Below are 55,778 nucleotides of genomic sequence, written 5' to 3' on the forward strand. Positions count from 1 at the left end.
GTGAAGCGCTAAGGTGAAATTCCAGCGCTTCAGTTTCAGCTTACTGCTTCAATTGAAATCGGGAACTAAACGCGACAACGGTTCGAGAAAGGCCTGGTGCGGCCCGAGGATATTCCCACCGCACCCGAGCCGGACGAGGCGCATGCTGATGCGAGTGATGCCCACTCCCCTTCCCGGCCGCATGTGACGCTGCCGACCTCTTCAACTCCCGTGCCGACCTCCGACCCGGCCGCGACCTTTCGCAAGGCAGATGGGATTTCGGCGAGCCTGGCGGATGATCTGCGCGCCACGCGCCAGCACATCCTGCGGGCGCATCTGGCGGCGGATTTCGACGTGGCGTTTGACGCGATGCTCTATGCGCTCTGCGAGCAGGCTTTGGGGCGGTCCTACAACAACGAAGCGCTCGACATCTCGATCCGGCCCTTCCAGGCGCAAAACCGCGAGGTGCTGCACGCGGATACTGTCGCCCAAAAGATGCTCGAGGCGCTGGAACAGGACCTCGCCACCGACTGGATGACCCTGGAGAAACCTGAGGACTTCCGGGCGATGTCGGCGCTGCCCATCGCGGACAAGCAGGCGCTTTTTGCCTTGGCGACGGGTCTGGCAGTCAAGCCGCAGCTCTCCTCCGACAATCGCCCCTCCCCCATCATCGAGGAGATTGGCGCGCGGCTCGATGTCGATGTGGCAGCCTGCTGGCGCCCGACCGCGCAAAACTACTGGGGCCGGGTCAACAAGGGCCATGCAGTGACCACGGCACGCAAGCTGATCGGCGACGACTACGCCGAGGATCGCAATCGCGAGCGCAAAGGCGATATCGCGGCCGCGATGGAGCGGGCTTTCGCGGAAACGGCCGGCGAGACGGAAGGGTTCGACACGGCGACGGTTGCGAAGACGACGCGCTGGCTGCCCGACGGGATGGTGTTTTCCGGTGCCACAGACGCCGGTGCCGACATGGCTGGCGATGTGCCGGAGGCCAAGGAGGGGGATGTGTCCGCCGAAGATTCCCTGACTGACACTGAGAGCAATGAACCGTCGTCCCTGCCCGCCTTCCTCAGCGAGGATGCGGCCTGACGAGCCGAGCACCAACCTGAACCTGACCTGAACCTTGGGCCGTCCTCACATCGAGTGCGGCCCCTTCCGACTGACGGGTTGCCTACAGCCGATATCGGATCGGCTGGCCCGTCCCGGAGAGTTCACATGACCGCCACACTCGACCTTGACCCTGTGCGGGAAGCCGCATTGATCGCTGCGCAAAATGATGCGTTTCGCCGTTCCATCCTCGGAAATACCCCTGTTGCCGATGCGCCGCAGGGACAGTTCGTGATGACGCGGGGCGTCGCGGCGCTTGGGCCCGATGCCCGGCTGGAACTCACACGCCGCGTTGCGGCCTTCGGCGCCTTCAATGCTGATAGCGACCCCTATGGCTGGCACGAGATGGGCGTCATCGAACTTGATGGCACGACGGTCTGGTTCAAACTCGACCTGTACGATGTCGACTACCAATACGGCTCCCCCGAGCCGTCCGATCCAACGCAGACACGCAGGGTCCTGACCCTGCTTCTTCCGTCGGAATATTGACGACCTTTCTTCCCAACACCGCCCCGGACCGCCCTTGCACCAAGGGCGGTCCTTTCGTGCTGGCGGATTCCAAGGGGCGCGATACCCGCGCCCCGCCCGCCGCAGGAGACCAGAGATGGCCAAGACACTCGACTACCAGATCACCCTCTACCCGGCGCATCGTGATGGCGCTTTCGTCGTCACCGAGTTCAAGATGATGGCGAGTTACCCTGAAAAGCGCATCCAGGCCGCGGGCATGGTCGACCTGATCGACCAGGTGACGCAGTTCGCGATGGAGCATGGCGAGAGCTGCAGCGCCTCGGTGCGCTGTCTCGCCCCGCGCAAACCCCCGGGGTTCAAGCGCGTGACCGAGAACCTCTATTTCAACCTCGTTGATCGGACGAACGAGAAACGCGGCGACGCTGCGGCCTGAAGCCCCCGCAGGAAACCTCCAGGGCGGCCTCGTACAACGGTCGCCCTCCCCTCAATTTCAAAGGACTGAAGACGTGACACAAGTGAATAATTTCTACGTGCAGATGCTCGAATCTCAGAGACGTGCTGCCGAACAGCGGGTCGAGAACCGTGCTGCCCTTCTCTCCGAGCTGCGCGGCCTCTGTGTGACGAACGTTGAGGTGCAATACGAAGGTTACGGCGATTCCGGCAATGTCGAGGATGTCGTCGTGACGCCTGACACGATCACTCTGACAGAAGAGCTGCGCCGCCGGGTCGAAGACTTCGGTTGGGACTTTGCCTATGCGCTGAGCCCCGGCTTCGAGAACAACGAAGGCGGTTATGGCGAACTCACTTGGGCACTCGCGACTGACAAAATCGATGTCAGCCACTCGAACCGCTATATCGAAACCAACACCACCGAACACGAGGGGCTTTGATATGGCTCATCCCCTCCATCACGCCGAAAGCTCAGCCCGAAAGTTCGGCGGTGTGCCAGATGACTATCAGTTCGTGCATGACTGGTTTGATTCATCCAAAGAGCACCTAGGTCTCTTTGTTCACAGAGCCCAAAAACATCATACCGTTGGGATCTATGATGCTGAACGCCACTTCGGTCGCAGCCTGACCAACAGCGCGGGCCGGGTCGTCCCGATCCGCTGGATCGGTGAACAGCATGTGCGCGAGGATTGCCAGGGACGCATCCCGTCGCTGGCAGACTGGCTCGGGCGCATTCAGCCAGAGCCGTGGATGGCCAATGGCCGGATCGACGACGATCCGACGCAGATCGTCGGCGATCCGCGTGCGGCCTGGGTCGAGGCTGTGGCCAATCACCATACCATTCTCGGTTTCGAAGACTGGCTTCTTAAGGTCTCTGTCGAGCACGTCCAGCATCGTCAGAACCACGCCGCCGCCTGATGCGCCAGGCGGCAAACTCACCAACTATCTGACCTTGTCCCAATCGACCCGCCCGAGCCGCAACAGGTTTGGCGGGTCGATTGCGTTTCAAGAAAGGACATCGACATGCATGACCCCGTCTATGAAGAGGCCCACCGCGGCCACAACATCAAGATCTACCACGACCCCGATGCTGAAAGCCCACGGGAGTGGTGCAACCTCGGCACGCTGATCTGTTGGCATCGGCGCTATCGGCTGGGTGACAGCCACCGGTTCGACAGCCCCGAAGCGTTCCTGCGCGATCTCGCCGATGTCTCAGATCAGAGCGACCTTTCGATGGCGCAGTTGCGCGAGCGGGCGGACCGCAAGGCAGTCCTTCTGCCCGTGTTTCTCTACGATCATTCAGGCCTTGCCATGAACACCATCGGCTTCCATTGTCCGTGGGATTCCGGTCAGGTCGGCTATGTCTATGTGACGCTTGAGGCAGTCCGGGACGAGTTCGAAGTGAAGCGCGTCACCAAGACGCTACGCGAAAAGGCAGCCGACATCCTGCGCGGCGAAATCGTCAGTTACGACGCCTATCTCGGCGGCCGGGTCTATGGCTATGTCATTGAGCAGGACGGCGAGGAGATCGACGCCTGTTGGGGGTTCGTCGGCGACTATGAGCTGGACTGCCTGTCCGAGGCGCGGGCGGTTGTAGATCCTCTGATTTTGCGAGAGGTACAAAGACCCGCCGCTGCGGAACAGGGCGCAAGCCCACCCCCGAGTTGAAACGCCCGAAATACTCATATATCTTATTCATGCGTATTACGGAGGTGAGCATGGCAAGCACAAGCGTCACACTTGGCCCCCATTGGGACGAATTCATCGCCCTGATGCTTAAAGAGGGGCGTTACGGGTCAACCAGCGAGTTGATCCGCGCCTCTCTGCGCCTGATGGAGGAGCAGGAAGGTCAGCGGGCGCGGCTTCGCGTTGCGCTGATGGAGGGCAAACAATCCGGTGACGCCGGTCCGCTTGACATGGATGAGATCAAGCGCGAGGCGCGGAGCCGTTCCGGCGCTCCTGATGCGTAGGATTCATCACTCCCAGGCGGCAAAATCCGACCTCGTCGATATCTGGGTCGAGACACATGGGCAGTGGGGCGAGGCGCAGGCGGACCGCTATCTCGATGATATCGATCGCGCCCTCAAGGGTCTCATCGCCAACCCGCAAATGGGGTCTGACTGTTCCGATCTCTTGCAGGGTGCGCGTAAACTAATCACGGGCCGGCACCTCGTGTTCTACGAGGTGGACCCGGACAGGATATTCGTGATCCGGGTGCTGCATCAATCCATGGACGTGCCGCGCCATCTGCGGCCGACCTGACACAGGGCAATTGCGTACCGGGGCTTTGCCATGAAAGAGCGAAAGACAGGGCGGGAGGGGTGACCCCTCCCGGGTGAGAGAGTGCACGCGGGGCTCGGGACCAACCCTAAACCCCGGAGATTGCCGATGAACGCTCACCCCCATTCCGTCCCTCTTGCGCCCGAGGCCGGGGCCCCTGCCCGCCCGGAAGCCTCGCGCTTCGCCCAAAACCTGATCCAGGCTGCAAGAACCCTCGTCCCCTTGTTAGAGGCAGGCAGGTCCATCGACGCCGCTGCCCTGCGCGCCGCGATGGAGGATGCTTTCGGCGCAAGCGACACGAGTGGTGCCTGGGTCTGGAAGGACGCCTATGAGGCCGCCGAGGCGGCCCAGATCCTGATGCTCGCACGCTACGGCGCGCTGATGCAGCGGCAGGCACCCTCGCCGCAAGCCTTTCTCACCATGATCGAACGGCTGGCTTGTCTGGCCCCGTCGCACACGCGGCGCTCCGAAGACAGTGTCCGGCTGCAACAATTCTCGACCCCTCTTCCCCTGGCGGCCATCGTCTCGCATGCGGCGGGGTTTCGGGACGACGACCTGATGCTCGAGCCGTCGGCGGGCACCGGCATGCTGGCGATCTTCGCCCGGATCGCAGGCGCTCGCCTGGCGCTGAACGAGCTCGCGGAGACGCGCCGCGCGTTGCTGGAGCAGCTATTCTCCGACGCTGCAGTCTCGGAACACGATGCCGCCTCGATCGACGACCGTTTGGATCGGTCAATCACGCCCTTGGTTATTGTGATGAACCCGCCGTTTTCTGCGGCCAACCATGTCGAGGGCAAGTTCCGGCAGGCCACCAGCCAGCATGTTCTCTCCGCCCTGGCGCGTCTCGTGCCCGGCGGGCGTCTCGTCGTCATCACTGGCGAGAGTTTTCGCCCCTCCACGAAGAGTTTCCAGTCGACGTTTCAGCGGATCGGGCAGAGCGCTGACGTTGTGTTTTCCGCAGCCATCGACGGCAAGGTCTTCGCTCGGCATGGCACAACGATCGACACTAGGCTGACGGTGATCGACAAGCGCGTGGCTGGTGCTGAAGAGACCGCACCGGCTGATATTGACGCCGCCTATCATCCGATCTGCGCGACCACGAGTGATCTTCTCTCCGCAGTGCTCACCCATTGTCCCGCGCGCCGCAACCCCCTGCCCTGCCCCACTGGCGCGGCTCTTTCGGTGCCACCTCGCCCGACCCGCACCAACCTGCATGCCCTGCGCAACGCCGCGCGCCAGGAAACCCGCGCCCTCGCCGAAGAACGCGCGAGGCATCCCTTCGATGACGTCGAAACCGCCCCGCTCGACTACCTGCCGAAAGCCTGGAGCGAGCCTGACGGTGCTTTGCAGGACACGGTCTACGAGGCCTATGACCTTCAGGCGATCCGGATCGATGGTGCGGTGGAGCATCCGACTGCTCTCGTGCAGTCCGCCGCCATGGCCTCGGTTCCGCCACCCATCCCGACCTACCGCCCCGTCCTGCCGAAGTTCCTCATCGCCGACGGCCTACTTTCCGCGCCGCAGCTCGAAAGCGTCATCTATGCGGGCAATGCGCACGAGACGCATCTCAAGGGCTGGTTTAAGCGCGGCGAGATCGAGGGCCAGTTGATGGCCGCGACTGAGGGCGACAACGGTGCCTTCCGTCTGCGCAAGGGCTGGTTCCTGGGTGATGGCACCGGCTGCGGCAAGGGGCGGCAGGTCGCGGGTATCATCCTCGACAACTGGCTGCAGGGACGCCGACGGGCGGTCTGGGTCTCCAAGAGCGACAAGCTCATCGAAGATGCGCGGCGCGACTGGATGGCGCTCGGTGGGCGCGAAAGCGATATCGTGCCGCTCTCGAAATTCCGTCAGGGCAGCGACATTCGTCTGCCCGAGGGTATCCTCTTCGTCACCTACGCTACTCTGCGCTCAGCCGAGCGTGAGGGTAAAGCCTCCCGCCTCGATCAGGTGACGTCTTGGCTCGGCGAGGGGTTCGACGGGGCCATCGCTTTCGACGAAAGCCACGCCATGGCGAATGCCGCCGGCGAAAAGTCCGACCGCGGCGACAGAAAGGCGTCCCAGCAGGGTCTCGCTGGCCTCGCGCTGCAAAACGCCGTGCCCGATGCGCGGGTGCTCTACGTCTCAGCGACCGGTGCCACGGTCGTCGGCAATCTCGCTTATGCCTCCCGTCTCGGGCTCTGGGGCACCGGGGATTTCCCCTTCGTGACGCGGGCCGAATTCGTCGCCGCGATGGAAGCCGGGGGTATTGCCGCCATAGAAATGATCTCGCGCGATCTGAAGGCGCTCGGGCTTTATCTGGCACGCTCGCTCTCCTATGCCGGGGTCGAATACGAGATGCTGGTGCATGAGCTGACGCCTGCGCAGGTCGCGATCTATGACAGCTACGCTGATGCGTATCAGATCATCCATACCAACCTTGAGGCAGCGCTGCAGGCGTCCGGTATTTCCTCCGAGACCGGCACCTTGAACGCCCAGGCGAAATCCGCTGCGCGCTCGGCCTTCGAGAGCAACAAGCAGCGTTTCTTCAATCATCTCATCACCGCCATGAAATGCCCTTCGCTCATCCATGCGATCGAAGCGGACCTGGCGGCGGGGCATTCGGCCGTGATTCAGGTGGTCTCGACCAGCGAGGCGGTGATGGAACGGCGCCTCGAAGAGATCCCGCCCTCGGAGTGGGACGACCTGCAGGTCGATTTTACGCCGCGCGAGAACATCATGGACTACCTGATGCATTCCTTCCCAACGCAGCTCTTTGAGCCTTACACCGACGAGAACGGCGATCTGCGCTCCCGCCCTGCCCTCGATGGCGATGGCAACCCGATCATCTGCCGCGAGGCGGAGCGGCGGCGAGACGATCTTGTCGAGCATCTTGGCGCGCTTGCACCGGTGCAGGGCGCGCTCGATCAGATCCTTTGGCATTTCGGCGGGAATGCCGTGGCCGAGGTCACGGGGCGCAAACGGCGCATCGTGAAGACGCAGCAAGGGCGGCTCAAGGTGGAAAACCGCCCCGCCTCCTCCAACCTTGGTGAGACACAGGCCTTCATGGATGACGCCAAGCGCATCCTGATCTTTTCGGATGCCGGTGGTACGGGGCGCAGCTACCACGCCGATCTGGGGGCCAAGAACCAGCGCCTCCGGGTGCATTACCTCCTTGAGCCCGGCTGGAAGGCCGACAATGCGATCCAGGGACTGGGGCGCACCAATCGGACCAATCAGGCGCAACCTCCGCTCTTTCGACCCGTCGCAACAGACGTGAAGGGTGAGAAGAGGTTTCTCTCCACCATCGCCCGCCGCCTCGACACGCTCGGGGCGATCACCAAGGGGCAACGCGAGACCGGCGGGCAGAACATGTTCCGCTCCGAGGACAATCTTGAGAGCCCCTACGCACGCGCGGCGCTGCGACAGTTCTTCTACAAGCTGCGGGCGGGCAAGATCGACGCCTGCTCATATGCCAGGTTCCAGGAGATGACCGGGCTGACACTCGATGAGGCGGATGGCACGATGAAAGAAAACCTGCCGCCGATCCAGCAGTTCCTGAACCGCTGTCTGGCACTGCGGATCGACATGCAGGACGCGATCTTCGAGGCTTTCGGCGGGTTCCTTTCGGCCATCATCGAGGACGCACGGCAGGCTGGCACGCTGGACGTCGGGCTAGAGACCCTGCGCGCCGAAAAATTCGAGATCGTCGACCGCAAGGTGATCTTCGAACATGAGGCGACGGGGGCGACGGCCACCGCCCTGACCGTTGAGCGGACCGATCGAAACGATCCGCTCACCCTGTCCCGCGTAAAAGCCATCTGCGCTGATAACAAAGGCGCGACGCTCTATTGGAACAAGACCTCCAAACGCGCGGCCCTGATGGTGAAGGCGCCGGCCTTCATGGATGAGGATGGCGTACCGATCCTGCGGGTGAAGCTCTTGCGGCCCATGGCGACCGAGATCCTCGCCCTCACCGAATTCTCGAAATCGCACTGGGAAGAGATCGATGATATGGTGTTCGAACAGCTCTGGCAGGCCGAGGTCGCGGCGGTGCCGGAGTTCACCACATCGAAGATCACGCTGATCTGTGGCCTCCTTCTGCCGATCTGGGACCGGCTGCCCGCCGACAACATGCGCATCTACCGCCTGCAGACTGAGGATGGGGAACGCGCCATCGGCCGTCTGGTCAGCCAGGAGCAGCTTCTCAATGTCTACGCGCGGCTCGGTCTCGATTGTCAGATCGAGATGACACCGCAGGAGGTCTTCGCCGCGGTGATGGAAGCCAGGACGACCCTGAACCTCCTCGGCGGCTACCAGTTGCGCCGGTCGTTGGTCATGGGACAGCCGAGACTTGAGCTGATCGGCGCGTCGGGCGCGGCCCTGCCCCGTCTGAAAGCGATGGGTTGTTTTACCGAGGTGATCCAGTGGAAGACGCGGGTGTTCATTCCGGTGGATGGCACCGATGTGCTGGCGCGGGTGCTCGCCGAACATCCGGTTGGCGCCAGCGGCGCGGATGCTGCCGCATGAGCGCGCAACGCAGTATCGCAGACCTCTCGGCCGATCTGGCAGACCGGGCCGAGAGTTTCTGTCGCCAGTATTTGCCCGAGGGGCGCAAGCAGGGCAACTATTGGCAGGTCGGCGACACCTCGGGGATCAAAGGGCAAAGTCTCGCCATCCGGCTGCAAGCGCAGGGTGGGCGCAAGGCCGGGTCCTGGCAAGATTTCGCGACGGGTGAATATGGCGATCTCATCGACCTGCTGCAGGAACGGCTTGGGTCGGTCACGCTCAAGGAGACGCTGAGGGAGGCTCGATCCTTTCTCGGCGAGGCCCCCTGCCCTGCCGCACCTCGTGAAACCCAAAGGGCTGAGCGCCCTGATGCAGCCTCCGCCAAACGCATCGCGCGGGCGCGCAAACTCTTCGCCGCGGGCAAGCCGGTGCTTGGCACCTTGGCCGCCACCTATCTGCAAGGGCGCAGCATCACACGGCTTGGTCCGGCCCTGCGCTATCACCCGCGGGTCTTCTTGCGGCAAGGCGAGGACGACGACGATCCGCCGCGAAGGGCCCTTGCCCTGCTCGCAAAGATCACCGACAATCGAGGCCAGATCACCGGATGCGCAAGGGTCTATCTCGACCCGTCCACGGGCGGCTTGGCCGCGATCGAGAGCCCGAAACGGATCCTCGGGCAGCTGCATGGCCATGCCATCCGTTTCTGGTCTGGCTCGGTCTGCTCCGATCTTATCGTCGGCGAAGGGCTCGAGAACACCCTCTCGGTCGGCACGGCTCTTCCCGAGTTCGATCTCGCCTCCTGTCTCACCGCCACCCATTTCGGTCTCTTCATCCCGCCGCCGGGGATCAAGCGTATCTGGATCGCGCGGGACAACGACGAGGCTGGACGTAACGCTTCCATGAGATTGCGTAACCAACTGGAATCGCGAGGAATTGCCTGTGGTGATCTCGTGCCGGAAATGGGCGATTTTAACGACGATCTGCGGGCTTTCGGCAAGGATGCGCTGCGCCGGTCCCTATTAGGGGCCATGAATTTGCAAGGTCTGGAGATCGAGGACGGGTGAGCGTCGGCCTCCCGGTGATGTCCGACAGGGCAAAGGTTCCGCCGGTTCGATCTGATCCCGTTTGGATAAGGGGAGCGATGGACCGGCGGGTCGGGGCTGAGTGCCCCTCGCCCGGGCAGCAATGCGCCCCGCACCAGAAAATTCCCCTGCCCTTTCAGGCCATTCCTCGCGGAGACAATTTTCCGGCCCGGGTCACATTCTCCGCTGCGCTCCGATCCTGACGGATGCGGCCCGGTCGCCGCCGGTCCTGTTATCGCCCCATCCAAATCGGGTCAGATCAAACAGAGGAACCAGACAATGCCCCATCAGACAGACATCCAAGAGGAAACCGGCGTAACCTCCGCCATCCTCGACCACCTCGCACTTCACGGCGCAACAGCAGGACCGGGCGAAACCGATCATCGCCCCCTGCCCCAACCAGATGAGGTCGACCTCGCCATGACGATGCTTTTCGACACCACCATCGGTCTCCTCACCGGCAGCCAGCTGGAAGACAATCTCGAAGAGATGCTCTGGTCCCTCACCTCGATCTTCCATCGCCGACTGACCCATATCCAGAAGCTCCTCGACGACAACGAATTCGAGGTCCGGGAAAGCTTGGGCGTTCAGGACGGCTCCGAGGTCGCCTCGGTCGAGCTGGAGCGCCTCCAGATGATTGGGCTTAAACTCTGGGACCATCGCGACGCCTTCGAGCAGATGCGCGATTTGGCCGTGGACCACTTCTCGGCCGTCACCGGTTCACCCTGGTTGCCCCGCACCGGATCAAAGGTCTCCCATCGCGGTCTCACCTCCGCCGTGGTGGACAGCCGGGCCTATCTCTCGGCCAAGCGCCGCAAGGAGACTGAGGTACACTGCCCCGAAGGCACGCGGATCGCTTTCTCGGGCGGGGACTATCAGGCCTATGACCTGATCTGGTCCGTCCTCGATGCCACCCTTGCGAAATACCCCGACATGGTGCTGCTGCACGGCGGTACGCCCAAAGGCGCCGAGATGATCGCCGCCCGCTGGGCAGATACCCGGGGTGTCACCCAAGTGGTCTTCAAACCCGACTGGAAGAGCCACGGCAAGGCCGCCCCCTTCAAGCGCAACGACAAGATGCTCGAGACCATGCCCCAAGGGTTGATCGCCACCCCCGGTTCGGGCATCACCGAGAACATCGTCGACAAGGCCCGCAAGCTCGGAATCCGCATCAAGAGGATCGGGGCTTAGGCCCCGGTTCGTTCTTGGCTTGGTTCAAGGAAGCAGCCATTGGCCCTGTTTTCGCGAAAGGGCTGCTCTGCGGGACTAAGCACCATTTCGCTGCGGCTGCGCCAGTGGCCGCTTCAGCTCAATCCGAAAAAACGGTTAAACCTAGAGAACCCACAAGGGAATGCTTTCCCCCGCTGCAGGCTACATCACTCACCGCTGTATCAATTGCGGCGCATCGGCATCCCCAAGGGCCATTTCGGGCAGCCAAGTGATAAGCTGAGGAAACGAGATCAGCGCCGCGATCAATGCAATCTCAATGGCAACAAGGGGTACCGCTCCGCGATAGATATCAGACAGATTGATACCCTTCGGTGCGGCCATCTTGGCAAAGAACAGGGCATAACCGAAAGGGGGCGTCAGAAAAGACGTCTGCAACGCCAAGGCTATCAGGCCAGCGATCCAGATTTGTGCAAAGTAGGCAGAGCCGACGTGATCTGCGAAGTCGAGCTCTGAAATAATCGGCATCAGTACGGGTACAAAGACCAGCAGCACCTCGATCCAGTCAAAAACAAACCCAAGTATGATGATCACGCCAAGGAGCATGGCCAACAGTTCCCACCGGGTGAGATCGAAAGCGGATATCCAGTCGAAGATCACATTTGGTCCACCAACGAGGTGGAAACTGAGCGAAAACACCGATGCGCCAAGTACGATGAAGAAGACCATCGACGTCATCGTGCTTGTCTGCACCGTGACAGAGTTTAACGACGAGAAAGACAGACGCTTTCGCGCCAGAGCAACCAAAAGCGCGCCAAACACCCCTACTCCAGCCGCCTCTGTTAGTGTCGCAAAGCCCAGAATGATGCTGAGCGGAATGGATGCGATAACCGCGACAGACGCGAGTACAAACAAGAGGTCTGACACAAGATTGGTCTTGGGTGCGTCCAGCGGGATTTCGACCGTTTTTCTCAAGGTGACCGCAAAGTAGACCGCGAAGGCCATGACCATCAGAAGCACAGGTACGATGAGGGCCACATACATCAATCCGATGCGCAGATAGAACACGTTCGAGATGAAGAACAGCATCACGGCTGGCGGGAACACGACACCCAATGCTCCAGAAGCTGCGACAGCGCCTCCTGCGGTTCGCGGTGCGTAGCCCGACGCCATCATCGGGGCATAGGCCACCAACGCCACAGTTATGACGGAAGCACCGATCACCCCGGCGGCGGGCGCAAGAACGAGGCCGATCAGCAAAGTCGCAATGGCGTAGCGACCGGGAACGCCTGTCAGAAGACGCCCCAGCAAGCGAAACATGGTTTCGGCAACGCCGCTGGCATTCAGGATCAGGCCAAGAAAAATCAGCATTGGAACGCTGGTGAATTGGACTGATTCATTAGTCAGTACACCACGGGCCCGCAGGTAGATCAGCCCCAGATGCTGAAAATCAGTGATCCCCACCCAAACCGCAGCGACAAACCCCAAGAAGCCTGTCCCCGCGAGCACCAGCGCCACCGGAAAGCCACTGAAAACCCCAATCGCCATCACGACAAGCATGGCAACCGTGAGGACCTCATTCACCATTGTGCAGGCCGCTTGCTTGGTCCGGTGCGCCTTGCGCACGTCTCCCTGCCAGAAAGCCGATGTTGCGAAGGGCGACGATCATCCCCGCAAAAGCCAGCAAGATGGGGCCTATGACCCCCGCTATGCGTTGTGCCCACACTTGGGTCTCGGCGTATTTTGTGGTGCGCATCAGGCCGTCCCATCCGTAGTAGGTCAGGATGGCGGCGAGCGGCAGAAGGACAAAAAGGCCGCCAATCAGTTCGATCCAAGCAATGCGGCGGGCGGACCAATGTCTGCGAAGAACATCAACGCGCACGTGACCGTCGCGCAGATAGGTATACCCAAAGGTCAAGAAAATTAGGATGAACAGCAGTGACGTGGACAGGTCCGGCAAATAGCTCGACACGCCAAGTTGTAGCTTGCGATCCAGCATCTGAAGCGCGCCATAAGCAGCAATCGAAACAACTGTCAGCCACGCAGTCACGACGCCGATGCCGCGAATGCCAAGGTCAATCCAATCCAAAAATCTCAAGCCTAGTCCTTTCCCAAAATACTTTGCCTGTTAGCTGTTATCTGCCTTGATATTCCCCTTGCGGTGGCCTTTGTTCGGGCTTTTCCGGTGTGTCTTCCGTTGCGCGGAACCCACCCAGAATGTGGCTGTTCATGCCGCCGCCTTCAGATCGGAACGTGCATCACCGTTTTTGGATAAGTTCCATCAGAAGGACACAATCAAAACGGTCATTTCTCATAAAGCCTCTGGCCCAGAGTTCATTCGAGTTCTAAGCTGCGGAATAGCTCGTAAAGACCTCGCTGCTACCATCCCGGCGGATCAAGAACACATCATAAGCTTCACGCTGATCTTCTGGGCCCATTCCAGGCGACCCATAGGGCATGCCAGGAACAGCGAGACCGACAGCATCTGGCCGTTCAGCCAACAGGCGGCGGATGTCGGCGACCGGCACGTGCCCTTCGATCATGTAACCCTCAATCTCGCCCGTGTGGCACGATATCATTCTTTGCGGGATGCCGTTGTCCAGCTTGTGACGCATCATAAGAGTCCCAAAGCTCCGCTCCTCGGTGACGCGAAAGCCCTCCTGCCTAAGAATGGCGACCCAGGCGCGACAGCAGCCGCAATTAGGGTCTTTGAGAACGTGGATTGTTGGTGCAACTTGCGCAAATGCCGCAAGCGGCGCGGCGCTGGCAATGCCAGCGACGGCGGTCAAAATTTGGCGGCGCGTTATGTGCATCGCATTTCTCCTTTTGGATGGCATGTCTTGTGCGGGCCTTGGGTTGCGCAGTTGGGCGAACGTGCTGTCGAAGCCCTTTGCGGATGGTATGCCGGACATCGTTTATCTCCCCGTGATATTTCCCTCGCGTTGGTCTTGTACCTGATGTCCCGGCTTACCTTTCGTCGCGCGAAAGCTGTCCCAGAACAGCAATGCTGCCCCACAAAAGATCGCCACGTCAGCCAAGTTGAAGGACGGCCAGTGGTATGACCCGTAGTGGAAGTCGAGAAAGTCAGGGACGGCCTGATAGCGCAGACGGTCAAGGATATTGCCAAGCGCGCCTCCGATGATCAGACCGAGCGCCGCACCTGTCAGCCTGTCCGGAGCCTTCCACAGCCAGATCAGCAGCCATGCCACGACCACGGCAGCAAGTGCGACCAGACCCCACCAGGGTACGACCCCGCCGAGCATACCGAAGCTGACCCCATCGTTCAAAACCCGCACGAGGTTGAGAAAGGGCAGAACCTCGACCCCGTTCTCAAGCGCCGGGGAGTTCAGGGCAAGAGCCTTGGTGCCCTGATCAACACCAAACGCGGCGATGGCGCAAAGCCCACCGAGAACGCGGCTGTTCATGCCACCGCCTTCAGATCGGCCCGCGCGTCGCGGATGATCGCCCATGACGAGTGCAGGAACAGTCCGGCGATCCCGAAGGCTACGATGAGATCGGGCCATGCGCTGCCTAGCCAAACCACCAGCCCGGCGGCGATAACGACTGCGGCGTTGCCGATGGCGTCGTTGCGCGAGAACAGCCAGACAGCGCGCATGTTCGCGTCGCCCTTGCGGTACCGCAGCAACGGCAGCACGGAGATGACATTTATCACAAGAGCAATCAGGCCCAGAATCCCCATCAAAGTGGCGTCTGGGGTTGTCGGCTCGAATGCCCTTATGATGGTCGTGCCAAAGACTCCAAGACCAAGCAGGCCGAGGAAGATGCCCTGGATCAGAGCCGACCGCGCTCGCCAAGCGAGGCTCCAGCCGATGGCCAACAGGCCGAGGAAGGTGATTGCGCCGTCGCCGATGAAATCCAACGCGTCGGCCTTCACGGCCTGTGACCCGGCAATGAACCCGCCGATCATTTCAAGAACGCCATAACCAACATTCAGGATCACAACGATCCAGAGCGCGCGGCGATAGCCAGGGTCCTGATGGGCCGCACCTTGCTGAATATCTTCGTCGCTCTCGATGCGGTCAAACCCATACCCTGTTGTCTCGACGGCTTTTTCAATTTCCGGCAAGCGCGCTTCGGGAGCTGTCAAAGTCATTATGTGCGTTGCAGTAGACACTTTCACGGCGTCAGGCGCGATACCTGCAGATTGCGCCGCCCGCTCGATCTGGGCGGCATCCTTGGCGCAATCCATACCGGAAACGCGGTAACGGAAGGATGGGATATCTGCCGCCGAACCGGTGCTATCAGCGTTGGCCATGATCGCAGTTCTCCTGCTAAAGTGGATCAAAGGATAATATATCAGTGAGCAATGATATGACGCAGATCGTTGTGGACCGCAAGGTCGGTACCATTGAACAACGCGCAAAACTATTTCGCGGCTTTGCCGACCCAAGCCGCTTGTCTATTCTCGGCGCGCTGTGCGGGGAGCCGCTGGTTGTTCACGAACTCGTCGAGCGTACGGGACTATCACAACCAAACGTATCCAACCACTTGCGATGCTTGTTGGAGTGCGGGCTAGTTAACAGCGACCGAGATGGGCGCTTCATCCGCTACCGTATCAGTAGCGCACGTATCGCAACGCTGTTGAGCGATGTGGACGCACTTCTCGATGTGGTCGCAGGGGGCGTTGAGGCCTGCGACAACTATCGCGGGAGATAAGCAGCCACTAAGCGATGAAATAGACTAGGACAGAGCTAAAGGACGACTGATATTGATGTAACGCGCCGTCAAATTATTATAGCCGCTGTAGGTCTTACCAGCATTGCACCCTTCGCCGCGATTGCGCAGGGAGCTCCGTCGATCCACGTTCTTAAGGACCCGTATTGCAGCTGTTGCCGGGTTTGGGCTGATATTCTTCGGGCTGAAGGCTTCCGTGTGACCGAGGAGCGCAGCTTTGGAACACTTCTGGTCCGACACAAGTTGGACAATGGCATCCCCCAAGAGATGATATCGTGCCACACAGGCGAGATCGAAGGCTATATGATCGAGGGCCATGTGCCCGCAGCAGACATTCGTCGCCTTCTGGACGAACGCCGAGACGCAGTCGGTCTCGCCGTTCCCGGCATGCCCTATGGATCACACGGAATGGGGCCAGAAGATCAGCATGAAGCCTACGATGTATTTCTGATCCGGCGCGACGGTAACACCGAAGTGTTCACGAGTTACGAAGCAGCCTGACGGCAATTTCATTGATCGGAAACCATAAGGAGAAGACTATGAAGCAGCATAAATCACGCTATTTTGGTATGGTTGCGGTGTGTATGATCTCTGCTACTGTAGCCTTCGCACAGCAGCAGCGAGGCGATTGGGTGTGGTCACGGGCCAATGGGACCGAACCACATGTGGTCTGAACGCATGCCTGGCTGGGGACACGGCAACATGGGTCCGGGCCAGCAACAGCGCATGCAACGACATTGGACTTACATGAACGAGTGCGTGCCCGCAGCTTATCGGGGCGCTCGGAGCACTATTCGCGCGACGCCTGAAGTTATCGCGGAAGGCCAGACGCTATACACAGCGAACTGCGCAAGTTGTCATGGAGCCGAGGGTCTCGGGGATGGTGAGGCCGGTCGGTCTCTCGTGCCTTCTCCGGCTCTCCTTAGATGGTTTGTTCAGATGCCGATGTCGGGAGACGAGTATCTGCTCTGGGCAATTTCTGAGGGCGGTCAGCGCTTCGGAACAGAAATGCCAGCCTTCAGGGAAGCGCTGACTGAAGAAGAAATCTGGAAAATCATCGCATACATGCGTGCGGGGTTCCCGTGATACCGCGCACCGCGAACACTTTGTAGAGCTTTTGGCGGTGCTTCCAAAAATACACAATTTCGCCGATCACCACCAAAACTGACATTGGTGGAGCGCGCAGCATCGCTCACTCTGGGCTCACAGCTGCCGTTTGCCGCACGATCGTTAAGTGGCCGCTTCGGAACCGAGGGTCTTTGCCAGAGATATTCTCCTGACCGGTCCCCCCTGCCCTATGGCATCTTTTTGAGGACTACTAGCCTCACTTCTTCGGTCGTAAAGCCACAGACGCTACGCTGAGTTTGGATTTCTTGTTCCCGAGAGTGCGACCTGTCGGCTCCTCTAGGCTAGTACGTCGGCTTCACAGTTGATTGCCCGCTGCAGCGTCTCCCTCGGCTGTTCACTACCTTCCTTCTTGGCCAACACACTTCTCCCGATGTCTGAGTTGCATGACATGCTGGTCGCAGCTGTCGTCCCGTCCACAAAGGTTGTCGCCGATCTTTTTCCCTTGCCCCTGCGGGCCATTCCGCGCGGATCAAAAAGACCGGCGCCTGCCCCTCTCCGCTGCGCTTCGCCTTCGGTGTGGCCGGGCCTTGGCCAGCTGCAAGGGGACCATCATTGCAACGCAAACAAGGAGAAGAGCAATGACCACGAACTGCATCAAATTCACCAGCGCCGACATCGAAACCGCGAAGGGCGTCGGCTCCATCTCGACCCTGACCTTCGACCTCGACATCACGGTCGAACCCGTCGCGAGCACGAACCCGATGGCCCCCACGCACCGCGTCCTCGGCCGCTCCCCGCGTGGCAAGCTGGTCGAGTGCGGCGGCATCTGGAAGAAGCAGAACAAGGAGACCGGCGCCGACTACTACACGCTGACCATCCGCGATCACGGCTTCAACGCGAACCTCGGCAAGGCGGCGAACCAGGACGATCTGTCCCTGCAGGCCGTCATCCCCTGGGGGCCAAAGGACGCCGCGTGACGCAAAGAATCGGCTGGGGCAACCCAGCCGATTTCCGCTGCCTTCTAGGCCCCCGAAGCGACTTGGTTATATGTTGGTCTGCCGTGATTGAAGAGCGGAACGGCAGCAAATGATCATAGTCCGTTTGTAAGGCCCGGCCGATACTGTTCGTTTTGGCACCCTAGGGTCAGGATTCATAACCAATAGATGACGGTTGCGGCCAGAGCGATGGCTGAGAGGAAGACCCTGGGACAACGATCATAGCGTGTCGCCACACGCCGCCAGTCCTTGAGCCTGCCGAACATGATCTCGATGCGGTTGCGTCGTTTGTATCGGCGCTTGTCGTATTTGACCGGCGTCTTGCGTTGCTTTCTGCCAGGGATGCAGGCCCGTATCTCTTTGTCTTTTAACGCGTCCCTGAACCAGTCGGCGTCATAGCCACGATCCCCGAGCAACCAGTCGACCTTTGGCAGGCTGCTGAGCAGCGCCCGCGCGCCGATGTAGTCGCTGACTTGGCCGGCGGTGACGAACAGGTTGAGCGGCCGCCCTTGGCTATCGCAGATGGCATGCAGTTTGGTGTTCATGCCGCCCTTGGTCCGACCGATCAGGCGTCCACGCCCCCCTTTTTCGCGGCCATGCTGGTCGCGGTGCGGTGTGCCTTCAAATAGGTCGCGTCGATCATCACGGTCTTTTCCTCGCCGTGTTCGGCAGCCAGGCCGACCATCATCTGCGCGAAGATGCCTTTCTCGCTCCAACGCTTCCATCGGCTATACAGCGTCTTGTGCGGACCATATTCCCGCGGCGCATCCCGCCAGCGCAACCCATTGCGATTGATAAAGATAATCCCGCTCAACACGCGTCTGTCATCGACCCGTGGCTTGCCGTGCGACTTCGGGAAGAAAGGGGCAAGTTTGGCCATCTGCTCGTCGGTCAGCCAGTAAAGGTCGCTCATGTCACCGCTCCGTTTTTAGAGCCGTGAATCACGCAGCGCTTCGAAAATCAATGCATCCTGACCCTAGGTTTCGAGGCGCTGTCGGGCGTTTCGAGTCCTAGATCTGCATGTGTTTTGACAGCCGTGCAGTCGCATAAATTCAAAATAAAACAGATGGTTACAGAGGCATCGCCGCGAGACATGACCCAATATCTGCGTCGAAGATGTCGCTATTGTCCCTATATATTGAGCCGCGGTGTTCCGTGATCGCTACAGGTTGTCGCCGCATCTAAACCGCCTGGTGCATCGAGTGGGTTCGAACCTCTGGGTGAAAATCGTTGTTAAGACTCATTTTTCCGTGTAGATGACACTTTAAAGAGCGAAATCGCTGAAAAAGCGATATTTAGAGGGCAGGCGGATGCGAGATAGGTCATTCAAGGCTGATACGAAGGATCAACCCTTCGACGAGATCATCCTTCAGCAGGGAGAGTTGATTTCTGACCGTCTCAATATGTTGCGGCAGGAACAGTATCCTCCAGATGCCCAGAAAGGTCTACGTCAGTTTTCGCTGGCGGAGGTTGCCTACTATCTTGGCGTAACCCAGTCGACCATCAAGAAGCTTCACCTCGAGGGCAAAGGCCCCGAGCCTGAAACGTCGTCATCCGGAAGGCGTAGCTACTCTGCGGAGCAGATGCTCGAGCTGAGAGCTTATCTGGACAAACATGGTCGCCCCGGCAAGCGTCGATATGTGCCCTACCGACAGCCAGGCGAAGAGTTGCACGTTGTGTCTGTCGTGAACTTCAAAGGGGGCAGCGGAAAGACCACCACCGCAGCTCATCTCGCTCAGCATTTGGCGTTGAAGGGGCATCGCGTTCTTGCGATCGACTTGGATCCTCAAGCTTCGCTGACAGCTTTGCACGGTATTCAGCCTGAACTCGACAACGTGCCATCGCTTTATGAGACACTCCGGTATGATGACGAGCGCAAGCCCATCTCCGAAGTAATCCGACCGACGAACTTTCCAAATCTGGATATCGTTCCGGCAAGCCTCGAACTGCAAGAGTACGAATATGATACCCCGGTTGCGCTGACGAGCAACGACCCCCATGAGGGCCGAACCTTCTTCACTCGGATATCCAAAGCGCTCGGCGAGGTCGATGAGCGCTATGATGTGGTCGTAATCGACTGCCCCCCTCAGTTGGGCTACCTGACGCTCACCGCTCTGACGGCCTCATCTTCGGTGATTGTGACCGTCCATCCTCAGATGCTGGACGTCATGTCGATGAGCCAGTTTCTTCTGATGTTGGGCGGGATCATGAAGACGATCCGAGACGCTGGAGCAAACATGCGCCTGAAGTGGTTCCGTTACCTGGTAACGCGATTTGAACCGACGGACGGCCCCCAAAAGCAGATGGTCGGGTTCCTCCAGGCAATGTTTCCAAATCAGATGCTGTCGGCTCCGGTGTTGAAATCAACCGCGATATCCGACGCAGGGATCACGAAGCAGACGCTCTATGAAGTTGAGCGGTCGCAGTTCGTCCGGACCACCTATGATCGCGCTGTCACTTCTTTGAACGACGTGAACGACGAGATCGCAGAGCTGATCCACAAGGCTTGGGGGCGAGAATGACTGTGGTTTTGACAGCCGTGCAGAGCGCCAGTTTTGACAGCCGTGCAACTGTCGAAATGTTTGGCGCGCGTCGGTTGGATTCTGACGAAAAGGAGATGGCTTGATGGCTCGGAAAGACCTCCTGAAAAGCGTCATGAGCGGTTCCCCGGAGCAACCCAAGGATTCTGGCCGCTCTGGATACGCAATGCGCGGTGCTTCGAAGTCGATGAAAGTTTCAATCGACAGCCTCGCGGAGAACTCGAAGCGTCTCCTCGAAGGGGAAACGATTGTGGAGATCGATCCACAATTGATCGACGTGTCCTTTGTCTCGGATCGCCTCAGCGATGACGACCAGGCGTTCGATGAACTGAAGGCTTCGATCGCAGCCGGACGCCAGGACACACCAGTATTGCTTCGCCCGCACCCGAAATTAGACGGTCGCTATATGATTGTCTTCGGGCATCGCCGTGTGCGAGTTGCGTCGGCGCTCGACCGTAAGGTTCGCGCTGTCGTCAAACCAATGGACGATGTAGCGCACATTCTTGCTCAAGGGCAGGAAAATACGGCGCGCGCAGATCTCTCGTTCATCGAGAAGGCGCTGTTTGCGAAGAGTCTCTTGGATATGGGGCAGGCAAAGGATGTGATCCAGGCTGCGTTGACCATTGATGGGACACTGCTTTCGCGCATGCTGTCGGTGACTCAGAACGTTCCACGGGATGTTATCGAGCAGATTGGCCCAGCCAAGCAGATCGGGCGTGATCGCTGGGAGGATTTCAAAAAGCTGGCTTTGGAGCCCGCGAATGACAAGATCCTTAAAGAAGCCTTGGAGTTTGACGGGTTTCAGCATCTCGATAGTGATGCTCGCTTCGAGTTCTTGCACAGCAAACTGGGAGAAGCCGGCAGGGCGCCGAAGCGCCGGAAAGCACGCGCTGCGCCCAAGAAACGCACCTGGACCGCCGGCAAAGGCCGAATCAAAGGCGTCATCGGTCGGTCCGGTAAGGCGTTCAGTATTTCGCTAACGGCGCAAGATTCAACCGAGTTCGGGGACTTTCTCTCCGGTCGACTGGATCAGCTCTACAGCGAATTCCTCGCTACAAAAGAGGAGCAGTCGGAACAATGATCTAGGCAAAAGAAAAGCCCCCAAGCAGCGTGGCCTGAGAGCTAATCTGAAAAGTTTGGTCGCTTAGAAGATACCTCTCCCACGAATCACTGTCAACGACGAACGCTTTTGAGCGAACGGCTTTCTTTTGCCTCCAACTAACCGGAGGTGAGATACAGGCATGAAACATACAGGTTGGCGCAAGCCGACACCGGGTCTTGGGGTTGCTGAGCAACTTGCCCAAGCCGGTGAACGGGTAGCAGTACCCAAAACACGAGCATTTGTCGCGCTCAAACGCGTTGGGGCACATATCGGCCTGAAGGCTGGCGACATGATGCTCCTCGATACACTGGGGGCGTTTACCCAGGCCCAGGACTGGGAGGAGGGGCAGCGCCCGATCGTCTGGGCGTCGAACGCCTATCTGATGGAGCAGATGGGGTTCTCGCTCTCCGCGCTCAAGCGCCACGCGCGGCGTCTTGCTGAGATCGGCGTGATCTCCTTCCAAGACAGCCCCAATGGCAAGCGGTGGGGCCGCAGGGACACTGAGGGGCGTATCGTCGAGGCCTATGGCTTCGATCTGTCACCGCTTTCCGCCCGTGTCGAGGAGTTCGAGGGACTTCATACCGAGTTGCAGGCCGAGCGCGAACTCTGCCAGCGCCTGAAGCGCCAGATCACTGTGGCGCGCCGGATGATCCGAGCCCGGATCGAGGCAGCTCTCAGCAGCGCGCTGCGTGGGCCTTGGAGGCAATTCACGGGGCTCTTTGAGGAGCTTTTGGACCGTCTTCCGCGCCGTCAGGAAGCCTCCGAGCAGCTTGTACGTTTACTCACCTGGTTCAAGGAACTCCAGGAACGGGTGGAGGCGGCCTATCTCAAAGCGACTGGCGCGGCGAAGCTTGTGGAAAACACCGATGATAAACACGCCCAAGCCATAGAGAAGACTCAAGAAATGAACCCCAGGGAGGTCATTTGTGAACCTCATATACTAATTACAAATCAACTTGATCCTGTAACTAGTAATTCCTCTGAAAAAGAGGAAGCGGCGGGTGTGGTGCCCAATGCGCCACCGGAAGAGCGGGTTGACAGGGAGCTGGAAGACTGGGTTGCCGAGGTGCGCAAGAAGCGCACAGCTCTCGATCTGCCGACAATCATGCAGGCCTGTCCGGAATTTGCATCTTGGGCGCGCAATTTGGGTGGATTCCTCAAGGATTGGGGCGATTTGCACCGGGTTGCCGGTCAACTCAGGCCGATGATCGGTATCTCGGAGCATGCCTGGAACGTGGCGCAGGACCGAATGGGCACCCAGGTGGCCACGGCCGCGTTTGCCCTCGTCTTCGAGAAGCACAGTGCGGGCGAGGTTGCCTCGCCGGGCGGCTATCTGCGGGGCATGGTAGAGAAAGCCGGGGCAGGGGAGCTGCATCTCGAGCGCAGCTTCTATGGTAGGCTCAGTGGGCAGGCGGCGTGATAGGGCAGGGGCTCAGAGACCGGCGGCTTTGGTCAGGTTTACCCGGAACCTGTCGCGGCGCCGCTGATAGCGGCGGGTCATTTCGGCGCTTGCGTGACCAAGCTGCTTCTGGACATAGCGCTCGTCGACTTCTGCCGAGCTGGCGAGACCGGCGCGCAACGAATGGCCGGAGAACAGCGCCAGGCGGTCTTTCTCAGGCAGGTCCGACCGGATGCCCGCGTCCAGGACCGTGCGCTTGATCAGGCGCGCGACATGCTTGTCGTTCAACCTGGTTTCAGATGCCCGCTTGCCATCGCGCGAGGTGCCGGTGAAAATTGGGCCGAAGTCGATCTTGGCGAAGTGCAACCATTGCTCGAGCGCATGGACAGGGCAGGTCTGGTCCTTGGAGCCGCGTCCGATCTCGACCTCACGCCAGCCGGTCTTGGCATTGAGGGTGAGCAGGGCGCCCTTGTCGAAGATCTCGATCCAGCCGCCCGAGTCCGGCGTGTCGTCCTTGTGCACGTCGAGGCTGACAATTTCTGAGCGTCGGAGGCCCCCAGCATAGCCGAGGAGCAGGATGGCCCGGTCTCGCAGACCGCGCAGGTCGTAAGGCAAGGTGGCGACCATCGCGAGGATGTCCTCGGCCAGGATCGCTTCCTTTTGCACCGGCGGACGGGCGTGTTTGCGTTTGATCCCGGCCAGTACGGTGGCGATGTGGCGGTTCTTGCGGTCGAGGGTGAAGCCGCGTTGTGCGTAGTTCCAGCCGAGGCCCGACAGGCGGCGGTCGATTGTACTGACCGACAGGGCAGGGGAGACGCCTGATCCGGACGCCAGATCGGCTAGGTAGAGGCCGAGCATTTCGGGCGACGGGGGCAGAGGCTCCGCGCCCTTCATCCGGCACCAGCGCGCGAAATGCGCCCAATCTTTCGCATAGGCCTTCAGCGTATTGTCCGAGGCCGCGGCGCGGGCATAGTCGCGCGCGGTATCCACCAGCCGATCGAGCGTGCCTGAACCAGCCACAAAGGAAGGAAGGCTCAAAGCCTCGCTGCTGGGTTGATCTCTCTCGTTGTCCTCGCTGACCGAAGGCCCATTTGGCGGCTTTGAGATCGATTTCTCGTGGTTTTCTGACATATCGCAGAGCATGTCTTTTTATGTCCGATAAGGCAAACTTATTGGACATAACATAATGATACAAGGCGGGGCGGTTTGCACATCATATTGTGGACGAAAGCGCCGCGCGAGACTAGTGTAGTGGCATGACATATCAGCCCGCCACCATCTCTGACGACCTGAGCACCCTACCGCAGCTACCCGGCTGGGTCACCTCCGGTCCTGTCGAAACCCTTGAAACTGTGGCCTTTCGGTCGGGAGCCGCGCTGACGGTGCTCGATCAGCTGGTTTCCGATCCGCGGTATGGCGTGCCGGTGAAGCTGCTCGCCAATCGACTGGCGCTGAGAGCCGCAACCGCCACCTCGAAACTGGAAGGTCGCCTGGCGCGGGAGGCCGATATCCGCGACGCCTACCATCTGACGCCACCCGGCGAGGCGCGGGGGCCCGACGGCGATCTTCTGGTGTTCTGGCGCGAGAGTTCGCGGGCGCGCCCGGGTGAGATCGCTGACTTGGTTGGAGCGGAGTATGCGGGCGAGGTGGGTGTCTGGCTTGACGTGGGATTGGAACGCGCACGGACCCATGGTCCGTTGTCGGGTTGCGTCGCAGCCCTGGGCGCCGTGCTCGAGGCCGACGACCGGGCAGAGCGCACCGCCTGCCTGTTCTCGGACGTCGTCCTTGCGCGGGCGCTGAACTGGAAGCAGGTGCTGCCTGTGACTGCGCAGCGTTTGACAAAGGCCGTTCTGCGCGACCTGACTGCAGAAGGGCAGGGGGCCGATCTGGCGGTCGAGGTGCGGGTCCTCGAGGCTATCGAAGAGTCGATCCGGGTGGCGCGGGATCTGGCCCGACGCGCCGAGACCCTTCGCGCCGTTGCGCCGAAGCTACGGGCCAAAGGATCGGACGCGGCGGTCGCGCTGTTCCTGACCGAGGATGCCGTGGCGCCTGCGTCGATGCTGTCTCCTTGCATTCGCGGCACCTCGATCCCCATGACTGACCGCGCCGCGCGGCGGTTTTGCGACCGGCTGGTCGAGCTCGGAGTTGCACGGGAACTGACTGGACGACCGACCTTCCGGCTCTACGGGATCGCATCATGACGACCACGACCAGGAAACGGAAACCGGCGAAGGAGGGCGGCGCTGTCTTTGACCGGGAGCTCGACGACCTCCCGCAGGAGCTCCGCTGGCGCGAATGGATGGGTCGGGTCGAGGCGGTGCTCTTCGCCAGTGCGTCGCCGGTCGGCCGCGACGAGCTGGCCCGCGTGGTAGGGCAGGGAGCCTCGGTCGAGATGGTGATCGACGACATCCAGGCCGAGCTGACCGGTCGTCCCTACGAACTCGCGCAGGTGGCCGGCGGTTGGATGTTCCGAACGAGGACGCAGTTCGCGGACGCGATCAAGGCTGCTGCCGATCTGGGCGAGCAGTCGCTTGCCTTCACCGAGATGGAGATGGGTTTACTTTGCGCCATCGCCTATCATCAGCCGATCGACCGGGCGGGCCTGGCCGACATCTTCGGCAAGGAGGTCAGCCGCGACCTGTTGGCCCGGCTGCGCTACAAGGACCTGATCGCCAGCGGACCGCGCTCGCCGCGGCCGGGCGCGCCGCATACCTTCGTAACCACGGAGACCTTCCTGGTGACCTTCGATCTGCAGAGCCTGCGGGATCTGCCGGAGCTGGAAGTTGTCGAGCCGTCCAATCTTGCTGGTTAGATGAGGTCGTCCAGATCTCGATTATTTAGTTCGCTTTCAGAAGCGGACTCCACGCGTGCTTCCAATGCCTCTTGAGATTCACCGACCGCAGCCGGTTTGAGATAGGGTACGATATCTGCGAATTGTCGATGGACTTCACGCCGCGACCATTTGGCTGACCACATAAGTGATCCAAACGAGGCCATCTCAGCATTTGAAAATCCCCGCCTCACGCAACGATTGGCGAACGCCATCGCTGTACACGGTTCCGTCTTTTCCTCGGAATGCACGTTGACATGACCCTGAAGGATTTGAAGCGGCGCCCCCATGAGATGGGCGAGATCAGGAACAAGCCTAATCACGAATTTTCGGGCACTGGTAGAACGTTTTTTGTCGCGTGTTTTGTCTGAAAGCCGCTTCTGAATTTGCATGAGAGGTGCGCCGTTCATCCAGTCCTGCAAGGCTGCGCGAAGCTTCGGAAGAGAAAAGGATGCACGGGAACGATCATCTTTGAGCTTCTTGATTTCCGTTCCGAAGAGATACTCTAGGGTTTCCAACTTAACCAAGCGAACGAGGTATTGCGGTTTAACCATCAGCCACTCAAAGACCCAATCGCACAGGCTGTCGACTGTTTCGAAGTTTCGAAAACCGTGCATGTCGAGCGCCTTTGACATGTCGTCCAGGATATCCTCCGGCAACCCCAACATGGATGCAGTGTTGCGCAAAGACAGCTGCTCGACGGGCAAGTCTCCGTCATCACTCTTCAGCAGTGAAAGGGCTGCGGAGGTTCTGCTCTCAACCCAGTCTTCATCCGCATCTTGACGTTTACGATAAGCCGCGAAGCTCCTAGCGAGGCCAAGTCGTATGTCCACTTTTCCATCGTCGCCTTGATCAGTTTCAGCCAAGCGCGCGACGACGTAGCGCTCCAGGTCACCGATGTCTGTTGCGCTGTCGTGGATGCGGTCCATCAGGGCCGTGAATGGATCGTCCAATACCAAACACTGATCGGTTTGCCCAAATATGTCTCGCAGCCTACTCCATCTTGAACCGATCCTGTTCTCTGCATCGTCCAGGCCAACGACCTGGCCTGGAATGACTAGAACGATACCGGTTGCGCTTTCACCGGCCCGCCCGGCACGGCCGGCTGCGTTCAGCAGGTCCTCTGGATTCAAAAGGTCCTTCCGACCGGAAGATGCGTCGAACTGGCTGTCCTCCGCAATGATGACCAGGTCCGCAGGCAAGTTCATACCCTGGCCGAGCGTCGGGGTTGCTGCGAGCACCGCCAACGTACCCTGGCGCTTGTACAGTGCCTCCACCAATTGGCGCTCCTCAGGAAGCAATTGTCCATGGTGGGTCGCAGCCTGGGATGCCAATTTTCCATCCACTAGAGTCAAGTACAGCTGATCAGCACCACCCATTTCATCGACGGAAATCTCATACAGACGCTGCTCAGTTTCAGTCAGTTCGACACTACACTCATCAAGTGCTGCCCCAGCCTTTTCTGATATAGAAAAGGCATTCGGTATGGATTGAGAAAAGACGAGAGTTCGTAGCCCTGCTCCAGCGGCTGCAGCAGCGACTGAAGATGCAACGACACCGGAGTTGGGCGTCACTTTCCAGAACTTGTTTGTCGAAAGCTGAAGTGTTTCGTTCAAGAGTGGTACAAGAGCATAGTCGCGGCGAACCTGTGACGCCCATGTCTGCTTCACGCTGAAGAACGCGTTTGGTTTTGCCGTCAGCTTGCGCTTTACCGCAGCAGGAACCCCCGCAGTGGAGCTTTTTGCGCGAGCATTCCGCAAGAGTTTTCGCAGGTCAGCAAGTCTCTTTTCATCGTAAACGACGCATCCCCTTAGTTGCCGGGTTGGTTTCCATGCATTGTCGAGAGCAAGAGAGTTTCTACCTGTCAGCTCCGCCAGCCAACCGCTCAGTTCATATGTGTTCTTCATCATAGCCGACATCAGGACGATATCGGCGTCCGGTACAACGCGGGTAAACCCCAAGATGCATAGCATCGCGTCGATTGCTCTCCGGTCTCCGTCAGTGCTCGGATGCATCAGATGACATTCATCGAAGATCAAAAGACCGACGTCATCAAACCGCTCTGGTTCCATATGACTGGTAAGGAGACAGGCTTCTGGAGTCATCACCATGACGTCCGGCAACTCGTCGCTATCCCCAGAAAACCCGAATTCGTCCATACGTTCACCGCGAACGGTTGCCCGCGGAAATGCACCGCGCAGGTCCCGTGCTGTCTGATCAACGAGAGCGTGCGTAGGAGCTAGGAATACCGCCTTGCGCCCGGATAACAAAGTTGCATGAATTTTGAGTTGTGCGGTCGTCGACTTCCCGGCTCCAGTGGGGAACCCTATCGCAGCAGATGTGCCAATCTTGAGGTACCCTTGGGCGACGGCGTCCTTGTGATTACGCCACAGATACGGGCGCGTCTCGGCAACCGTTTTCATGGCCTCGGTCCAACGATCCTCAGGTACGCCATCCGGAGGCGGTAGGTTAACGACGGCGCTTTCCATCAGGGCGGAGCCTGCAGCGATCAAGAGACTGGCCAAATGGAACGGTCCGGGAAAGACAGCGATTGCACCTTCGGGGAATGTATCCTCCAGATCTGATGCGCCGGCGGCGAGCGACTTTACTTCAGAGAAGACTGCAATTGGATCGACCATCCCCCTCACTCGACGCCCTTGCAGCACGAAGGCCAAGGCTCGCACACCTCGCAAGAGTCGATAGTAGAGCGCTGCATTGGCTCGCTCGCCACCGGTACCCGAGACGAGTCGGTCTTGGGGCGGTCGCTTTCGATTCCGAATACGACCAACTTGTCCTTTTGCGAGCATGATCAAGTGAAGAATCAGTTCCGACTGCAGCCAATCGCCGCTCGGGATGCGGATAGAGTCTGCCACCTCAGCAGCATCAGCCGATGCCCCGGCTACCAAGAACAGGAGCATTGCCGAAACATCCGGACTGATCGCATTCGGCGATACAAATGAAACTGGCTGGTCCGAGTCCCGTAGAGCGATCGCTTGATGAACCAACTGATAAGCCGTTGCGGCAACAAAGCCTGCCGCTGCCCGGTTTTCTCTATCGGGATTAATGGCTACCAATGCTTCATTGGTCTGCGCCAACCGGCGTGCAAATCGAATTGTGTCCTCGAGAAGCTCTTCCCCATTTTCACTCTCGCGAAGCAGTACCCTTGCCGATACGATCTCGGCGAAAGCACGTGCAAGTCGGTCAGGCAAACCTTCGCGGTCCAGGTCGGGCAAGTCTGGGGTGGACCTGATGAGTTCGGACGTTGCGGGATCATACATTGGCTGCCGCCTCGGCACTGTCGATCTTGACGAGCGCTTTCTCCGCTACACAATCTATCCAGTCGCGAACGTCTTCCAAAACTAAGGTTTCGGCGCGCCGGCGTGCTACGTCACCCAGTACAGACTTCTCATACCCTTCGAACAAGCCCTTGCGTCCCTTTGCCGATGCATATTTGCCACCAACGGTCACCGCCACGCGGTATGCCCGTTTTTCATTCCATAGAATATCGGCAACAGTCCCGTCGGGGTCTGGGTCTCTGGATACCTCAAGTAGCGAAGTTACCGACGCAATGAGTTCGTTGTCTCGTCCGCCTGTTTCAAACTGCTCAAACTCCGGCCAGACCTTTGATTTAACTTGGTTCCGAGGGTTCTTGGTCGCCTTCTCTTCGCAGATGACAACATGGGCAATGCCGTCGCTGTCGAACTCAATAATGAGGCCATCCAACCCTTTGTCCGCTTTAATCATCTGTGGAGCCCGTATGAGAGCCTCATCGTCGAAACGGTGAGCGGCGATCCACGCAATGACCTGAAAAACCCAACCATCCCGATGGTAGGTCTTGTCGCCAGTGCCGACGGTCAAAAGCTTTCGCGCACCTTCGAAACCGCCTTTGGGATAGCGCGCGGGCAAATCGCCTGTGGCGCGCAATATGCGCTCCACTGTTCGCGACTGACCTATTGCGACGCGGGCCAGGAGCTCAGCAAGCTGGTCCTCGTCCTCAATCGTCCAAGTGGAGCCCGACCAACAATCTTTCTGCCGTATTGGGGTTAGGGTTACTGGCATGAGCTAGACGCGCAACTCAGCGATGTCGATCAGGCTTGGCGTCTTAACGGTAGCTGCAGAATGAGTGTTTCTCATCGTCGGACTCGCTCAAATGTAGAACTTGAATGGCTGGCGTTCGGCGTCATTGGCGCTTCCCATGACCAGAACATATTTATTTGTCATTGCGCTGCCCTTGTCTCGGCCAGAAAAGCTGCAAACGGTCGAATATCTTCCCTCACGCTCGCTGTCTCTAAAGCGGCCATGTAAGCCGCGCGCTGTTCGAGCTTGATGACTGTCCATGGTTGCCCGGCAGCGGCCATCATGACGTTCATCAGAAAGCGCGCTATTCGACCGTTCCCGTCCAGGAACGGATGGATAAATACGAAGATGAAATGTCCAAGGACGATCCGAACAGTCGGGTCATCTTCCGCCTTGAGTAGGTCGAAGAAGACCGGCATGCAGTCTCGAACTGCCTCAGGACTCATTGGGACATGCTGGGATTGCCGAATGTACACAGGGGACGATCGGTAGCCTGCAAGTTGAGAGGCCTTCAGGATGCCCGCTGTGACAGACGGTGCGAATAGGTTGCGATACCAATCACTCAGATCGCGCTCAACAACCTCACCCGCGTCAGCACCTTCCAGAACTGCCCGAATGCTTTCCTTCACTCTCTGAAATGCTTCCCAATATCCACGCGCTGCAAGGGCGTCTTTCAGCGCTCGGTCTTGCTCATCTGTTTCTGGGTTCCAGGTCCCCGAACGCACTTTGTCAATCAGTTCCGGCGAGACACGATAGCCCTCAATGGAGAGCGAATGATACGCATCCGTGACATAGATTTCGTCGATCTGCTTGAGATAGGCGTCGATGTCATTGGTGATGGGTTGGGCCTTTGGAAAGAGATCAATAACATCGTCGCGCATGCTCTCCCACTTCAAGCGGATGCGATGCACGTGGGGCGAGGTGATCCGCCCGGCGTTTGGCACAAGAATCGACTGCTCAAAGGGGTTGATCTCGCGAACGTCATGCGAAGCGGCTTTCATCGCCGCAAGGATTTCGTCTGCGACCTTTTCGGACCCGATGCTTCTAAAAGCACCAGCAAGCCTGCCGGCCGCTCGCGTGTGCCCCCCGTCCAACAGCTTGCCAAGCAGCCGTGAGGCATCCGGCATCATAGCAAGCACAGTGCGCGCTTCTGTCGGATGGTTTTGGAAGAAGACCTCGGGAACGAGGATTAGGGCATCCTCGACGGAGAATAGGCGTAAATTGTCGACGATTTCGAGCGCCTCATCTGACGCGATCGTTGCGCGCGTCTCAAAAAGCGACGTGTTGTGGGGCAGATCGGTCTTAGAGTTTCCGCCCTTGACCGCTCTTACCAATAGCTGAGCAGGAACTGTCGTGTTTCCAGCATGTATGATGAGGGACTGTTCAGGAGACAGAGACCAGTCAGTGCCAAACCGATCTGACAGGTATTGTGCGCAGAATCCCCAAAACGATGTGTACCATGCTGTGCTCTCACCGGCGTTTTCATCGGGGCGTGATGGGATGTACCAGCCCTTCATGACTTCCTTCAGGAAGCCTGCCTTCAGCAGCCGTTCGCGGTGAGTGCGTGACATGTCTTTGGAGCGAATGGCAATCGAACCACCAGACTGTAGTGTCTCGAGCTCTTCCAAGGAGCTTGCAAGCTTCTCTGCGGCACTCGGCATAATTATTCGGCTCCGTTCGAGATTTAGGTTTTAGCGTCGTACATGATTTAGGTGTATGTGTCGAACGATCTTTAGGGTTTTGTGATGCGCAAATCTTAGGTTTTAGTGTTATTGGCCCCTCCTGCCCTTTGGTCAGGACCGCGCCCTACTCGGTCGGCTGCGCGCAGCCGCCCTCCCCGAGCTGAAACGCCGCCTCTCCCTGCGACGTGCCGCTGGCCGCGCCGTCTCCTCCGGAGCCAGCCCGACCAGCCGTCGCACGGTCGTGGTAACGCTTCATCTCGGCCATTCGGTAACGGTCGCTGGGGCGGGCGTGTGACATCAGTGATCACGTACCTCGCGTCTCGGCCGCTGTTGGTCCTCGCTTTGCCGGACACGCAGCTCCGCGCCGCGATCATGGGTCGCAAACGATGTCCGACGACCGCCGGATTGCATTGACCGAAGCTGGCAGAAGGCCGGTGATGGTCGTGCTGTGCAAACCCAAGCTATCGGGTTGCCGTAGAGGGTCAGTTCGAAATCCCGGTGATCCGAACAGGTTGTCGAAGCTTCGACGTTCTCCATGCTGCGCTTCAAGACAACACACATCGGGTTGCCACGGAAACCAGCCGTCGTGGCACGTGAGGCAGGGACAGCAAAGCTCTGACTGGTCGGGATTCGGATCGGGGCAAGAGGACAGAGAAGACATCGCCCGCCCTGCAGCGCCTCCCTCGGCCGTTCCCCTACCTTCCTTCGCCGCCACCGCTCTTCTCCTTTTGTCTGAGTTGCATGACATGCTGGTCGCAGCTGTCGCCCCGTCCACAAAGGTTGTCGCCGATCTTTTTCCCTTGCCCCTGCGGGCCATTCCTCGCGGAGCAAAAAGACCGGCGCCTGCCCCTCTCCGCTGCGCTCCGCCTGCGGTGTGGCCGGGCCTTGGCCAGCTGCAAGGTGACCATCATTGCAACGCAAACAAGGAGAAGAGCAATGACCACGAACTGCATCAAATTCACCAGCGCCGACATCGAAACCGCCAAGGGGGTCGGCTCCATCTCGACCCTGACCTTCGACCTCGACATCACGGTCGAACCCGTCGCAAGCGCGAACCCGATGGCCCCCACGCACCGCGTCCTCGGCCGCTCCCCGCGCGGCAAGCTGGTCGAGTGCGGCGGCATCTGGAAGAAACAGAACAAGGAGACCGGCGCCGACTACTACACGCTGACCATTCGCGACCACGGCTTCAACGCCAACCTCGGCAAGGCCGCGAACCAGGACGATCTGTCCCTGCAGGCCGTCATCCCCTGGGGGCCAAAGGACGCCGCCTAAGCCAACAGCCAGACCGCTCCGGCGGTCTGGCTTTTTCTCGTTTCAAGAAACGACAATGGTTCGGGTCCGAAACCCGTGTCTGAAGGTTGCGGCATATTCCGGACGACGTCGCCGTGGCGGGTAGGAAGCTGGATAGGTCGCAGATGCGGCTTTGATCTTTCTGTTCAGTGACAACGTGCATCGCGCGAACCCGAGTCGGAACCGAATGTCCGCAGGAAGAACTGGCGGCCCGCTGGGCGAGACAAGCGCTCCCCTTCCGCCGGTCGAGCAATCCGCGCCTGGGTCGTCTTGGCGAAGCTGCCAGGGGCGGCGAACTCACCCTGTGCCGCGTGGGTGTAGCCGCAGATCAACGTCATGTGTCCGGGGGACGAAGTATCACGTCAGGGCCACCGCCGCGCGCCTTTCCGTCGACCTGTTGGCCTTTCAGATCGCTAGCCCGGGGTCGAGCGGTCGGCAACGCCGGGGGCAGGTTTCTGGGCGGCTGACGCCTTGAGCGCTGCGGGGCATCGCTCACAACAAACCTGCCCCCGTCGTGCTCCATTTCATTCCGCCCCGTGCCGGGTGCAGCCCGCTCTCATGCCCCCGGTCTTTTCCACGATCCGTCCAACGACGATCAACGGAAAGGATCATATCATGACACTCGAACAATCCATCGACCTCGCCGAAATGCAAGCCGACATGGCCTTCGAGGCCTACCTCGCCGCCTTTGATGAAGACGCCCATCCAGAGACCCTCGACAGCCTCGAGACCGAGGCTCTGATCGCGCGCAGCCGCTACGACGACCTGTGCTCTCAGGGACTGGGTCACTGACCCAGACACCCCTGCGGGTCTTCGGATCCGCAGGGGTCTGACGTCGTCTCTCAGAAGCTCCGTGACGCCCTCAGGGGGTGTGACCCGCGCGATCCAGCGCGGGCCATTTTCGTGTGCCTGGTGCCCGATCCGTGACTGGCTCGCGCGCTCGGATTGCCTGACATCGCGTGCCGCCCGGGCGCAAGTTTCGGAAGCTTTCTCGACCTGGATGTCCTGCATCGATGAGGGTGGGACCCGTTCCATGTCGCGCCGCGGCGAGGGGTCTTGATGGCGTCCAATGCCTGCAAAAAGACACAACATGCAAAACGTAATATTGCGCAATGTGATGTATTGAATTATAAGCGAAGGAGAGAAGGAAGACGTTGGCAGGATATGGCCAATGTTTGCACATTTTGTCCGAGGGGTCTGACCTGTGCCGAGGCCAGCGAAAAACCTGAAGCTTGAAGAGCGCATCGAAGTCGCGCGGCGCTTCGCGGCGGGCGAGACCGCGAAGGACCTGGCGGCGGCGTTCGGCATCTCTCCGCGTCATGTGAACCGGCTCGCGAACGAGGAGGCGGGCGAGGGCATCGCGGTGCGCGATCCGAGCGAGACAGTGGCCTTTCGGGCGAGCCAGTCCGAGCTTGCAGCGTTTGATGCGGAGTGGCGCGCGCGGGGCTTTGCCAATCGTTCGCAGGCGCTCAATGCGGTGCTGCGCGGACGCTGCGGTTTCCTCGATGTCCCGCGTGATCTGGTGGCGGAATTCTGCGCCGCATGGCGTCAGGCGAAAGACGTGAGTGACGCCGGATTGGTGCTCGCCAAGGCGGTGCATCGCGGTCGGCTGGAGGTCTCGGAGGCGGATCGTGCGGTGCTGATCGAACTCGTTGATCTGGCGCAGTCCATGAGCCGCGACATGGGTCGGATGAAGGATGCGGCGCAGGCGCTGCGTCATCGAGAGTGGCCAGAAAAGGAAGAAGGGCAGGGGGCGGATGGCACGGTTCTGGAGGATGACCCGCCCGCGACCGGCGGCCGTCTGAGGCTGGTCAGGAATGCCTGATCCGCTCGCCCTCTACGCCTCGGTCATGGGCCGGCTCTGGGAGGATGAGCGCATCCGGGGCCAGGCCGCGGCGCGGATCGACGCGCGGCTGGCGGGTCGTCGGCAGGGGCGGAGTTTCGCGCGCGTCGGATCCTTGTCGGCGCGCAACGCGCTGAAGGCGGCGTCGGGTCAGAGCCGGGCGGCGGTGTTCAAACGGATCCGGGCGGGGGGCTGCAAGACGCGCGCCTCGCTCGGGGCGCAGATATCCTACATCAACGACAAGGCGGTCTATACCTACTCGACGATGACTAATGCGCTGACCGATGCGACGGTTCTTTCTGAGGAGCAGAAGGAAGACATCATCGAGGATTGGGCCGGGACCTGGCGCGGCTCGACCAAGCTCGGCTTCACCTCGCACATGCTGCTGTCCTTCCCGACCGACGTGACGGTCGATCAGGTGCGCGACATCGCGATGGACTGGACGGAGCATTTCTTCGAGAGCGGCGAATACGGCGACCAATGGGACTACGTCCTCGCGGTCCATGACGACCGGGCGCACAAGCACGCGCACATCATCCTGAACAATCGCGGCGTCGAAAACGGCACCTGGTTCTCTTGCTGGGCCGAAGGCGTGATGTCGCCGCAGCTGATGCGGGAGAAGCAGGCCGAGATCGCGGAACGCTACGGCGTGATGCTTGACGCCACCACCCGGCTCGAGCGCGGCATCTTCGAGAAACCCGCCGGTATCGAGGAGATCTACCGCGCCAAGGAAGAGGCGAGGCTGCCGCGCGAGATCATCATGACTGCCCAGGAATCCGCCATCGCGCAGGCTCAGGTGGTGGGCTTCGCCAAGGACTACAAGAACCTCGCCGACCTGCTGGACCGGATGGACCAGCGTCACATGGCGCGCGCCGTGCGCGGGATGGCGGACGGGCTTGGCTCGGGCACGCCGTGGAACTTCACCGAAGGAGAGATAGACATGAAGGACATCAAGACCGTCGGTGACGCGATCGACTATTCCGAGCGCACGATCGAGGCGCTGCGGCTCAAAGCCGAGGAACTGGACCCGACCGAGCGCGCCGCCTTCGAGGCCAAGGCCGCGCCGATCATCGCGGACCTCTCGCAGATGGTGCCTGACCCGGAGCTGCGCGCGCGCTTCGGCAAGCAACTCGAAGAACCCTATCCGCCGGGGGCGGGAAGCGAAGTGCTGATCGCCGCGCTGAAGTCCGGCAACGACGACGGGTTGCGCGACATGCTCGAGCGCGCCGAGGAGGTCGGAATGGACGGCGAGGAACTGGTAGCCCGGATCACTGCCGGCGGCACGCGGAACTACGGCATGGCACAGGACTGGGTCGAGCGGGACATGAACGCGGTACTGGCGAAGGACGGTCTCAGCGTGGAGACCGCGAGTGACGACCAACTCGATCGTGCGCTCGAAAAAGTCGATGGCGTGATGGACGCGCTGATGGAGCGCGCGAAAGAACTGGGCGTCGAGATTGGCCGGACCCTTGCCGATGAGGAAGAGGCGACACTGCCGCTCATCGACGACGATGACCGGACGCCCAATCCCTACCTTCAGGACCTCGCCGACATGTTGCGGGACGGCAAGCTCACCGAGGAGCAGGAAGAGACGGTCGAGCGGACCCTGCAATCCGAGCTCTTTAAGGAGTTGGGTGAGGAAGGTTTGGCCGAGCTACGCCGCGGCAACTACGAGGTGCTGGACGCGGCCCTGCCGAGCAAGCTCGACCAGATCACCGTCACGCAGGAGTTCCTTGAGATGACCTTCGATGAGACCGGCGACCAGGTCTTCACCGACCGTGCCGCCGAATTGCAGCAGGACAAGGCGACCGAGGTTGCACGACTGCGCGGGCAGCAGGAGGCCCAGGAGCTGGGACGTGATCTCGGTCGGGACCGCGGTCTCGATGACGAGATGGAATTCTGAGGGGGATGACCACCATGACCAAGACACTTCCTCTCTGGGCCGCGCTCCTCTTCGGTGTGATCTGCGGCGCCGTCATCGGCACCATCGTCGCCGCCTTCTACCTGACCCTGGCCCTGAAAACCGGGTTTCAGAGCTTCGACATGTTGGCGCTCTGGAAGGCTAGCGCCGGCACCCGCGCGGCGCACCCCGAGGCCTTCAAGGTGGGCTTCGGTGCCGTCGGTTTTGGAGCCATCGGCCTCGGCGCGCTGGCGCTCGCCTGGACCTGGAAGAAGGAGCGCGACGATTACGGCTCGGCCCACTGGCAGACCAAGGCGGAGCTGAAAAAGAACGACATGCTGCAGGCGCCGGGCAAGGGCTTTATCTGTGGCAAGCTCGGCGCCCCGACCTCGAAGGCCGAATTCATCTCCTCGACCACGATCCCGCATGTGATGATGGTGGCCCCGACCCGAGCGGGTAAAGGGGTGGGTTTCGTGATCCCGAATCTTCTGAGCTTTGCGGGTTCGGTCGTGGTGCTCGACGTGAAGGGCGAGAACTTCGAGAAGACTGCGCGGCTTCGGGCACTGAACGGCGACGAGGTCTATCGCTTCAGCCCGTTTGATTGGGCCAATGCCACGCATCGCTACAACCCGCTCGCGCGGATCGCGAAGGCCCCGAGCTTCGCGCAGCGTTTCACCGAGGTCTCGATCCTGGCCGATCTCTTCCTCGACAAGGACAACAAGACCCTCGACACCTTCTCGGAGGCTGGCAAGTCGATCTTTGTCGCGGCTTGCCTGCTGGCGATCCAGCGCGGCACGCCGAACCTTGGCGAGGTGAACAAGATCGTCGCGGGTGGTGAATACAAGAACGCCCAATACAAGACCTATGCGGACGAGGCCGAGGAGGACATCCTGCGCGAGCTCTGGACCAACGCGGCCTCAGCCTCATCGCGCCTGCTGACCTCGAACATTCAAGCCTTGATGACAGCCGGTCTCAAGCAATGGGACAACCCGGCGGTGCGCTCGGCGACCGAGGCGAGTGACTTCGATTTCTCGACGTTCAGGAAGACCCCGCAGTCGCTCTACATCGCGGTCTCCGAGGATCACATCGCCACCCTCGCCCCGCTCCTGCGCCTGATGTTCGCCGACCTCATCGCCTCGATCCGCTTGAACGAGCCGGGCCCGGATGAGCCTTGGCCGGTCATGATGATGATCGACGAATTTCAGCAGATGGGGGCCATGCCCTATCTCGAACGCGCGATCCATTCGCTGGCGAGCTATGGTGGCCGCGTCGCGATGATTGCGCAGTCGCTCGCCTCGCTCGACCGGATCTACGGACCCGAGGGCCGTGAGAGCCTCGAGAACGGGGCAGGGCTCAAGCTCTACATCACGCCTCGCGACCAGCGCACCGTGAAGGAGGTCTCCGCCGCCGTCGGCAGCACGACCCGCGAGGCGGTCACCAGGATGTATGGGCGTAACAAAGGTTTCCTCGGCGCGACCTCGACCTCGGCACGGCTGGAAGAACGGCCTCTGCTTTCCGAGACGGAAGCGCGCCTCATGGATCCCGACGAGGTGATCATCCTCGCCTCGCCCCAGCATCCGATCAAGGCGAGCCGGATCAAGTATTACGACGATCCCTTCTTCAAGGAGATGCAGGCCCGCCAGGAGGGCAAGCCGTTCCCCTATCCGCCGAGTGTGCAGGGCGTGGGGCCCTGGGGCGGTGACGGTGGTGACGAAGCCGGCGCGGATGAGCCGTTGAAGCCAGTCGAACGCGCGCCTGTCCGGGATCGCTCGCAGCGTCGCGAAGCGCGCGCTATGAGCGTGAGGACAATGGAGGCCGGGCGCGGGCAGCCTGAGCCCGAGACGCTCGAGCGGGAAGCGGCCGTGCCGAAGGAATGGGAGGCGGCGCTCGACCGGCAGGAGAGCTTTATCGAGGAGTTGTTGGGCGGGTGAGCGTGGTCGATTGGTCCCCTATTCGTCGTAGTAGCATTTCAAGTCGCGTCGTTCTTTCAACTGGGCAGGTCGGTAGGGCTTGACCTCGCCACACTGGGCGACGGCCTTGGCACGCATGCGCTCTTCGACTGAAGGATGGAGCGGGAAGTCGTCGCCAACTGCGCGAATTCCCTTCTTCCAGCGGATGCGGAGGGGGCCAAATGCTACCATCGCGTCTTCGCGGTGCTGCAAACCCAGAGGGTCAGGGGAGCGGTTCAAGACGTTCTCGTTGATCTGGATCGACGGCACGCAGTCTTTCAATTCGTCGACCATCCAATCGAGGGCGATATCGCTCAGGCGGGACTCTGCCTCGGGATAGCTTCCACCGATGTCGCTATGGCAGCCCGGGAACCAGACCTGCTTCAACCACTTCGGCTCTCGATCTTTGGTCTCAATCGCGGCCGCCTTGGATGCCCATCCGACCCTTGGAAAGTCAGCACGGTCTTCGTCGATCGCCATGGCGTGACGGGCGTGTTGGACATCGGGATCAAGCCACTTGTCGTAGTTGCGCTTGTTCCAAGCCGCGAAATGACCCGTCTTGAGAATCTGCGGCCAATCGGTTGGGCGCCATAGCTTCAGTTTGTGCTCGGGGTCGTCCGAGAAATATTTGAAGTTGTCGAGCAACAGGGAACCAAGCTGCAAAAGAAGCGCTACTAGTAGGACGCCGAGTGGAACAACCAAAAGCCAAGACCACCCGAATGCAACGCCGGTGGCAAAAGCCGACCCGACCCCGAACGTGACGCCCCAGACCAAGGTGCGGACAACTGCCGTTCGCAGTGATGCCACCGTATCGAAGACCCCGATGAAGGTAGGCTGAACGTTGCCTTGGTTGTCTTCACCTTCAATGGGAAAGCTCGAATACTTCTTGCGGAATCGTTTGCCGAGCTCTTCACGGTTCTTGAAATAAGGATCTTGTCCGCGCGGTTTTCCAGCACCGTGATTATACACGAATTTTACAGCGTCCTTGGCGATCTTGCGCAATCCGAGACCGTGACGCGGGACCGGCGAACCATCCGGCATCTGCGTCGGAACACCGCAGAGGTTCATAACGTTTGCCAGTGCTCTGACCGTATAGGCTCCGCGAGAGAACCCAAACAGCAGCACGCGATCACCGGGCTCGTAATGGGCAATGATCTGCTCGTAGCAATCGATGATGTTGTGGTCGATGCCAGTTCCGACGGCGCTTTCAAGAATCGGCTTGATCCGGCCGAAAAATCCGCCCCGCTCTCCCGTTCCCAGGCCGGGGTCGTAAAAGGCCACTTGGTCCTTCGGGCCAATTGGTGAATCTGGGCCGGGACGCATGGCTCGATACATTTTGTAGACATTCGATAGCCGTTGGTCCGGCCTGGCGCCACCCATCTGGCCGGTTCCGTCCGAGAATATGCATATGTTCTTCGCCATGATTTAGCTTTTGCCTTCGCTCGGACGAATTTCGATTGGCTTGGGACGTCCGCCTGACCGTTTTAGGGAGAAAGGAAGAAAGCAGTCGATTTCATCGTCGGAAAAGGTCATATCTTCTAGCTTTTTCAGTCGATGTTGCGCTTCCCGGTATGCCTTACCGTCAGTCTGTGGTGCGCTTGCATAAAGGGCTGCGAGAGCCGCCTGCAGTTCGTCACGACGCTCGATTGCTGCTTCGTGCTCAAGCCTTACGAGGTCCGTCAGAAGCGAAAGATAACACTCACGGACATTCCAGAGCTTTGCAGCTGCGTCGCGGTGCTTTTGGGCGATGGCGCCTGGGTCGAAGTTTTTTAGGTAAGCGGCTACGAACAGCGTCAGGAAAGAGACCACGACGGTCGCGATCTCTACCCATTTCTGGTCACTTGCTATGACCCCGACTGCGCCGGCACTGGTAAGTGCTGAGAGCGCGATCTGGGCCATCTTGTATCTGCGCAAAGTAGCCGCGCAATGATCGGCCATACGTTCATGGGTCTTGTGGGTATAGACCACACGTCCGAAGCATTCCCTGACTTGGTCTTCAAATGCGACATCGTAGTCAGGCTGCATAGTCTTCGTCCTCGGCGTCTCGCACACGGATCGGTACACGGATCATGTCCCTTGCTATGACAACGCCACGGCTGACGGCGTAGCACTCGACGAGGTGATCGCCGCGGAAATTTGTCGTTTCTCGACGCTCGCCGCGTCCGTCGTCGCGCACGATCTGACCCCGGATCATATCGCGGCGCTCGGCTTCGTCACCTCGGTTCAGGACTTTCCAGTACAGCTCAATATCATCTGGCAGGTCCGATGTGTCGGAAAGAAAAAACCGAAGTTCTTTCTGCGGTCGGAGGATACCGTACCCTTCTAGTAGCTCACGGAGCATCGTAGGGCGGAACCCATTCTGAGTAACCTCGCAGTTGATTCGAAGATGATGGCGAATATCGACACGGAACCTGTCTTCAACAAACTGTTCAGTGTCTCTAAAGACATGGGAATACGCTGCGGACTCTCCCGCTGCGCTCTTCGTCACAGGTGCCGGATAGGCATTGCCGAATACGTCACGCCACTTTTGGCGCTCATTCTTTTGACCGCTGGCCTCGATTGCCTTAACGCACAAGTCATAGGCCTTCTTGGCCTTCGTCTCGAAGCGCTTCTTGACCCGCACTCGTTGCCGACTACCCAATGCGGCGTATTCGGATTGCTTCGGTTGATCGGCCAGAAACTTGAAAAAATCCCGGCACATCCAGTCATAATAGTAATAGCTTCGATCGTCGTATTCGTCTGTCGATTCTAGGAAATTGTACGCCAAGGTATCGATCAATAGTCCGCCCATGGCGACACCGTGTTTGTTTTTCCACGCCCTCGCCATTTTACAAAGTCGACGAAGGTTGCGGTTCTTGCGCTTGTTGGCCTCGCGCATTTCATCAATTTCTGCCTGCGGCTTAGTGATCTTCCACGATCCGCCATTCGCGGTATCTGGGTATTTGTAACTACCATCATCCTGCTTGAACGCTGGCATCACTTCTATGTGGAAGTCCTTGTAAAGGACGCGAACAACCAAACGGTCCACACGTACCGTTGTAGACGGATAGCGACGCTTGATAGCTTCTTTGGTGTCTTGGAGCAGCTTGGTCTGACCACTGTTCTTATAGTCGTCCCATTTTCCGGCGGGCATGATGTAAATCATGTCCAAGTCAGACACACCCTTGATGGCGGTCCACCGTCCGTAGGATCCAACTTGGAGGCTGTTTGCTGTCTTGGATTCGGTATCTCGGAACTGCTTGTTAAGGGCAGCTGTAACCTCGCCGTACCGTAGCGAAATAGTTTCGGCGTTATCGACCTGGATGTTTTCCAAAAACGCTTTGAAATCGTCGGAAATGCTCATTTGACCTCAACTTCTCTTCTGGAAACACACACCAAGACCGCCCGATCGCAGGGCTTGGCCTCAGCTTGCGCCCATGATTTTCTTTGCTTCTGCGATGGCTTTTGGCGAACCTTCGACATTCCAAGTCGCCTTGCCATTTCGAACCTGCTTGGTGACCTTAACTGGTTGACCTGTTTCGGGATCACAAAGGGTTCGCAGGCGTCGCTCCACCTCGCCTTCGGCCTTGGCAAGCATATCCTTCTTGATGCCGTCAAAGAACTGTTGGCTCGACATTTTGCGCCCGTTGCGTCTGAATTCTAGCATCTGCTCAACTCCCTAGTTCCCATGTCTTCTCCTGTATGTGCTTCTGCCCATCTACTCCGCGAGGAGGTTTCCAAGGCGAGATTGCTATCTTTCGCGCACAGTAGTTTTCGGGTTGGCCTTCCCGTACTTCGCCGTCACAAAACGACCACTTACAGCGCTTCGGTAGCTCCCGCCCGTGGACCCACTCTTTCCGGGCGCCTCTAGGATAGTCGTCCGTGGATGCGATTTCCCGTATGTCTTCGTGACGTAGCGACCCGACTTCGCGCTGCGGTATCCGCCGCCACCTTTTCCCTGGTTTGCCATGATCTGCCCCTTTCGTTTCCAGTGCCCGATTCTTGTTGGTCATACTTAGGATGGATGGTTAACCGCGTGTTGTCAATACAAGCACAACGACAGAATGAAATGTTGAAAATACAAACATGATGTTTGAGATATTGACACGGCAATGACAAAAATGGTAACGGAGCGCATGTCAAGGGAACTGATACACAGGGCGTTCGGTCGTGCAGTGGCGACCAGAAGGAAGCAGCAAGGCAACATGACCCAATTGGAGCTCGCTCAGAAAACGGGGCTCTCGCGTGCGTCGATTGCGAACATAGAGCGCGGTCAGCAGAATGTTGGCCTCCATCACCTTTATTCGATAGCCAACGCACTCGAAGTGTCTTCGTTATCTGACCTGCTACCTCCTCTGAGTATTGGTCAGAATAGGGAGGAAGAACCGCAAATGCGTACTAGCGAGAAACTGTCTGAGGCCAGCAAGGCAGGTGTAGAGCAACTCATCCGCAACGCTTTGAAACAGGGCGCGAAGCAGAGTACCGGACGATGAGTGCGGACAAAGAACGAGCAATCACGGCGGCGCGCAGAATACTTGAAGAGCACAATATTCAACGAGCGCCAGTTCCCGTAGAGCGCATTATCAAGAGCCGGAACATAGTGCTTGATTACGCGCCTCTGGATGAGGACTTATCGGGTATGGCCTATAGCCAAGACGGCGTTTCGATGATCGGGGTAAACGCTTTGCACCATCCCAATCGACAAAGGTTTTCGGCGGCGCATGAGCTGGCTCATCACGTATTGCATGAGGAAAGACTGCATGGCGAAGTTCACCTTTCCAAGGGGTTGCGGGCATTGAGGCGCGATCAAGTATCTTCGCAAGGCACAGACCCGTTGGAGGTCGAAGCGAATACATTCGCGTCGGAACTTCTAATGCCTCACCAACTACTGCTGGATGCTTGTGGCAAAGAGGGCTTGGATTTGGATGATGAGGCCAAGGTCGAGAAGCTCGCCAAGAAATTTCGGGTCAGCGTGTCTGCAATGAAATACCGGCTGGCCAACCTCATGTGATTTTGGTGGCCACATGCCGTTCATATTTTTTGACACTGAAACTACTGGTTTGCACGCTGGTTTCGATCAGATCGTTCAATTTGCAGCCGTCAGAACAGACAATGACCTCAACGAAACCGATCGGTTCGAATTGAGATCAAGAATCGATCCGAATGTTGTTCCGGACGTTCAGGCGATGCTTGCCAACGGTTTGTCAATTGAAGCACTGACAGACCAGCATCTTTCCACCCATTATCAAATGATGCGGGATTTGAATGAGCGGCTGCTGTCTTGGTCTCCAGCCATTTTTTTAGGATACAATTCCATAAGATTTGACGAAGAGTTTCTTCGCCATGCGTTGTATCGAACATTGCACCCTCCCTACCTTACGAGCCTTCATGGGAACGCTCGGAATGACGTTATGTCACTCGCTTTGTCCTGCTCGGCGTCTGGTGACAACGCCCTACGCGTGCCGCTCAAGGACTCAGGTGATCCAAGCTTCCGCTTGCATGATATTGCAGCGGCCAACGGAATTGCAGTGCTCAAGGCACACGATGCAATGTTCGACACACAAACAACGCTTGAGCTCTGCCGTCTTGTGAAGAAGCTGAGCCCGGATCTTTGGCGAAGGTTTGTGCGTTTCTCCAACAAAGCTTCGGTTGCCGATTTTGTTACGTCGGACGAACCCTTCGTACTTACGGAGTTTTATGGAAACAGAGCATATCACACTCCTGTAGTTTTCGTTGCAAATGAACCCGACCAACCAAATGGCATGCTTTGCTTGAGCTTGGTCGAGCCAATCGAAGAGCTCGCATCAATGTCAGATGAGCAGTTGGCAAGCTGGTTATTGAGCCCACCACGCCCAATCCGGAGAGTTCGATCAAACGCAGGTCCGACAATGATGCCACTTTGGGAAGCATCCGAGGAATTTTTCGTGGGCACCTCATGCGAAGAATTAGAGGATCGGGCCGCGCGAATTGTGGAAGACGAGGGGCTCAAAACTCGAATCGAGCGAGTCTTCTCAGAAAACCGTGCGCAGTATCCTGAGCCAGGTCATGTTGAAGAGATGTTGTACACCAAGTTTTCAAGTCGGAACGACGCTACGCTGTGTGATCGGTTCCACAGCGCTCCTTGGAGCGAACGGCACGCAATCGCACAGTCCTTCGAAGATGACCGACTCAAAGAACTAGCGCTGCGCATTTGCCACTTTGAATGCCGTTCTGCACTCGCACCCGAGTTGGTGCAGGCGATGGATGTCGATCTCGCGCATCGACTTATGTCTACCGACGCTCGGCCTCCGTCGGTTGAGCGGGCCCTAAAGAAAGTCGAAGAGGGGCGCCCGAGTTCCGAGTGTGAAGTGAGCGATATCGGGCTGCTGGAAGGCTATGGGGCCTTTCTTTCTGAGCGTCGGATAAAAATTATGAGGTTTCTTGAGGCGCAATAGGAGGCTGTACCGGTTCGTTGGGAAACCGTTGTATCGTATCATGGAATGGCGACATTCCACTCCATAGGCGCGACGCCTCACCTACTCGGCAAATAAAACTCCGTAATCCCCCGCTTCCCCTCGGCCCGCCCCAGCTGGACGATCACATCGATGGACTTCCGGATGTATTCCCGCACCTCGGCGAATATCAGCGGCGTCCCGGCCTGCAGCACCATGATTGCCAGCCGGTCGATGGCGAGTTCCGCGGTTTCGGCGTGGATCGTCGACACCGACCCGCCATGGCCGGTGTTGATCGCCTCAAGATAGGTCAGGGCTTCGGCACCGCGCAACTCGCCGACGATGATCCGGTCGGGGCGCATGCGGAGGGAGGCTTGGAGAAGGGCGTTGGCGCTGCGTTGCGAACCGGCGCCGCGGTCGGCCAGAAGAGCGACGGTGTTCGGCTGGCCGGGAAAGAGCTCGAAGGCGTCCTCGATGGTGATCAGCCGCTCGTGTTCACTGACATGGGTCAGGAGATGGCGGGCGAAAGTGGTCTTGCCGGTCGAGGTGCCGCCACTGATCAAGACGTTGAGCCGCGCCTTGACCAGGGTCTGAAGTGCTGCCTTAAGGTTTTCTTCGGCGAGTGTGGAGATGTTCTTCATCTTCTCGGCGCGGAGCGCATCGAGCGAGACGGCCTTGCCGAAGAGATAGGCCGGGGCGTAGTCCCGGACGCTGCCTGAGGCGAAGAGGCGGATGGTGATCGAAGCCCCGCGATCGATGGTGGGCGGTACGGCGACCTGGACCCGAAGCGGGCGGCCCGCATATTCCACCTTGCCAGAGACAAGGGGGTTCTTTTCAGAAACGCGGGCCTTGGCAACGCCGACAATGGTCTGGGCCATGTTGAGGGCTGTGGTGCGATCCACGGTCTGGCCTTCGTGGCGCATGGTGGCGTCGCCCGCAACCTCGAGCCAGACCTTGCCGTCCGGATTGATCGCGATCTCGACCACGTCGTCGCGCCGCAAGAGGTCGCGGAACGGGTCAAGATAGCGCTCGAGGTAGGAGGCTGGTGACGCCTGCTCCATCAGTAAATCACCACATCTCTGTCCACGAGCACGGTGACCGAGGCCCCCTGATCGACATAGATCGTGGGCGCAATCGAGACCTGATCGGCGATGACGGACCCGACCGCGTCCTGCAGGTCGCTGCCGACATCGCCCAGGACGATGCTGGTGGTTTCGTTGTTGCTGCTCTCGGCTGCCACTGCAGGCGCCGCCCCGATCACGGAAATCAGCGCCGCCCCCCCGAAGCGCGCGGCGAACTTCGTATCGACAAGACCAGTTAGCCCCGAGCGACCGAGTTGGTCTCCGCCCACGGCGGCGATTTCCATCGAGGTGCCATCCGGGGTCAGGACACGGGTCCAGAGAATGAGGATGCGCTTCTGGTGCATCTCGATCCCGGAGCGGTATTGGCCAAAAAGGCGGGAACCCCGGGGGATCAGGATCTGGTGCCCTGAAAACGCCGGAACCGGCTCAGAGACGACCGCGACGACAGACCCGGGCAGATCGCTGTTGATGGCGGTCTGGAGCGCCGCCTGGATGACGGACCCTTGGGTCAGGGTGCGCTCAGGGTAAGCGAGGCGGGTGGCTTCCTGCACCTCGAGCGGGCGGGCGGTCTGCAGGAATTGCTCATTGCCCGAAAGCACGGGTCCCCCGGTGCCTGCGGCCGCCGGATCGGCCACCGCCGCGCCACTTTGGCCGCCACGCGGACCGTCGGCATAGACCACGGCGGGGGATTTGATCTGCGCGGTCAGAAGCTCTTCGGCGATCCGCTCGGCCTCGCGCTGACGCTGTTCCTCTTCTTGCCTGCGGCGTTCCTCGAGCAGGCGCTGGTCAGCAATCAGCCCCTCACGGTCGAGCTCGGCCTCGAGCCCTTCCCGCTGCGCCCGTTCGGCATCTAGCATGGCTTGCAACCCGGCGATACGGGACTCGGTCTGGCGCTGCAGGTTGGCAAGCTCAACTTCTTTTGCGGCAAGCGTTGCTTCGAGTGCTGCCTTCTGCTCGTCGAAGGCTTCGCGCAGGTCCGCGACGGCGGATTGGATTTCCGAGTTGCGGGCGGCCTGGCTGGCGGCGAGAGCTTCGCGGAGTTTGGCGATCTCGGCCAGCACTTCGGCGTTCGGTTCCGGGGCAGGGGCCGCGGGCACGTCGAGTGCTTCCTCGACGGCGATCAGCGCGTCATTGACCCGTTGCTCGGTCTCGTCGGGTGGAAACTCCAGCCGCCCGCCGGTGCCGGGGCGGCGGTCCTGGAAGGTCTCGACATCGGAGGTCTCGAGTGCGCTGTCGCCCTCCTGCAGGCCGGTGGCCAGGAAATACGCGACCCCGGCACCGCCAAGGGCGAGGGCGGCGGCGAAGGCACCGACCCCGAGGCTGTTGCCACGGCGTTTGGATTTACCGCGCTGGCTGAATTGATCGAGACGGTCCTGCAGATCGGGAGGGGTTTGATCGGCCATGGTCAGTTGCTCACGTAGATGGCGCTCTCGTCGCGCATAGCACAGATCGCCTCGTCGCCGATGCGCAGCGTCCAGTAGGTGTTCACCCCGAGCACCCGGACGGTGTTGCCTTGTTGGGTCCAGTTGACGGTGCGCTCACGGCCCTGGTCATCGGCCTTGAAGAGGGCGGGTTGGCGACCGTTCTCCGGGAAGACGAAATACGTATAGCGCCCGTCGTCATAGATATGGCTGGGGCGGAAGTCGCCCTCGCCCGAGACGCGGTAGTTGTAGTTGCGCGGCGCCTCAATGCCCTTGGGCTGGGTAGCCGCCGTCGCGCGGCGTTCCTCGTCGGGGTAACGGAAGCGCACCTCGAAGAACATTCCGGTGCGGTTCGGAATCGAACCCTCGCGCAGATGGAAAGAGTAGGTGCGTCGGTTGGTGATGACCGTCATGTTGGTCGAGGCCTGCGCCACATGTGGTTTGATCGTCAGCACATTGCCAAGTTCGGGGATCGGATCGACCTGGAAGCTCTCGGTGTCGCCGACGATCACCGCCTCGAACCGCTCGCCCGCCCCGAAATGAATCGTCGTCGAATGTCGAAGATCGGTTTCGATCCGGTAGACCTGGTTTTCATTATAAACGGCGGTGCGGATGCGGATGTCGAGCGGACCGCCTTGCGGCGTGGCCTCGGCGAGGGCGGCAACAGGAAGGGCAAGCGCCAGGAGGAGCGCGGGCAGGGATTTCATCTTGGTCAGTTCTCCAGGGTCTCGGCGTCGACGCGGTAGGAGGTCACCACGAAGCCCAAGGGGTTGGCCCAGACGTCCTGAAGGCGCTGGCGGGTTTCGGGTTGGAAGTCGTAGCCGACGGTGGCCACGTAAGACCGGGTGACGGTGCGGGTGTCGCGGGGACGGCGCAGCGTGCGGGTGAAGCGGACCTGGGCCACGCCGCGCTCGATCTGGTTCACGGACTTGATGACCACCTCGATCTTGGCGTCGCGCCCGTAGACGGTGATCGGGTAGTCTTCATTGGTGGACGACCAGAGATCGCGTAGCGTGCGCGCGGCATCGCCGTCGGAGCGGTCGAGCACCGAGTTGATGCGCTGCTCGCCATCGGTCAGGTCATAGGTCTCGCGATCGTCGACGTAAGATACGAGATTGGCCTGGATGATGGCGTCGCTCTCAGAGAGCGTCAGTGCCTGCACCGCCGCGACCCGGTCCATCTCGCCGGTCTTCTTGTCGACCACGACCACGAAGGTTTCAGTCGATTTGAGGGGAAAAAGACTCGCGCCCGCGACCATGCCGGCCACGCCGACCAGCACCCCTGCTGCCGCGACAAACCATGCAAAGCGCTCGCGTCGCCTTGGCCCGTAGATGAAATCCGCCTCGAAAGCGTCGCGGTCAGGCGAGGTGGAACTGGTCACAAGCTTCTTCACGTCAGTCGTCTTTCACATCAGGGTTTGCGGAAGGATTTGGCGGCGGAGAGGAGCGCGCCGGGGCTTTGGCGAATCATCTCGCCGGTCTTCACCACGCCCGCATTGGCCATCTGGTTCAGCTCATGTGGGGATTTGCCGGTGACAAGACGTGAGGTTGCGCCAGTGCCATACTCCCGCGTGTTCACAAAACCCTGGCGGGCGAGACCGGTCAGACCCGCGGCGTTGGAGGCAATGCCGACGACACCGGTGAGGTTTGAGGCGATGTAGGGCACCGAGGCCATGATCCCGGCGCTGAGGATTAGGATCACGAGAAAGGGCAGAATGAGGCTGACGGTCTCGACATCGCCCGGATCGGCGGAGGCGTCGCCTATGGCCTCGGCGATGGCGACGATGATGCCCGCGGCCCCGGCGGCGGCGACGGGCATGAGCGCGTAGCCGATGGTGGCGCGGGTCCAGGCCTCGAAGAGGGACTGGGTCGGTTTGAAGAGCGAAGTCACGATCATGAAGGGGGCGATCACGATCATCAGCGCGAAAACGATGCGGGCGAAGGCGATGATCCCGGCGGTTACGGCGGCAAAGACGGCGGAAAGGACGAAGAAGATGGCACCGAGGACCGCGCCGAAGACCCAGCCTGCGCGGTCGCCGATCGTATCGCCATAGGCGGTGATGCGGGCAACCATGTTGTCGAGGCTCTCATAGACCCCGGCTTCGTCGCCCGAGCCGGTGAGCGCGAGGATCGAGGCGCCGACGGAGTCGGGGACTTCTGTGACGATGCCATAGATGACGCTGAAGTTGTCCCAGCTCTGCGCGAAGATCCCTACGAGTGCCACCTTGATCCCGAAGGCAAAACCGGTGCCGAAGGGCAGGGGGCGGAGCTGCATCACCGCGTTGATCCCGAGAAGGACGACAAGGAGGGTCGCGCCCGCCGAGATGACATTGCCGACCGAGGCCGCCGAGGAGACAAAGCCGTCCTGCGCCACGGTGTTCACCGCAGCGTCGACCTGGCCGAGGATGTCGCGAATGACCCCCATTTACTCGGCACATGCCTCCGTAACCTGGGCTTCCAGCGCATCGGCTTTGGCGTAGAGATCCAGCACTTTGAACGGCAGGCGTGGGTTGTTCGAGGTCTGGAACCGGGGCAGGGCGGTGAGCGCCTGATGCCAGGTGAACTGACTCAGCAGGCAGGTGCAGGTTTCCGAAACGAGCGCTTCTTCGGCGATCAGGATGCGCAGGATGGCGCGGTAGCCATTGCGCAGGTACGCGGTCTCGGCCAGATCGGCGGGCGGTTTCGGGACGCGGCAGTCGTCGGCCTCGTCCCGCGCGACGACCATCGAGCTGAAGGGCGTGTCGCCGGATGGTTCGGTGTTCGGGGTCTTGGCCAGTGCGGCACTGTGAAGTGCGGCCAAGACAAGAGCGGCAAGACCAAGAGCCCGAACTGAAGCCAACTTGTGGGTCATGGACATTCTCATGGATCCACCGCCATCGAGCGGAACTTGCGCTCATCGGCGAGGGTCGCAGCATCGACGACGCCGAGCTGGCCAGCGCTGACGCCTTGCGCCGCTTCCAGCCGCCAGATCTGGGTCAGGATGATGCCAAGCTCGGCGGTGACGCGGGTGTTGAGATCAACCGCGGCTTTGAGGCCGTCCTGATCATCGATCAGCCCGACCATGGTCTCGAGCCGCTCGAGGCTTTGACCGGCCTCTTCATGACTTTCCTGCGCGGCGACCGACAACATGGCGCTGGCCCCGGCCGAGGCGGCAATCCGGTTGTCGGTAGGCTGGTCGGAGCCTGAGAGTGTCCCCAGGCGTTCCGACGTGAAACCGCTGCCAGAGAGCACCCGCTCGACCGAGGCCGAGAGTTCCGCGCCCGGATTGAAGCCGCTCAGGAAATCGCCGCTGGCCAAAGACTGCGCGGTATTGAGGGGCGCGACCAGCTTGCCGCGCAGCGCGCGGAACTCTTCGACAGTGGCGAAAAGTTCACCTAACCCGCTGCCCTCGATCAGCGAGGTCAGTTGCGCCTCGAGGTTGGTAAGCTGCGACAGCTGGGTTTCCAACTCCAGCCGCATGGTGGCGAGCTGCTGCATCTGGACGTTCAGGTCCTCGGCCATGTGCTCGAGCTGGGCCACAAGCTGACCAAGCTGCGATCCATCGAAAGTCGGGACACCTTGGGCTGTTGCGGGCGAGGCGAGCCTGAGTGCTGTGACCGCAGCCACGGTCAGGAGAAGATGTCTCATTCGGGAACTCCCATCTGCATGAAGTCGCGCTCGGCCAGCCGGTCGGCGACGAGGTGTTGCGCGTATGCCGCCTCGCGTTGCTGGTTTGCTGCCATCAGCCGGACACGAAGATTGAGGATGCGGCCGATCTCGGCCTTGGCGTAGGTATTGAGTTCCCAGGCCGCCTTGGCATTGGGCTGGGCATCGATCTGCAGGATGATCGCGCGCAGGCGATTGATGACCTGTTCGGTCGTGGCGGAACTGTCTGCGGCGTAATAGACGCCCGCCTCGGAGATGCTGGCATATTCGGCGAGGGCAAAGTCCGAGGGCGAGAGCGTGCCAAGCGCGTCGGCGCCCCCCACCACGGCCAGATATTCGTTGTAGAACTTTGAGATGTTGCGCACGTAGCCTTGGGTCTCGGCGAAGGGCGGCACGCCGCCAAATTCGATGACCCGGCCAGGGCCCGCGTTATAAGCCGCGAGCGCATGGGGGATATTGCCGAAACGGTTGAGCTGGGTCGTGATATAGCGCGCGCCGCCGCGGAGGTTGTCCTTCACATCATACCGGTCGACGCCGAGATCGGAAGCGGTGCCGGGCATGAGTTGGGTGAGGCCATAGGCCCCGACCGGGCTTTCGGCAGCGACGTTGAAGCGGCTCTCCTGCTTGATCAGGGCCTGGAAGAGGCAGCGCCACTGGGTGGCCGAGAGCCCGGCCCGGGCGACGCCGGGGGCGCCTGCGAACTCGCCGGCGACCTCGACGATCATCATCTCGACCGTCTCGCGGCCCTCGCCGAAGAGGCGGCTGTTCATCGGGCTTGGGTCGGTATTGGGATAGACAGCCGCCACCCCGAAATCCGCATTGCCCTCAAGCGCGCGGATATCGAAGCCGGGGCCGGTGATTGCAGAGGTCATCTCCTCGAGGACGCGGAGTTGGTCGGCCTGGACATCGGCCAGAGTGGACTCCGTCCGATCCTTGTCCTGCTGGACGCCCAGATCTTCGGCGAGCGCCGTCACCCGCGCTATGGCGCGGCCGATCGCGGAATTGTCCTGCGTCGGCACGCCTTGGGCGAGCGCGGGCAGCGCACCGAGGCCGAGGCAGAGCCCGGCGGATATGATCGCGGCACGGCTCATTCCGGACGCGGCAGGGGCTCGAAGCTGCAGTCAGACTTTGCAGCCTGCTGGACCGGAGCGCCTATGGTCGAGAAGGAAAGCGCGGAGCGCGTCACCTGTGGCTCGCCATTGCGCCCGAAGCAGGGCGAGGTCTGTTCGGTGTATTTCTCGCAAGCCGAGAGAAGGCCTGCGGCGGCGCAAAGCGCGAGAAGGTGTTTCGAACTCATATCACATGTCTCCAGAAATCGGGATTGGCGCGCCAATCAGCAGGCACGCGCGCCTCGCCGGTGGCGCCGCCGCCAAGGATGGGGAGGAGGTCGCCCAAGGCGGAGAGGTCCGCATCGACAAAGACGCTATCGCCCGCCGAGCGCACGAGCGCGATGCGCTGGCCGATGGTCGGCTGGATGAGTAGGGTCGCCTCCTTGGCGTTCACCCGCAGGAAGTCGTAATCCGAGATGGTGGCGCGGTCGTTCGGGAAGAGGATCTGGGTCGGCACCGTCTCGACGATGGTCTTGCCAACGCGGCTGTCGCGCAGCTGGCTCGGATACTGCGTCATCATGATCACGACGCAGTTCATCTTGCGCAGCGTTACCAGCCAGTTCTCCAGCCGTGCCCCGAAGTAGGGATCGTCGAGAAGCTTCCAGGCTTCGTCGAGCACGATGATGGTGGGGCGGCGATCCTCGACCACGCGTTCGATCTGGCGGAAGATGTAGGAGAGCACCGCCATGCGCTCGGTGGTCATGTCGAGGATTTCGGTCATGTCGAAGCCAATGATGTCGGAGGCCAGTTCAAGCCCGGCACCGTATTCCGGCTCATCGAACACCCATCCGTAGCGGCCGCCCGGGGCCCATTCGGCGACGCGGGACTGCAGCTCGCCATCGTCATCAAGCGACTGGAACAGCGTCTCGAAACTCGCGAAGCGTCTTAGCGAGCCCTCGGCATGGGCATTTTGCGCGACAGCACTCTGGATGTGTCGTGACTGCTCGCCGGTGAGGGTTCCGTTGCGTGTGAGAAGTGTCGCAAGCCAATCCGAGAGCCAGGCGCGGCCACGTTCGTCGATTTCGGTATCGAGCGGGTTCAGGCCCGTGGGCACGCCCGCGCGGATTTCGTTGTAGCGGCCGCCAAGGGCGCGGACCGCCATCTCGAGGCCGCGATCCTTGTCGAAGAAGAAAAGCCGCGCGCCGACCCGTTGCGCTTGGGCTGCGAGGAAAGCCGTGGTCAGTGTCTTGCCGGTGCCGGTGCGTCCCAGAACCAGCGTATGGCCGACGGTCGGTTCCTTGCCGGGGCTGCCCGCCTCGTGGAAATTGAAGCGATAACCGGAGGTGCCGACCGTCGGCAGGACCGAAATGGTATGACCCCAGGGCGACTGGTCACGTCCGCGTCCCTCGACGCTGCCATGAAGCGCCGCGAAATCCGCGAAATTGATCGAGGAGATCGGCGTCTTGCGCGCCCGGTAGCCGAAGTTGCCGGGCGATTGCGCGAAGTAGGTGGCTTTCAGCGCCATGTTCTCGCGCACGATGACAGACATGATCTCCTGGCCCACGCGTTTGATCTGGGCGGCGGCGCGTTCGAGCGTGTCGCGGTCTGGGGCATAGACGGCGATCGAGAGGTGATGATCGCCAAAGGCGATGCGCCCCGCCTCCTGGTCATCGGCGGCCTGACCCAGCTGTTCGCGCAGGGAGACGGCGGCATCGTCGGAAGCCTGCATCTGGCGGATGATCCGCTGTATCCGCTCGGCCATAATATTGTTCGGGATCGGGCTGAAGGAATTCGTCAGCACGATGTCGAGCGGCAGGTCGAGCGCGTCGAGCAGCGTCACATCGGTCAATGCCGGGTAGGTCTTCATCGAAAAGAGCGCGCCGTATTTGACCTGACCGGTCACGGCGTCGGTGAGGGTGACAACGTCGCCGTCGAAGGTCGCGCGGCAATTGCTCAAGGTATGCGAGAGGGGCAGGGCGCTTTGCCCGAAGGCGATGGGGGAGAAGCTGCCTGCGTTCAGCGTGTTGAGGTAGCCCAGCCACTCGCCGCCCGATTTCGTGAGCCTGACGGGGTTGGCCGAGGCAAGCGCAACCTCGAAGAAGCCCATGACCTCGTTCAATTCCTGCATCCGTGTCGCGCGGTCCTTGACCCAAGCCTTGCGGGCCAGCGCGCGCAGGAGCGGAATGCGCGCCGAAATGTCGGGCCGCCTGATGACGCTGAGATAGAGCTGGCGCTTGGCCGGTCGCAGGTCTTTGACATGGGCCTGCCAGCGCGCGTCGATCGCGGCTGCGAAACTGTCTCCCTCGATAGGGCGCATGCCGAGATCCTGCGGCACGGAGATCCGGTGGACGTAGAAACCGAAGGCGTTGCCGGTCTGGGCGACGATGGCTGCGACCGCGCGTTTGAGCGCATCGAGCCGGGCATCCTCGGTGGTCATCGGGTTCAGCCCGTCGAGGCGCAGGGTCGCCAGGAGATCGCCCTCGCGCAGGACCATGACATCGTCATCGGCGAGGGCAAAATACGGCAGGTGTTCGGCGAGATAGCTCTCCCGCGCGAACGCCCCGCCGCCCGCTTGATGCAGGGCTGTTCCGTGAGTGGAAAGAGTGCCTGCATCAAGCGCCAAAGCTGTCACCTCCGTGAAGCTGGCGGTTCTTCGTTGGGCGCACCGAGCCGTAGGAAACGCGCAGCACTTCGAAGAAATGTGGCTCGCGGTCGGCGACGAACCAGAGGATCGGATAGGCGACGAGCCCGATCAGGAAGAAGATCATCGACTTCGTCCAGATGAACGGCAGAACGACCCCGGTCGCCAGCACCACGAGGTATCCGACGGGGAGGCCCAGATACTTGGGCGGACGGGCGAGGCCCAGAAAAAGGGGGGATCGTTCTGCCACTGCTTTACTCGGATCTCAGGAGAAGCCGTCAACGATGGTGCCGGCCGAGAAGATCAGCACGATCCCGATGATGACCGAGGCAAACCAGCCCCAGTTGAGCCGCCCCATCATGCACATGAAACCGGTGCCGATGACCGCGAGCGTGGCGACCGCGATCCCGATCGGACCGGTCAGGGCAGCCTCAACGGTTTCCAGCATGGTCTGGATCGGTGACAAGTCTTGCGCGAGGGCTGGCGTTGCGAAAGCCGCCAAGGTTGTGGCGACAGGCAAGAGGCGGCTGAGGCGATGTCGGAGCATGCGAAGTTTCCTTGTTTTACTGAAGATCGATGAGGACGGGCGCGCGGGCTGGAACACCGTCTGCGACGCGGATGTCCGGAGCGGAAACAGGCTTACCTGCCAGCCGGGACCGGATCCGATGGATGCGCGCGATATAGTCGCGGGTCTCGGTGAAAGGCGGGACGCCTGAATACTCGATCACGCGGTGCGGCCCGGCATTATAGGCTGCGAGCGCCAGGTCGATGTCCTTGAACGTGGCGAGCTGCGCGAGCAGATAGCGCGCCGCGCCATCGAGGTTCTGGGAGGGATCGCGCGGATCGACTCCGAGGCCGCGGGCCGTGTCTGGCATCAGCTGGCCGAGACCATAGGCGCCCTTGGGGCTGACGGCAGTTGGGTTGTAGCTGCTTTCGGCCTCGACCAGTGCTCGGAACAGGACCTGCCAGTCGTTGGCGCGCAGATTAACCTGGCGCAGGGCACGGTTCCCCTGATGGCGATCAGCAGTCGTCCGGATCAGGGAGAGGATGTCGTCGCGTCCGGACGGCGGCGTGGCGACCAGCGAGGCCAGAACCACTTCGGCCTCAGCGCTATCATCCAGCCCCGCCCAGGCAGGC

Annotated in this window: 56 protein-coding genes; 28 read left to right on the plus strand and 28 right to left on the minus strand. The window is 60.3% G+C overall.

Translation table 11 applies throughout. From position 1 onward, the window contains the following. Positions 1–96 precede the first annotated feature (96 nt). The 11 genes from ACOYQJ_RS22160 to ACOYQJ_RS22210 all read left to right on the plus strand — a co-directional run bounded on the left by ACOYQJ_RS22160 (position 97) and on the right by ACOYQJ_RS22210 (position 11,045). On the plus strand, positions 97–1,071 hold the full coding sequence (locus ACOYQJ_RS22160; protein ID WP_500797227.1) for a hypothetical protein: 975 nt from the start codon (positions 97–99) through the stop codon (positions 1,069–1,071). A gap of 126 nt (positions 1,072–1,197) precedes the next feature. Further along, positions 1,198–1,578 carry a DUF3768 domain-containing protein gene (locus ACOYQJ_RS22165; protein ID WP_422908145.1) on the plus strand — a complete coding sequence of 127 codons (381 nt, stop codon included), beginning with the start codon at positions 1,198–1,200 and terminating at the stop codon, positions 1,576–1,578. A gap of 115 nt (positions 1,579–1,693) precedes the next feature. After that, positions 1,694–1,990, plus strand: a complete 297-nt coding sequence (locus ACOYQJ_RS22170; protein WP_422908146.1) for a hypothetical protein — start codon at positions 1,694–1,696, stop codon at positions 1,988–1,990. A gap of 73 nt (positions 1,991–2,063) precedes the next feature. Further along, entirely contained in the window at positions 2,064–2,447 is a 384-nt protein-coding gene (locus ACOYQJ_RS22175; protein ID WP_422908147.1) for a DUF6878 family protein, read from the plus strand. Between the two features lies 1 nt (position 2,448). Then, the gene (locus tag ACOYQJ_RS22180) at positions 2,449–2,925 is read left to right on the plus strand and encodes a DUF6915 family protein (RefSeq protein ID WP_422908148.1); all 477 of its coding nucleotides are present in this window, start codon (positions 2,449–2,451) and stop codon (positions 2,923–2,925) included. A 105-nt stretch (positions 2,926–3,030) separates the two neighbouring features. Continuing rightward, on the plus strand, positions 3,031–3,675 hold the full coding sequence (locus tag ACOYQJ_RS22185) for a hypothetical protein (RefSeq protein ID WP_422908149.1): 645 nt from the start codon (positions 3,031–3,033) through the stop codon (positions 3,673–3,675). A gap of 50 nt (positions 3,676–3,725) precedes the next feature. Further along, entirely contained in the window at positions 3,726–3,977 is a 252-nt protein-coding gene (locus ACOYQJ_RS22190) for a type II toxin-antitoxin system ParD family antitoxin (RefSeq protein WP_093037612.1), read from the plus strand. Next, positions 3,970–4,269, plus strand: coding sequence for a type II toxin-antitoxin system RelE/ParE family toxin (locus tag ACOYQJ_RS22195; protein ID WP_197922758.1), 300 nt, complete (start codon positions 3,970–3,972; stop codon positions 4,267–4,269). Before ACOYQJ_RS22190 ends, ACOYQJ_RS22195 begins: the two co-directional genes overlap by 8 nt. A 126-nt stretch (positions 4,270–4,395) precedes the next feature. Beyond that, complete coding sequence (locus tag ACOYQJ_RS22200) at positions 4,396–8,793, plus strand: strawberry notch-like NTP hydrolase domain-containing protein (protein ID WP_422908150.1); 4,398 nt, start codon at positions 4,396–4,398, stop codon at positions 8,791–8,793. After that, the gene (locus ACOYQJ_RS22205) at positions 8,790–9,836 is read left to right on the plus strand and encodes a DUF7146 domain-containing protein (RefSeq protein WP_422908151.1); all 1,047 of its coding nucleotides are present in this window, start codon (positions 8,790–8,792) and stop codon (positions 9,834–9,836) included. Before ACOYQJ_RS22200 ends, ACOYQJ_RS22205 begins: the two co-directional genes overlap by 4 nt. Before the next feature lie 297 nt (positions 9,837–10,133). Then, positions 10,134–11,045: a DUF2493 domain-containing protein gene (locus ACOYQJ_RS22210; protein ID WP_422908152.1), complete on the plus strand. Its 912-nt coding sequence runs from the start codon at positions 10,134–10,136 to the stop codon at positions 11,043–11,045. 189 nt (positions 11,046–11,234) lie between these two features. Here ACOYQJ_RS22210 and ACOYQJ_RS22215 read toward each other — a convergent pair whose 3' ends face one another. The 5 genes from ACOYQJ_RS22215 to ACOYQJ_RS22235 all read right to left on the minus strand — a co-directional run bounded on the left by ACOYQJ_RS22215 (position 11,235) and on the right by ACOYQJ_RS22235 (position 15,297). After that, positions 11,235–12,608 carry a TRAP transporter large permease gene (locus ACOYQJ_RS22215; protein WP_321174746.1) on the minus strand — a complete coding sequence of 458 codons (1,374 nt, stop codon included), beginning with the start codon at positions 12,606–12,608 and terminating at the stop codon, positions 11,235–11,237. Further along, entirely contained in the window at positions 12,598–13,119 is a 522-nt protein-coding gene (locus tag ACOYQJ_RS22220) for a TRAP transporter small permease subunit (RefSeq protein WP_321174747.1), read from the minus strand. The genes ACOYQJ_RS22215 and ACOYQJ_RS22220 overlap by 11 nt, the downstream gene beginning before the upstream one ends. Positions 13,120–13,366: 247 nt before the next feature. Beyond that, entirely contained in the window at positions 13,367–13,834 is a 468-nt protein-coding gene (locus ACOYQJ_RS22225) for a DUF411 domain-containing protein (protein ID WP_112313392.1), read from the minus strand. A gap of 102 nt (positions 13,835–13,936) precedes the next feature. After that, on the minus strand, positions 13,937–14,446 hold the full coding sequence (gene lspA / locus ACOYQJ_RS22230; protein WP_219581306.1) for a signal peptidase II: 510 nt from the start codon (positions 14,444–14,446) through the stop codon (positions 13,937–13,939). After that, the gene (locus tag ACOYQJ_RS22235; protein WP_028284971.1) at positions 14,443–15,297 is read right to left on the minus strand and encodes a cation efflux transmembrane domain-containing protein; all 855 of its coding nucleotides are present in this window, start codon (positions 15,295–15,297) and stop codon (positions 14,443–14,445) included. The genes lspA and ACOYQJ_RS22235 overlap by 4 nt, the downstream gene beginning before the upstream one ends. Positions 15,298–15,353: 56 nt before the next feature. Between ACOYQJ_RS22235 and ACOYQJ_RS22240 the strand changes: the two genes are divergently transcribed. From ACOYQJ_RS22240 to ACOYQJ_RS22250, 3 genes are all read left to right on the plus strand, one after another. Then, positions 15,354–15,698: an ArsR/SmtB family transcription factor gene (locus ACOYQJ_RS22240; RefSeq protein ID WP_046212131.1), complete on the plus strand. Its 345-nt coding sequence runs from the start codon at positions 15,354–15,356 to the stop codon at positions 15,696–15,698. 51 nt (positions 15,699–15,749) lie between these two features. After that, the gene (locus ACOYQJ_RS22245; RefSeq protein ID WP_422908160.1) at positions 15,750–16,217 is read left to right on the plus strand and encodes a DUF411 domain-containing protein; all 468 of its coding nucleotides are present in this window, start codon (positions 15,750–15,752) and stop codon (positions 16,215–16,217) included. A 246-nt stretch (positions 16,218–16,463) separates the two neighbouring features. Next, positions 16,464–16,802, plus strand: coding sequence for a c-type cytochrome (locus ACOYQJ_RS22250; protein ID WP_231036370.1), 339 nt, complete (start codon positions 16,464–16,466; stop codon positions 16,800–16,802). On the opposite strand, the gene ACOYQJ_RS22255 is transcribed toward ACOYQJ_RS22250, so the two are convergent. Then, entirely contained in the window at positions 16,706–16,912 is a 207-nt protein-coding gene (locus tag ACOYQJ_RS22255; protein WP_162797850.1) for a hypothetical protein, read from the minus strand. The two genes, ACOYQJ_RS22250 and ACOYQJ_RS22255, sit on opposite strands and share 97 nt — an antisense overlap. Positions 16,913–17,422: 510 nt before the next feature. Between ACOYQJ_RS22255 and ACOYQJ_RS22260 the strand changes: the two genes are divergently transcribed. Then, the gene (locus tag ACOYQJ_RS22260; protein WP_017470241.1) at positions 17,423–17,761 is read left to right on the plus strand and encodes a DUF736 domain-containing protein; all 339 of its coding nucleotides are present in this window, start codon (positions 17,423–17,425) and stop codon (positions 17,759–17,761) included. A 173-nt stretch (positions 17,762–17,934) separates the two neighbouring features. Here the strand turns inward: ACOYQJ_RS22260 and ACOYQJ_RS22265 are convergent. After that, positions 17,935–18,692, minus strand: a protein-coding gene (locus ACOYQJ_RS22265) for an IS5 family transposase (protein WP_422908153.1) whose coding sequence is annotated in 2 segments (ribosomal slippage) — positions 17,935–18,368 and positions 18,368–18,692 — 759 coding nt in all. Because the reading frame shifts where the segments join, the coding sequence is not laid out codon by codon here. A gap of 397 nt (positions 18,693–19,089) precedes the next feature. Between ACOYQJ_RS22265 and repA the strand changes: the two genes are divergently transcribed. From repA to repC, 3 genes are all read left to right on the plus strand, one after another. Beyond that, positions 19,090–20,301, plus strand: coding sequence for a plasmid partitioning protein RepA (repA, locus tag ACOYQJ_RS22270; protein WP_327566017.1), 1,212 nt, complete (start codon positions 19,090–19,092; stop codon positions 20,299–20,301). A 103-nt stretch (positions 20,302–20,404) separates the two neighbouring features. Further along, entirely contained in the window at positions 20,405–21,400 is a 996-nt protein-coding gene (repB, locus tag ACOYQJ_RS22275) for a plasmid partitioning protein RepB (protein ID WP_327566018.1), read from the plus strand. A 160-nt stretch (positions 21,401–21,560) separates the two neighbouring features. Then, on the plus strand, positions 21,561–22,841 hold the full coding sequence (gene repC / locus ACOYQJ_RS22280) for a plasmid replication protein RepC (RefSeq protein WP_422908154.1): 1,281 nt from the start codon (positions 21,561–21,563) through the stop codon (positions 22,839–22,841). A 12-nt stretch (positions 22,842–22,853) separates the two neighbouring features. Here repC and ACOYQJ_RS22285 read toward each other — a convergent pair whose 3' ends face one another. Next, the gene (locus tag ACOYQJ_RS22285; protein WP_412556588.1) at positions 22,854–23,951 is read right to left on the minus strand and encodes a tyrosine-type recombinase/integrase; all 1,098 of its coding nucleotides are present in this window, start codon (positions 23,949–23,951) and stop codon (positions 22,854–22,856) included. Between the two features lie 125 nt (positions 23,952–24,076). Here ACOYQJ_RS22285 and ACOYQJ_RS22290 point away from each other — a divergent pair, with 125 nt between their 5' ends. Next, entirely contained in the window at positions 24,077–25,021 is a 945-nt protein-coding gene (locus tag ACOYQJ_RS22290; protein WP_040181263.1) for a DUF1403 family protein, read from the plus strand. Next, entirely contained in the window at positions 25,018–25,632 is a 615-nt protein-coding gene (gene scpB, locus ACOYQJ_RS22295; protein ID WP_037930937.1) for an SMC-Scp complex subunit ScpB, read from the plus strand. Before ACOYQJ_RS22290 ends, scpB begins: the two co-directional genes overlap by 4 nt. On the opposite strand, the gene ACOYQJ_RS22300 is transcribed toward scpB, so the two are convergent. The 3 genes from ACOYQJ_RS22300 to ACOYQJ_RS22310 form a co-directional block, all read right to left on the minus strand. Beyond that, positions 25,629–28,928, minus strand: a complete 3,300-nt coding sequence (locus tag ACOYQJ_RS22300) for a DEAD/DEAH box helicase (RefSeq protein WP_037930934.1) — start codon at positions 28,926–28,928, stop codon at positions 25,629–25,631. The genes scpB and ACOYQJ_RS22300 overlap by 4 nt on opposite strands. Continuing rightward, positions 28,921–29,574 carry a hypothetical protein gene (locus ACOYQJ_RS22305; RefSeq protein WP_224769587.1) on the minus strand — a complete coding sequence of 218 codons (654 nt, stop codon included), beginning with the start codon at positions 29,572–29,574 and terminating at the stop codon, positions 28,921–28,923. The genes ACOYQJ_RS22300 and ACOYQJ_RS22305 overlap by 8 nt, the downstream gene beginning before the upstream one ends. Before the next feature lie 293 nt (positions 29,575–29,867). After that, positions 29,868–31,388 carry a Fic family protein gene (locus tag ACOYQJ_RS22310; RefSeq protein ID WP_009827239.1) on the minus strand — a complete coding sequence of 507 codons (1,521 nt, stop codon included), beginning with the start codon at positions 31,386–31,388 and terminating at the stop codon, positions 29,868–29,870. A 957-nt stretch (positions 31,389–32,345) separates the two neighbouring features. Here ACOYQJ_RS22310 and ACOYQJ_RS22315 point away from each other — a divergent pair. The 5 genes from ACOYQJ_RS22315 to ACOYQJ_RS22335 all read left to right on the plus strand — a co-directional run bounded on the left by ACOYQJ_RS22315 (position 32,346) and on the right by ACOYQJ_RS22335 (position 38,376). Further along, positions 32,346–32,684, plus strand: coding sequence for a DUF736 domain-containing protein (locus ACOYQJ_RS22315; protein ID WP_008335621.1), 339 nt, complete (start codon positions 32,346–32,348; stop codon positions 32,682–32,684). 633 nt (positions 32,685–33,317) lie between these two features. Further along, positions 33,318–33,494, plus strand: coding sequence for a hypothetical protein (locus tag ACOYQJ_RS22320; RefSeq protein WP_169741859.1), 177 nt, complete (start codon positions 33,318–33,320; stop codon positions 33,492–33,494). A gap of 412 nt (positions 33,495–33,906) precedes the next feature. Then, on the plus strand, positions 33,907–34,527 hold the full coding sequence (locus ACOYQJ_RS22325; protein ID WP_037931928.1) for a helix-turn-helix domain-containing protein: 621 nt from the start codon (positions 33,907–33,909) through the stop codon (positions 34,525–34,527). Continuing rightward, positions 34,520–36,448, plus strand: coding sequence for a relaxase/mobilization nuclease domain-containing protein (locus tag ACOYQJ_RS22330; protein WP_037931930.1), 1,929 nt, complete (start codon positions 34,520–34,522; stop codon positions 36,446–36,448). Before ACOYQJ_RS22325 ends, ACOYQJ_RS22330 begins: the two co-directional genes overlap by 8 nt. 14 nt (positions 36,449–36,462) lie before the next feature. Beyond that, positions 36,463–38,376 (plus strand): type IV secretory system conjugative DNA transfer family protein, encoded by a 1,914-nt coding sequence (locus ACOYQJ_RS22335; RefSeq protein WP_037931943.1) that lies wholly within the window; start codon positions 36,463–36,465, stop codon positions 38,374–38,376. An 18-nt stretch (positions 38,377–38,394) separates the two neighbouring features. Here the strand turns inward: ACOYQJ_RS22335 and ACOYQJ_RS22340 are convergent, their stop codons facing one another. From ACOYQJ_RS22340 to ACOYQJ_RS22355, 4 genes are read right to left on the minus strand one after another with little or no spacing between them, the layout of a single operon-like run. After that, a complete protein-coding gene (locus ACOYQJ_RS22340; protein ID WP_037931933.1) occupies positions 38,395–39,816 on the minus strand; it encodes a phospholipase effector Tle1 domain-containing protein in 1,422 nt (473 codons plus the stop codon). Between the two features lie 3 nt (positions 39,817–39,819). Then, positions 39,820–40,419 carry an SLATT domain-containing protein gene (locus ACOYQJ_RS22345; RefSeq protein ID WP_027246206.1) on the minus strand — a complete coding sequence of 200 codons (600 nt, stop codon included), beginning with the start codon at positions 40,417–40,419 and terminating at the stop codon, positions 39,820–39,822. Further along, complete coding sequence (locus tag ACOYQJ_RS22350; protein WP_027246205.1) at positions 40,409–41,737, minus strand: SMODS domain-containing nucleotidyltransferase; 1,329 nt, start codon at positions 41,735–41,737, stop codon at positions 40,409–40,411. Before ACOYQJ_RS22350 ends, ACOYQJ_RS22345 begins: the two co-directional genes overlap by 11 nt. Before the next feature lie 60 nt (positions 41,738–41,797). Further along, entirely contained in the window at positions 41,798–42,040 is a 243-nt protein-coding gene (locus tag ACOYQJ_RS22355) for a hypothetical protein (RefSeq protein WP_027246204.1), read from the minus strand. 469 nt (positions 42,041–42,509) lie between these two features. Here ACOYQJ_RS22355 and ACOYQJ_RS22360 point away from each other — a divergent pair, with 469 nt between their 5' ends. Genes ACOYQJ_RS22360 through ACOYQJ_RS22370 form a run of 3 tightly spaced genes read left to right on the plus strand, consistent with a single transcriptional unit; the run spans position 42,510 to position 44,807 of the window. Continuing rightward, positions 42,510–42,866 carry a helix-turn-helix domain-containing protein gene (locus tag ACOYQJ_RS22360; protein WP_027246203.1) on the plus strand — a complete coding sequence of 119 codons (357 nt, stop codon included), beginning with the start codon at positions 42,510–42,512 and terminating at the stop codon, positions 42,864–42,866. Continuing rightward, entirely contained in the window at positions 42,863–43,384 is a 522-nt protein-coding gene (locus ACOYQJ_RS22365) for an ImmA/IrrE family metallo-endopeptidase (protein ID WP_027246202.1), read from the plus strand. The genes ACOYQJ_RS22360 and ACOYQJ_RS22365 overlap by 4 nt, the downstream gene beginning before the upstream one ends. A gap of 13 nt (positions 43,385–43,397) precedes the next feature. Further along, positions 43,398–44,807 carry an exonuclease domain-containing protein gene (locus ACOYQJ_RS22370; protein ID WP_422908155.1) on the plus strand — a complete coding sequence of 470 codons (1,410 nt, stop codon included), beginning with the start codon at positions 43,398–43,400 and terminating at the stop codon, positions 44,805–44,807. Between the two features lie 77 nt (positions 44,808–44,884). Here ACOYQJ_RS22370 and ACOYQJ_RS22375 read toward each other — a convergent pair whose 3' ends face one another. From ACOYQJ_RS22375 to ACOYQJ_RS22435, 13 genes are read right to left on the minus strand one after another with little or no spacing between them, the layout of a single operon-like run. After that, positions 44,885–45,865 (minus strand): ATPase, T2SS/T4P/T4SS family, encoded by a 981-nt coding sequence (locus tag ACOYQJ_RS22375; RefSeq protein WP_422908156.1) that lies wholly within the window; start codon positions 45,863–45,865, stop codon positions 44,885–44,887. Continuing rightward, on the minus strand, positions 45,865–47,289 hold the full coding sequence (locus tag ACOYQJ_RS22380; protein ID WP_422908157.1) for a TrbI/VirB10 family protein: 1,425 nt from the start codon (positions 47,287–47,289) through the stop codon (positions 45,865–45,867). Before ACOYQJ_RS22380 ends, ACOYQJ_RS22375 begins: the two co-directional genes overlap by 1 nt. Before the next feature lie 2 nt (positions 47,290–47,291). Next, a complete protein-coding gene (locus ACOYQJ_RS22385; protein ID WP_040181297.1) occupies positions 47,292–48,014 on the minus strand; it encodes a TrbG/VirB9 family P-type conjugative transfer protein in 723 nt (240 codons plus the stop codon). A 5-nt stretch (positions 48,015–48,019) separates the two neighbouring features. Beyond that, entirely contained in the window at positions 48,020–48,700 is a 681-nt protein-coding gene (locus ACOYQJ_RS22390) for a VirB8 family type IV secretion system protein (protein WP_422908158.1), read from the minus strand. 17 nt (positions 48,701–48,717) lie between these two features. Next, positions 48,718–49,731: a TrbL/VirB6 family protein gene (locus tag ACOYQJ_RS22395; RefSeq protein WP_037931017.1), complete on the minus strand. Its 1,014-nt coding sequence runs from the start codon at positions 49,729–49,731 to the stop codon at positions 48,718–48,720. Then, positions 49,732–50,157 carry a hypothetical protein gene (locus tag ACOYQJ_RS22400; RefSeq protein WP_081855478.1) on the minus strand — a complete coding sequence of 142 codons (426 nt, stop codon included), beginning with the start codon at positions 50,155–50,157 and terminating at the stop codon, positions 49,732–49,734. Between the two features lie 8 nt (positions 50,158–50,165). Then, positions 50,166–50,933, minus strand: a complete 768-nt coding sequence (locus ACOYQJ_RS22405; RefSeq protein WP_037931015.1) for a type IV secretion system protein — start codon at positions 50,931–50,933, stop codon at positions 50,166–50,168. Beyond that, positions 50,930–52,042, minus strand: coding sequence for a transglycosylase SLT domain-containing protein (locus tag ACOYQJ_RS22410; protein WP_037931012.1), 1,113 nt, complete (start codon positions 52,040–52,042; stop codon positions 50,930–50,932). Before ACOYQJ_RS22410 ends, ACOYQJ_RS22405 begins: the two co-directional genes overlap by 4 nt. Beyond that, positions 52,039–52,248: a hypothetical protein gene (locus ACOYQJ_RS22415; protein ID WP_073194552.1), complete on the minus strand. Its 210-nt coding sequence runs from the start codon at positions 52,246–52,248 to the stop codon at positions 52,039–52,041. The genes ACOYQJ_RS22410 and ACOYQJ_RS22415 overlap by 4 nt, the downstream gene beginning before the upstream one ends. Next, on the minus strand, positions 52,245–54,623 hold the full coding sequence (locus ACOYQJ_RS22420; RefSeq protein ID WP_422908159.1) for a VirB4 family type IV secretion/conjugal transfer ATPase: 2,379 nt from the start codon (positions 54,621–54,623) through the stop codon (positions 52,245–52,247). Before ACOYQJ_RS22420 ends, ACOYQJ_RS22415 begins: the two co-directional genes overlap by 4 nt. After that, entirely contained in the window at positions 54,613–54,891 is a 279-nt protein-coding gene (locus ACOYQJ_RS22425) for a VirB3 family type IV secretion system protein (RefSeq protein WP_040181315.1), read from the minus strand. The genes ACOYQJ_RS22420 and ACOYQJ_RS22425 overlap by 11 nt, the downstream gene beginning before the upstream one ends. A 15-nt stretch (positions 54,892–54,906) precedes the next feature. Then, the gene (locus ACOYQJ_RS22430; protein WP_040181317.1) at positions 54,907–55,188 is read right to left on the minus strand and encodes a TrbC/VirB2 family protein; all 282 of its coding nucleotides are present in this window, start codon (positions 55,186–55,188) and stop codon (positions 54,907–54,909) included. 16 nt (positions 55,189–55,204) lie between these two features. Beyond that, positions 55,205–55,738, minus strand: a complete 534-nt coding sequence (locus ACOYQJ_RS22435; RefSeq protein WP_052465693.1) for a lytic transglycosylase domain-containing protein — start codon at positions 55,736–55,738, stop codon at positions 55,205–55,207. Positions 55,739–55,778: the final 40 nt, after the last annotated feature.

Source organism: Pacificoceanicola algae (assembly GCF_049341065.1).
Classification (GTDB): domain Bacteria; phylum Pseudomonadota; class Alphaproteobacteria; order Rhodobacterales; family Rhodobacteraceae; genus Pacificoceanicola.

Coding starts and splice junctions, on each gene's coding strand:
- ACOYQJ_RS22290 (WP_040181263.1), top strand. CDS start 24,077: ATGACATATCAGCCCGCCACCATCTCTGACGACCTGAGCACCCTACCG.
- ACOYQJ_RS22370 (WP_422908155.1), top strand. CDS start 43,398: ATGCCGTTCATATTTTTTGACACTGAAACTACTGGTTTGCACGCTGGT.
- repC (WP_422908154.1), top strand. CDS start 21,561: ATGAAACATACAGGTTGGCGCAAGCCGACACCGGGTCTTGGGGTTGCT.
- ACOYQJ_RS22355 (WP_027246204.1), bottom strand. CDS start 42,040: ATGCTAGAATTCAGACGCAACGGGCGCAAAATGTCGAGCCAACAGTTC.
- ACOYQJ_RS22170 (WP_422908146.1), top strand. CDS start 1,694: ATGGCCAAGACACTCGACTACCAGATCACCCTCTACCCGGCGCATCGT.
- ACOYQJ_RS22240 (WP_046212131.1), top strand. CDS start 15,354: ATGACGCAGATCGTTGTGGACCGCAAGGTCGGTACCATTGAACAACGC.
- ACOYQJ_RS22360 (WP_027246203.1), top strand. CDS start 42,510: ATGTCAAGGGAACTGATACACAGGGCGTTCGGTCGTGCAGTGGCGACC.
- ACOYQJ_RS22375 (WP_422908156.1), bottom strand. CDS start 45,865: ATGGAGCAGGCGTCACCAGCCTCCTACCTCGAGCGCTATCTTGACCCG.
- ACOYQJ_RS22395 (WP_037931017.1), bottom strand. CDS start 49,731: ATGGGGGTCATTCGCGACATCCTCGGCCAGGTCGACGCTGCGGTGAAC.
- ACOYQJ_RS22340 (WP_037931933.1), bottom strand. CDS start 39,816: ATGGCGAAGAACATATGCATATTCTCGGACGGAACCGGCCAGATGGGT.
- ACOYQJ_RS22195 (WP_197922758.1), top strand. CDS start 3,970: ATGCGTAGGATTCATCACTCCCAGGCGGCAAAATCCGACCTCGTCGAT.
- ACOYQJ_RS22385 (WP_040181297.1), bottom strand. CDS start 48,014: ATGAAATCCCTGCCCGCGCTCCTCCTGGCGCTTGCCCTTCCTGTTGCC.
- repB (WP_327566018.1), top strand. CDS start 20,405: ATGGCTCGGAAAGACCTCCTGAAAAGCGTCATGAGCGGTTCCCCGGAG.
- ACOYQJ_RS22350 (WP_027246205.1), bottom strand. CDS start 41,737: ATGAGCATTTCCGACGATTTCAAAGCGTTTTTGGAAAACATCCAGGTC.
- ACOYQJ_RS22415 (WP_073194552.1), bottom strand. CDS start 52,248: ATGAGTTCGAAACACCTTCTCGCGCTTTGCGCCGCCGCAGGCCTTCTC.
- ACOYQJ_RS22380 (WP_422908157.1), bottom strand. CDS start 47,289: ATGGCCGATCAAACCCCTCCCGATCTGCAGGACCGTCTCGATCAATTC.
- ACOYQJ_RS22315 (WP_008335621.1), top strand. CDS start 32,346: ATGACCACGAACTGCATCAAATTCACCAGCGCCGACATCGAAACCGCC.
- ACOYQJ_RS22320 (WP_169741859.1), top strand. CDS start 33,318: ATGACACTCGAACAATCCATCGACCTCGCCGAAATGCAAGCCGACATG.
- ACOYQJ_RS22400 (WP_081855478.1), bottom strand. CDS start 50,157: ATGACCCACAAGTTGGCTTCAGTTCGGGCTCTTGGTCTTGCCGCTCTT.
- ACOYQJ_RS22180 (WP_422908148.1), top strand. CDS start 2,449: ATGGCTCATCCCCTCCATCACGCCGAAAGCTCAGCCCGAAAGTTCGGC.
- ACOYQJ_RS22405 (WP_037931015.1), bottom strand. CDS start 50,933: ATGAGACATCTTCTCCTGACCGTGGCTGCGGTCACAGCACTCAGGCTC.
- ACOYQJ_RS22300 (WP_037930934.1), bottom strand. CDS start 28,928: ATGTATGATCCCGCAACGTCCGAACTCATCAGGTCCACCCCAGACTTG.
- ACOYQJ_RS22190 (WP_093037612.1), top strand. CDS start 3,726: ATGGCAAGCACAAGCGTCACACTTGGCCCCCATTGGGACGAATTCATC.
- ACOYQJ_RS22215 (WP_321174746.1), bottom strand. CDS start 12,608: ATGGTGAATGAGGTCCTCACGGTTGCCATGCTTGTCGTGATGGCGATT.
- ACOYQJ_RS22205 (WP_422908151.1), top strand. CDS start 8,790: ATGAGCGCGCAACGCAGTATCGCAGACCTCTCGGCCGATCTGGCAGAC.
- lspA (WP_219581306.1), bottom strand. CDS start 14,446: ATGAACAGCCGCGTTCTCGGTGGGCTTTGCGCCATCGCCGCGTTTGGT.
- ACOYQJ_RS22285 (WP_412556588.1), bottom strand. CDS start 23,951: ATGTCAGAAAACCACGAGAAATCGATCTCAAAGCCGCCAAATGGGCCT.
- ACOYQJ_RS22225 (WP_112313392.1), bottom strand. CDS start 13,834: ATGCACATAACGCGCCGCCAAATTTTGACCGCCGTCGCTGGCATTGCC.
- ACOYQJ_RS22310 (WP_009827239.1), bottom strand. CDS start 31,388: ATGCCGAGTGCCGCAGAGAAGCTTGCAAGCTCCTTGGAAGAGCTCGAG.
- ACOYQJ_RS22410 (WP_037931012.1), bottom strand. CDS start 52,042: ATGAGCCGTGCCGCGATCATATCCGCCGGGCTCTGCCTCGGCCTCGGT.
- scpB (WP_037930937.1), top strand. CDS start 25,018: ATGACGACCACGACCAGGAAACGGAAACCGGCGAAGGAGGGCGGCGCT.
- ACOYQJ_RS22165 (WP_422908145.1), top strand. CDS start 1,198: ATGACCGCCACACTCGACCTTGACCCTGTGCGGGAAGCCGCATTGATC.
- ACOYQJ_RS22345 (WP_027246206.1), bottom strand. CDS start 40,419: ATGCAGCCTGACTACGATGTCGCATTTGAAGACCAAGTCAGGGAATGC.
- repA (WP_327566017.1), top strand. CDS start 19,090: ATGCGAGATAGGTCATTCAAGGCTGATACGAAGGATCAACCCTTCGAC.
- ACOYQJ_RS22335 (WP_037931943.1), top strand. CDS start 36,463: ATGACCAAGACACTTCCTCTCTGGGCCGCGCTCCTCTTCGGTGTGATC.
- ACOYQJ_RS22200 (WP_422908150.1), top strand. CDS start 4,396: ATGAACGCTCACCCCCATTCCGTCCCTCTTGCGCCCGAGGCCGGGGCC.
- ACOYQJ_RS22430 (WP_040181317.1), bottom strand. CDS start 55,188: ATGCTCCGACATCGCCTCAGCCGCCTCTTGCCTGTCGCCACAACCTTG.
- ACOYQJ_RS22235 (WP_028284971.1), bottom strand. CDS start 15,297: ATGGCCAACGCTGATAGCACCGGTTCGGCGGCAGATATCCCATCCTTC.
- ACOYQJ_RS22250 (WP_231036370.1), top strand. CDS start 16,464: ATGAACGAGTGCGTGCCCGCAGCTTATCGGGGCGCTCGGAGCACTATT.
- ACOYQJ_RS22330 (WP_037931930.1), top strand. CDS start 34,520: ATGCCTGATCCGCTCGCCCTCTACGCCTCGGTCATGGGCCGGCTCTGG.
- ACOYQJ_RS22260 (WP_017470241.1), top strand. CDS start 17,423: ATGACCACGAACTGCATCAAATTCACCAGCGCCGACATCGAAACCGCG.
- ACOYQJ_RS22365 (WP_027246202.1), top strand. CDS start 42,863: ATGAGTGCGGACAAAGAACGAGCAATCACGGCGGCGCGCAGAATACTT.
- ACOYQJ_RS22185 (WP_422908149.1), top strand. CDS start 3,031: ATGCATGACCCCGTCTATGAAGAGGCCCACCGCGGCCACAACATCAAG.
- ACOYQJ_RS22210 (WP_422908152.1), top strand. CDS start 10,134: ATGCCCCATCAGACAGACATCCAAGAGGAAACCGGCGTAACCTCCGCC.